The organism is Stenotrophomonas sp. AN71, from assembly GCF_050435725.1.
Taxonomy (GTDB): Bacteria; Pseudomonadota; Gammaproteobacteria; order Xanthomonadales; family Xanthomonadaceae; genus Stenotrophomonas.
Map to the genome: position 1 here is coordinate 55,552 of NZ_JBNDKU010000007.1, position 56,248 is coordinate 111,799.

The following is a 56,248-nucleotide window of genomic DNA, read 5'->3' on the forward strand; positions in this document are numbered from 1 at the left end:
GAGGATGACGCCGAACACATCGAAGGCAATTCGGACAAGATCAAGGGGCTGGTGCTGAAGACCTGCTTCCTCAAGAAGGCCTGAGCAGCCTTCAGCGCCGGGCCTGCTGCTGCGCGCGCCAGCGTGCCAGGCTGTCCAGCTTGGACTGGTAGCGCGCCTGCTGCGATGCACCGCCCAGTTCCTGCGCGCGCAGCAGTTCGCGGTCGGCACGGGTGAGCTGGCCGGCCAGGAAATACACCCGCGCCAGCCCGAAGTGGAACTGGTGCGCGGTGTCGTACAGGCGCACGGCCTGCCGGTAGTAGCGGATCGCGTCGTCCAGCTGGCCGGCGCGTTCGGCCTGCGCGCCGAGCATGTACTGGGTGAACGGGTCCTCGCGCTGCACCGAACGCAACCGCTGTTCCAGCGACTGTGCCTGCGCGGTCATGCCCAGCGTGCGGTACAGCGTGCTGGCATTGTTCAGTGCAGCGTCCTGGCGCCCGTCCAGGCGCAGGGCCGTTTCCAGTGCGCGGCGTGCGGCGCCGGTATCGCCGCTGCGGTTTTCCAGCACGCCCAGGTTGTTCCAGGTGGCGGCGAAGCTGCTGTCCTGCACCAGCGCGGCGCTGAAGAACGTGCGTGCGCCGGCGAGATCGCCGCTGGCCATGCGCTCGGCCCCGCGGTTGTTGTAGAAGTGCGCCAGCGCCCGCGCCTGGCTGATCGGTTGTGGGCCGCGGCGGTCGTACAGCACGTTGCGGTCCAGATCGACGGTGGCGAAGCGACCTCCGAAACCGACGCCGGCATTGACGTGGCCGACGGTGTAGACCAGCCCCTGGTCCTGATCCTGGTACCAGGACACCACCTGGCCGACTTCCTGCACGCGCGCCTGGATGCCGGCCTCGCGTGCCAGTGCGACGAACATCAGGGTGAAGGCCAGGCAATTGGCGCGCCGCTGTTGCCAGATCTCACTGACGGTCAGGGTCGCGTCGGCGTCGTACTGCAGGTCCATGCCATGGCGGTCGAAGATCATCTCCACCAGCGCCTGCAGGTGTTGCTCGCGTGAGTAGCCGCGATTGATCACCTGCGTGCGCAGCATGTCGCGCATCGCAGGTGGAATCGCAAATACCTGCTGCGGCGAAGGAAGGGCGACGGTCGCGGCGGTGCTTGCCGTGGGGGCGGGCCCGGCAACATCCAGGGCGAGCGCCGATGGCGCAGACAGTGTGGCCAGCGCAATCAGGAGAGAGCGGGCGGCAGGACGGTGCATGACGGTTCCCGGCGGCGGCGGGCGCTCCCGCCTGAGGCGAGTGTAGACCTGTGCACGGAGCGCCGCAGCGACCGTTGGTCGGCCCGCGGGTTCATCCACAATCGATGTGGACCAGCGCTCGACAAAGCTGTGGACAACCGCGTTGCCGCCTACTGCGGTGGGCGTTGTGATTGCGTGGTGAAAAAAACGTCAGCTTGCCCGGCGCCGACGCAGGCGGGATGATCGGCGCATGGACTTTTCTCCGCTCACGCTTGCTCCGGCACAGTGGCAGGCACTACAGGACAGCTACGCAGCGCCGCCACGGGCCTATCACCACTTCGGCCATGTGCGCGCGGTGCTGCAGCACTGCCAGGAGGTGGCCGAGGGCCCAGGCTGGGAGCAGCCGGCCGAGGTCTACCTGGCCGCGCTCTATCACGATGCGGTCTACCAGGCCGGACGCAAGGACAACGAGGCGCGTTCCGCGCAGCTGGCCGTGCAGGCGATCGCGCAGGCGCCGGAACTGGCGGGCGTCGATGCCGGCCGGGTGGAGCAGTTGATCCTGCTGACCGCGCAGCATGGGGGGCTCGGCCCGGAGGATGTCGATGCCGAGGCTGCGCTGTTCCTGGACTGCGACATGGCGATCCTGGCCGCGCCGGAGCCGGTGTTCGCCGCCTACGACCGCGGCGTGGCCGAAGAGTACAAAGGAGTGGTACCGGGCTTCCTGTACCGGGCCGGGCGTCGCCGTTTCCTGCAGGGCCTGTTGCGGGCGCCGCGCATCTTCCTCAGCGATTTCTTCCATCAGCGCCTGGACGCGGCGGCGCGTGAGAACCTGCGCCGACAGCTGGGCCGCTGAGTCGCCCCGTTACACTGGGGGCCTGTATTCCAGATAGCGCGTGCCCCTGTGTCAGTCCCTGATCCCGATCCCCGTCCGCTGCCACCGGAAGAACCCGGCCCCAACGAATGCTGTGGCAGCGGCTGCCCACTGTGCGTGCTGGATCTGTATGCCGACGAGCTGCAGCGCTACCGCAAGGCATTGGCGGAATGGCAGGCGCGGCACCCGGAGGCGACACAATGAACCGTGCGCGTCCGGCGGCAATGTTGGCCGGGGCGGCGTTGCTGCTGTTCGTGGTGACCGCGCTGTGGACCCAGTTCGCCCGCACCGACCTGGACTGGGTGCAGGCCACGCTCAGCCTTTACCTGCATGGCCCCTGGGGGCTGGCATTGCGCGCGGCGTACTGCCTGCTGGCACTGGCGATCGCGGTGCTCGGCATCGCCGTGTACCGTGACAGCGTCGGGCCACGCCGCAGCGCCGCCGCACCGTTGTTGTTCACCGTATCGGCGCTGGGCCTGGCCACGGTTGCCATCGGTGACAGCTGGCTGCCCCAGGCGACACCGCTGCTGGCACCGTTGATCCACGGGCTGGCGGCCAACACCGCGTTCCTGTGCGCCAGCGTCGGCATGCTGCTGCAGGCCTGGTATCTGCGTCGTGAGCCGGGCTGGCAGTCTGCGGCCGGGCTGCTCTGGGGCTGGGCCTGGCTGGCGTTCGTGCTGCTGTGGCTGCACGTGCTGTGGCGCGCCGGGCCGCCACGCGGCGTGGGGCAGAAGGTGGTGATCGCGGTGATCGTGGGCTGGCTGGTGTATCTGGCGCTGGCGTTGTACCGCCGCAGCCGCCGCGGCCGGGCCTGCTGAAACCCCAACGGCCGGGACCGGTACGTGCCGTGCACGCGGCGTCAGCGTATCGTGTGCGCATTCCACCGGGGATGCGATATGAAGCGTGCAGGGCTGGGCAGGGCAATGGGTGTGGTGCTGGCGCTGGCCGCGCTGCCGGCAACGGCGGCGGCGACCGCACAGCAGTTCAGCCATGGGCGATTCGAGCAGATTCCGGTGCACATGCCGGCAGGAACGCCGCAGCGTGTGGTGATCTGGTTCCATGAGCCGAGCGCCGGTGGCGATACCAGCCGCCTGCCGATCGAGGCCCTGCGCGCCGACGGCGCCATGGTCGCTGCGGTGGACATCGCGCACCTGCGTGGCGTACTCAAGCGTGAGGGCGACCCGAGCTGCTCGTTCGGTTCCGGCGACGTCGAGAACTTCTCGCGCTGGTTGCAGGCATCCCTGCATCTGCCCGGTTACCACCTGCCGCTGGTGGGCGGTGATGGCGAAGGCGCCGAACTGGCGTATTCGCTGGCGGCGCAGGCCGACACCCAGGTGTTCGCCGGCCTGCTGACCACTGGTTTCTGCCCGGACCACAATCACGAGCGCATGGTCTGCGGTGATGGCGTGAAGCACAACAAACTGCAGCCTGCCGAACTGAATTTCCCGTGGTTGAGCGCGGCCGGTGATCATGGCTGCAAGGTGGGCCAGGCCAGCCAGTTCGTGCAGCAGGTGGCGATGGCGCGCGAGTTCAAGCGCACCGCCCATGGCGATGCCTCACCGGGCCTGGTCGCTGCGGCGCGGGTGATGGGCGCGCAGGTCGGGGTCAGCCTGGCGCCACCGCCGGCCGCACTGAAGGGGCTGCCCGTCGTGGAAATGCCGGCCACCGGCTCGGGCGATACGCTGGCGGTGTTCGTTTCCGGCGACGGCGGCTGGGCCGGCCTGGACAAGGATGTGGCGTCTTCGCTCAACGAACATGGCGTTGCCGTGGTCGGCATCGATTCGCTGCGCTACTTCTGGAGCGAGCGCACGCCGAAGGGCTTTGCCGGCGACCTGCAGAAGATCATCGACCACTACCGCCAGCAGTGGCACCGCGACAAGGTGATGCTGATCGGCTTCTCGCAGGGCGCCGATGTGCTGCCGGCCACCATCAACCAGCTCGATGCCAGCACCCGCAGCGCGCTGGATCGCATCGTGCTGCTGTCGGTGGGCAAGAAGGCCGACTTCGAATTCCATGTCAGCAACTGGCTGGGCGGTGGCGGCGACGGCCTGCCGATCGCACCGGAAGTGGCCAGGCTGCCGGCGGGCAAGACCCTGTGCGTCTATGGCCAGGACGACGACGACGCGCTGTGCCCCGGCCTGCCGGCCAACGACGGCGTGCAGAAGGTGAAGCTGCCGGGCGACCATCATTTCAATGGTGATTACGACCGGCTGGCCGAAGTGATCCTCAAGGGCGGCGCCTGACGTTCATGTAGCGTCGAGCCATGCTCGACGGACGTTGGTAGACGCCGACCTTGGTCGGCGCCGGGGCCTGCAACACCATGGGATGCGGCGTGTCGACCAAGGTCGACACCTACCAGGCGATGTGTAGCGCCGGGCCATGCCCGGCGAGATGCGGCTCGTCAGTTCCGCCGCGGGTCCAGCGAGATCAATCGCGTGGCATCCAGCAGTGCAGCTGGCAGGTGCATGCCGCCCGGCGCGGCCAGGTAACGCGGCCGCCATTGCGGATCGAACTTCGACTTGAAGCGGCGCAGCCCACTGAACCCGTAGAAGCGTTCGCCATGCCGTGCCAGCAGGCCGGCCAGGCGGTTCCAGCGGCCCGCCAATCGATGCTGGGCCAGGCCCGACAGCGGCGCCATGCCCAGCGAGAAACGCGCATAACCCTGCGCGCGGCCCCACAGGAACAGCTCGATGAAGAGGAAGTCCATGGTGCCCTTCGGTGCCTCGTTGACGTGGCGCATCAGGTCGACGGACAGCTCGGCACCGGCCGGTGCCTGCCACAGGTTGGCAAAAGCCACGATCTGGCCTTCAGCCTCGACCAGCGCCACCGGGAAGCGCACCAGGTAATCCGGGTCGTAGCTGCCCAGCGAGAAGCCTTTCTCGTCGCCGGCCTTGTCTTCCAGCCAGGCGTTGGAGATCGCATGCAGGCGCGGCAGCAGGCTGGGAATGTCCTCCACCGGCGCCACGCGGAATGACAGTCCGCTGCGCTTGCCGCGGTTCCAGGCCTGGCGCAGGTCGGCGCGCTCGCGCCCTTCCAGGCCGAAGTCGTGCAGCGGCACGATCGCTTCCTCGCCCAGCTTGACCAGGCCGAGGCCGAGGTCGAGATAGGTCTGCCAATAGGTTTCGCCGACCTGGTAGAACACCGGGCGCAGGCCCAACCGGTCGGCTTCTTCGCGGAAACGCCAGATCAACGCGCGCGCGACGTCCGGTGGGCCGACCGGATCGCCCATCGCGATCAGCGAGCCGCCATAGCGCTGCATCATCACGAAGCCCTGTTTCGCATCGTCGCGCAGCACCGCCTTGTCGGCGGTCAGCACCAGGCAGGCCTGCGTGTCGGTAGCGCTGGCCAGCACCGGCATCAGCGCTTGCAGCGTGGCCTCATCGGCGGCCGGCAGCGGGCTGCGCGTGCTGTGCAGCAGGCGTGCCAGGCCGAACATCACCAGCGCGATGGCCACCACCAGCAGTGCACGCAGCGCACGTGGGGCGTTGCCGGACACCGCGAATTCCCACCACAACTCGTTCTGGTACTCGACATGGCTGTAGGTGAAGAACAGCAGCCAGGTGACCGCGACCAGCACCAGGCCGAGGTTACGCAGCCACGGCCACGACCACGCCTCATCCAGCAGCGCGCCCTGGCGGTAGAACTCGCGGCGTGCTGCCCACAGCGCCATCGCCACCAATACCGCAGAGACCGCGATCAGTGGCTGGCCGCCGCGCAGCCACAGCGGCAGCGGGGTGATCACGCACACCGCCATCGCCAGCATCCACGCCGCATGGCTGCGACGGGCCAGGCCTTGGCCGATCAGCAGCAATGCAACGCCGCTGAGGCTGCCGATCAGGTGCGAGGTTTCCAGGATCGGCAGCGAGGCGTTGACCAGATGGCGGCGTGGTGTGGGCAGCGTGCCGTCGATGACCAGCGCGGCACCGATGCTGAACACTGCCAGCGCGATGATCTGCGGCAGCCAGGGGCGCAGCGCGTTCCAGCCGGCGCGGGTGGCCCCGGCGCTGGCCTGCAGCGGCTGCCGCAGGGCGGGGGCCAGTGCGAGCAGCGTGGCCAGCACCAGCGGCAACACGTAATAGGTGACGCGGTAGATCAGCGCAGCGGCGAGGACCGCTGCCGGTGCGACCTGCGGCAGCAGTTTCAGCAGGCTCCACTCGAACACGCCGAGGCCGGCCGGCACGGTCGAGATCAGCCCGGCCAGCACTGCGACCAGGTACAGGCCGACGAAGCCAGGCAGGCCGGTCGGGGTGGAGTCGGGCAGCAGCACATAGAACGCGGCACTGGCCAGCACCAGCTCGATGACGCTGAGCACGGTGACGCCGATCATGGTGCGGCGGTCGGGCAGCCACAGGGCATGGCCGAACACGCTGAACTGGCGCCCGTCGCGGCCGACCAGCAGCAGGGTGGCCGCATAGGCGAGCAGGGCGATGATGCCGACCACGCGCACCGCGTCAGGATCCAGTGGCAAGGCCAGTGCCGCCGCCGCCGGTTCCATGCACAGCGCCACACTGATCAGCAGCCACGCACCGAACACGAAGCCGAGCGTGCTCATCAGCACCACCTGGCCGATCTGCGCCAGATCCAGGCCGGCGGTGCGGTAACCGCGCAGGCGCACGGCGCCACCGGTCAGCGCGGCAAAGCCCACGGTCTGGCCCAGGGTATGGGCCAGGAAGGCGGTGATGCCGATGCGCGCCGGATGCACGCGGATGCCGCTGCGGCGCAGGCCGATGGCATCGAAGCCGATCAGGCAGGCATAACTGGCCAGGCCCAGCACGACGGTCAGCGCGATCTGCGTACCGCTGAGCTGATGGAAGGCGTGGCGAATGGCGCGGTAGCCATTCTCATCGAACTCATTGGCCAGGCCGTGCAGGGCCAACGCGAGGATCAGCAGGGGAACGACGATGGTGAGGACCCGCTTCCATGCCGGGGTGGAGGGAGCGGTGGCGGGGTCGGTGGCTTCGGTCATCGGCGCAAGGGTGCGTCAGGAGGGGCGAGGGCGGTGTCAACGCGGGCGTGGCGCATCGTGCGCCTGTCGCTGGCATTTGACCAGCACGGGTGTCGGAAGCCGGTAGTGACGGTGCGTGGACGGCGCTCCCTGCACCCATCGTTGACTGCTTTGGAGGACAATGCAGGTCTGATCACCCGCAGGAGACACGCCCATGATGGAGCGTTACGACGTCGGACCGCGCATGTCCGAAATGACCGTGTACAACAAGGTCGCCTACCTCTCCGGCCAGATTCCGGAAGACACCAGCCAGGACATCACCGGACAGACCCGGCAGGTGCTGGCCGAGATCGACAAGCTGCTGGCGCTGGTGGCCAGTGATCGCCAGCACGTGCTGCGCGCCGAAGTGTTCCTGGCCGACATCGCCGACTTCGACGGCATGAACAAGGCATGGGACGAGTGGGTGGTCGAGGGCGCGACCCCGGCCCGCGCAACGTTCGAAGCCAAGCTGGCCCACGCCGAGTGGAAGGTCGAGATCGTGGTGACGGCGGCAGTACCGTAACCGTCGTGCGGGGTCAGATCCCTTTTCTGTTGGAAACGGGATCTGACCCCTGTTGCACGGGCAGCAGCTCGATGCAGTCCACCGGGCACGGTGGAATGCACAGCTCGCAGCCGGTGCACAGATCGGCAATCACGGTGTGCATGTACTTGGCGCCGCCGACGATGGCATCCACCGGGCAGGCCTGGATGCATTTGGTGCAGCCGATGCAGTCGGCTTCCACGATCAACGCCACCTGCGGTGGCTTGTGCTCGCCGCGCGAACGATCGAATGGCACTGCAGGCACGCCCAGTACCTGCGCCAGTGCACGCGCTCCGGCATCGCCACCGGGCGGGCAGCGGTCCACGCCCGTCTCGCCGCGCGCCATCGCCTGTGCGTACGGGCGGCAGCCGTCGTAGCCGCATTGCCCGCATTGGGTCTGCGGCAACAGGCGGTCCAGGCGTTCGGTCAGGGGCGGAATCAGGCTCATGCGTGGCGAAGGCTGCGCGTTGGGGTTACTTCAAGGGTTTGCCGCGGAACCAGCGTTCGTGGGCCAGCGCCAGCATCGGCCGGTCCTCGGAACTGTCACCGTAGGCATGGATGCGCACGTAGCGCGACAGATCGAACTGGCGGCGGATGTGCTCGACCTTGCGCGGGCCGCAGTCGCCGCCGGCATAACGACCGGTCAGGCGGCCGTCCTGGCTTTCCAGCCGGTTGCAGATCAGCAGCAGGCCCAGTGATTCGCACCACGGGCGCAGGTAGAGATCCAGCGAACCGGACACGATCACCACGGTGTGCTGCTGTTCCTTGTGCCAACGGATCTGTTCCAGCATCTCCGGGCGTACCACGTCGGGCAGGAACTCACGCGAGAAGCCGGCGGCCAGGGTGGCGATATCGTCGCTGTGGCGGTCGCTGAAGGTCAGGCGGGTGACGCGGGCGCGGATGCGCTCGGCCGAGATCAGCTTCAACTTGTACGCGGCCAGCCACGGGCCGATTTTCCACCACGCCTGCGCCAGCTGTTCGGCAGTGGCCACGCGGCGCAGGAAACGGCCATAGGTATCGCAGGTGGTCACGGTGTGGTCGAAGTCGAACAGCGCCAGTTCCATTCCGTTGCCTTCCATCGCATTGCCTCCCGCGGCCGGTGGTGCCGGCGGGCGCGGCCGTGGCCACGCCCGCTGCGGGCATCAGCGGACCGGCATGCCCGGCTGTGCGCCGCTGTCGGCGTCCAGCAGCGCCAGCGCGCCGCCGTCGAAACCGGCCGACAGGATCATGCCTTCGCTCAGGCCGAAGCGCATCTTGCGCGGGGCCAGGTTGGCGATGAACACCACGCTGCGGCCCACCAGCGTTTCCGGCTCGCCGTAGCTGCCGCGGATGCCGGAGAAGATCTGGCGCTTGCCCAGCTCGCCGGCGTCCAGTTCGAAACGCAGCAGCTTGTCCGAGCCGTCCACGAACTCGCACGCCACCACCTTGCCGATGCGCAGGTCAAGCTTGGCGAAGTCGTCGATGCCGATGTAGGCCGGAGCATCGGTGCTGTTCGCTTCGTCCTTGGCCGGTGCGGGTGCAGCCGGCTTGGCGGCCTTTACCGGGGATGCGTCGGCCTTGGCGGCGGGGGCGGCAGCGGTGGCCGGCTGCAGGGTGTCCTTGGAGGCGTCGATCATGGCGTCAATCTTCTTCGGGTCGATACGGGTGAACAGCGGGGTGTAGTCGGTGATGCGGTGGCCCAGCAGCGGCTGCGCCAGGTCGGTCCAGTCGTTCACCGGCGCTGCCAGGAACGCCTCGGCCTGCGTGGCGGTGGACGGCAGCACCGGCTTCAGGGCGGTGACCAGCACGCGGAACAGGTTCAGGCCCTGGCTGCACACGGCCTGCAGCTGCGCATCGGCACCTTCCTGCTTGGCGATCACCCACGGCTTGACGTCGTCGATGTAGCGGTTGGCTTCGTCGGCCAGGGTCATGGTCAGGCGGATCGCCGCGGCCGGGTCGTTGCGCTCGTAGGCTTCACGGATCGGCGCCAGGCCGTCGACGAAGCGCTGGTACTGAGCGGCATCGGGCAGCTGCGCGGCCAGCAGGCCGTCGAAGCGCTTGCTGATGAAACCGGCGCAGCGGCTGGCCAGGTTGACGAACTTGCCAACCAGGTCGGCGTTGACGCGGGCAATGAAGTCACCCAGGTTCAGATCGAGATCGTCGACGCCGCCGCCGGACTTGGCGGCGTAGTAGTAGCGCAGCGCTTCCGGTTCCAGCCCGGCATCGAGGAAGGTCCGGGCCATCACGAAGGTGCCGCGCGACTTGCTCATCTTGGCGCCGTCCACGGTCAGGTAACCGTTGACGTGCAGGCGGGTCGGCGCGCGGTGGCCGGTGCCGTGCAGCACCGCCGGCCAGAACAGGCCATGGAAATTGACGATGTCCTTGCCGATGAAGTGGTGCAGCTCGGTGCTGGTGCCGGCGCGCAGGTGCGCCTCGAAGTCCTCGCCGATCTTCCCGCACAGGGTCTGGAAGCTGGACAGGTAGCCGATCGGCGCGTCCAGCCAGACGTAGAAGTACTTGCCCGGCTGGCCGGGAATCTGGAAACCGAAGTACGGCGCATCGCGCGAGATGTCCCAAGCGCGCAGGCCACCTTCGGCATTGAGCCACTCACCCAGCTTGGCCTTCACGCCCGGCAGGGCGACGTCGCCGGCCAGCCAGTCGCGCAGGAACGCATCGAAATGCCCCACCTCGAAGAAGAAGTGCTCCGAATCGCGCATTTCCGGCGTGGCACCGGAGATCACCGAACGCGGTTCCTTCAGGTCGGTCGGCGCATAGGTGGCGCCACATACTTCGCAGTTGTCGCCGTATTGGTCGGGGCTGCCGCAGTTCGGGCAGATGCCTTTGACATAGCGGTCGGGCAGGAACATGCCCTTGGCGGGGTCGTAGAACTGCGCCACCGAGCGGCGGCTGATGTGCCCGGCCGCTTCCAGCTTGAGGTAGAACTGCTCGGTCAGCGCCTGGTTGGCGGCCGAGTTGGTCGAGTCGTAGTGGTCGAAGGCCACGCCGAACGCGGCGAAGTCACGTTCGTGGCTTGCCTGGATGTTGGCGATGAAGGCTTCCGGGGTGACCCCGGCCTTTTCCGCGGCCAGCATGATCGGCGTGCCGTGGGTGTCGTCGGCGCAGACGAACCAGGCCTTGCCGCCGCTCATTCGCCGCGCGCGCACCCAGATGTCAGCCTGGATGTAGCCGACCAGGTGGCCCAGATGCAGCGGGCCGTTGGCGTAGGGCAGGGCGGTGGTGACGAGCGCGGTACGGGTCATGGTCGCGGGGTGGATCCGAGGGGAACCGCAGATTATCGCATGCCCGCAACGACGTGACCCGGCCGGAGCCGGGTCACGGGGGGGCAACGTGGGCCCGGGCGGTTACTCGCGCACCCAGGTCTGGGTACGGCAGATGAAGGCGATGCAGCCGGCCACGTCCAGCTTGGTGCCGCCGGTCTGCAGTTCCATCTTCGACTTGTAGGTCTTGCCGTTGGCCGGGTCGAGAATGGTGCCGCCGGACCACTTGCTGCCGCCGTCGGACTTCAGATTCCAGAGGATGGTCATGCCCTTGACCGGCTTGTTCTTGTTGGGGCCTTCGCAGCCATCACAGACCGGGTTGGGGCCCTTGTCCGAGTGCAGGATCTCGACCACCTTGCCGGTCAGCGTGCCGTTGGCGGCCTGGCTGATCTCGACGATCGACTTCACCTTGCCGGTCTTGTCGTCGATGGTCTTCCAGCGGCCAGCGGCACTGTCGGCAGCCTGCGCCGAGAGCGCGGCCAGGCACAGCGGCAGCGCCAGCAGCAGGGTCTTGAAGGTCTTGCGCATGGTCCCCTCCCAGGGTTCATTCCGGCACGATGCCGGTACGGGTCGACTGTATACCCATTCGGCGGGGTATGGGGAAGGGGGCTTTGCAGGGCTGCGCCCTGCACCCGCCGAGGCGAAGGCAACGGCAACGTCAAAAGCCAGCATCCCGTGGGAGGGCGGGGCACTGCGGGTTCGCGGGGACGCCGTAAACCCGTCCATGGGGGCTTGGTCGCCGCATCCATACGGCTCACACCCCGCAAACCCACAGTGCCCCGCCGTCGACAGGCTCCGGCGATCTGTCGGTTCCGCTGCCGTTGGTAGGTGTCGACCTCGGTCGACACGGTAGATCCACGCCATGCGTGGATGAGGCTTTCCGTGGGCCTCAACCGACTTCGTACAGCTCCAGCGGCAGGCCGTCGGGGTCTGCGAAGAAGGTGAAGCGGGCGCCGGTGTATTCATCCACGCGGATCGGTTCGCAGGCCACGCCGTGCGTGGCCAGGCGCTGGATGAAGGGTTCCAGTGCGGCTACCCGGAACGCCAGGTGGCGCAGGCCCTGAGCTTCCGGGCGGCTGGGCCGCGGCGGCGGTGAGGGGAAGGAGAACAGCTCCAGCTGGCCACCGTCGGGCAGGGCCAGGTCCAGCTTCCAGGAGTCGCGTGCGGCACGATGGTGCTCGGCCAGCACGCGCAGGCCAAGGATGCGCACGTAGAAATCCTTCGAGCGCGCGTAGTCGCTGCAGATCAGTGCGGCGTGGTGGATGCCCAGCAGGGCGTCGGCAGGGTCGGTCATTGCAGGGTGTCCAGCCAGCGCTGGGCGATCTTCTGCGCCAGTGCATAGGGTTCGGGGGCGTTGCGGTTGGTCAGCACGATCACCGTCAGGTGCTTTTCTGGATGGCGCACGATCACGTTGCGGAAGCCGATGCTCTCGCCGCTGTGCCATTGCACCGGGCCATTCAGACGCCAACCGAAGCCGTAATACGGCACATCCGGTTCGGGCGTCGGTGTGGCCGGGCTGAACATCGCGTGGCGCGAGGTCTTCGACAACAGGCGATCGTCGTACAGCGCCGCATCCCAGCGGGCGAGGTCGTCCAGCGAGGAATAGATGCCGCCATCGCCAAGCACAGCGCTGGTGGGGCTCTGGTCGGTTCGCTGCCAGTGGCCGTCGATCAGGCTGTAGCCGTAGGCACGCGCAGCCACCGTATCGACACCGTCCTGGTGGGCCACGGTGTGGGCCATGCCCAGCGGGCGGAAAATGCGTTGCTGAAGGAAGGTGGCGAAGTCCTGACCGGAGGCACGGCCGACGATCAGTGCCAGCAGGGCATAGCCACTGTTGCTGTAACGGTACTGGGTGCCAGGCGCGAAGTTCAGGCGGTCTTCGCGCGACAGGAGGGCCAGCACGTCGGCGTCATGCACCTGGCGCCGGTCGGCCGGGTCCATCAGGTCTTCGTAGTCGAGCAGGCCGCCGGTATGCGAGAGCAGCTGGCGGATCGTGATGGTCGCTGCCGCCGGCGGCAGCTCGGGCAGCCACTGCCGCGCCCGCTGGTCCAGGCCCAGCCGGCCGTCTTCAACCAGCAACAGCACCGCCGCAGCGGTGAACTGCTTGCTGATCGAGGCCAGCCGGAAACTGCTGGCCGTAGTCACCAGGCTGCCGTCCTCCACCACCGCCAGGCCGTAGCCACGTCGGAACACTGGTTGCCCGTCGCGCAGCGCCAGTACTGCAGCGCCGGGAACCTGGCCGTCGTAGGCCTGCATCAGGCCATCAATGCCCGCATCCGGTGGGGTCAGCACCGGGGCGGCAGAGGTTGCCAGCGGCAGCAGGCCCAGCACGACGGCAAACAGGGCGGCGGCAGGGCGCATGGCGGCTCCGGAAGGGTCAGGGTGAAGGCGTGGACGTGGGCGTGGGCGCAGCACTGGTGGGCTGCGCCATCCAGCGTTCCATCTTGCGGTCCAGCACATCCAGTGGCATCGAACCGTCCTTCAGCAGTTCGGCGTGGAAACGGCGCAGATCGAAGGCCGCACCCTGGCGCGCCTTGGCCTTGTCGCGCAGGGCGACGATGGTGGTCAGGCCGGCCACGTTGGACAGCGCCTGGCCGGGCTGGGCCATGATCCGCTCGACTTCCGCGTTGGCGTCGTCGCTGCTCATGTCCACAGTCTTCTGCAGGTAGGTGACGGCCTGCTGCTTGCTCCAGCCCTGTGCGTTGACGCCGGTATCGGCCACCACGCGCGCGGCGCGCAGCAGGCGCGAATACAGGTAGCCGATGCGGTCGTAGGGATCGGTGTAGATGCCCAGGTCCTCGCCCAGCGTTTCGGCGTACAGGCCCCAGCCTTCGACGAAGGCGAGATCGCCGCCGAGGCGACGGAAGCGTGGCAGCTTGGCCAGCTCCTGCTGAAGGCCCAGCTGCACGTGGTGGCCGGGGATCGCTTCGTGCAGGTACTGCACCGGAATGTTCCAGCGCTTGCGGCTGGGCAGGTCGCGGGTATTCACGTACAGCACTCCCGGTTGCCCGGCCGCAGACGGCTGATAGGCCGCTGCGGCGGCGGTCAGCGCACGCTCCGGTTCCACTGCGCGCACTTCCAGCGTCGACTTGGGCAGCGTATCGAGTACCTGCGGCAGGCGTGCGTTGACCTGCTGCTGCACCTGTCGGTAACGGTTGATCAGTGCGCTGGCATCGCCGTACTGGAACTGACGGTCGTTGCGCATGCTGCGCAGCAGCTTGGTCGGCGTGCCGCGCAGCTTGGCATCCTTCATCACCGTGGCGATCTGCGCCTGCAGTTCCTGCACGCGCTGCTCGCCCAGCGCGTGCAGCTGCGCGGCGGTCTGGTTGCTGGCCGTGGTCTGCACGATCAGGTTGGCGTACCAGGCCTGGCCATCGGGCAGTGCACCCAGGCCGCTGCTGGCGCGCGTGGCCGGCAGGTATTCGGTGGCGATGAATCCACGCAGGGCACGGTAGGCCGGCATGATGCGCAGTTCGATCATGCGCTTGTACTCGGCGCTGATGCGTGCCTTGTCTTCGGCCGAGATGGTGTTGGGCATGGTGCGGATCGGCGACCAGAAGATGCTCTCTTCGGCGCTCGGCTTGATCACCGCATCCAGCTGCGGCAGCACCTTTTCCATCAGGTCGCGCGGCTGTACCACGCCGGCCTTCACGCCCTGGCGCATATTGTCGATGGCCTGGTCGAACAGCTCGGGAATACCCAGCGAACGGCGCGACCAGGTGTCGTAGTCCTGCACGGTGTTGAACGGTTGCGCGCCGGCACCTGCACCGAGGATCGCCATGATGCTGCCGATGTTGTAGTACTGGCTGATAGGCATCATCCAGCTCGGGTAGCGCTCGGCGGCCAGCGAGGCGCGCGCGTCGCGCACGAAGATCTCGTAGCTGAGCAGGTCCTGGCCCTGCAGGCCGTCACTGCCGAGTTTCTCGACCTTGCCCAGCCATTGCGTGGTGAAGTCGTGCGACTGCTGGCGCCAGGTGGCGGACAGGATGTTGGGCAGCTGGTCGTTGTAGCGCAGCTCGCCCTGGAAGGTGGCCTGCAGCGGGTTCAGCCGCATCGAGGCATCCCAGTATTCGTCGTACAGGCGCTCCAGCTGCACCTGCTTGGGCACGGCACGGGCCGCGGCGACCGGACGCGGCGCGGCGCGGCGCGCCGAGCTGCCGCGGGCCGGCGCGGTGGCCCGGGCGGGCTTGGCCTTGGGTTTGGCGGCTTGGCGGGTTTGCGCAGCGGCAGGGCGGCTGGCCTTCTTCTTCGCTGCTTCGGCCGACGGCACGGCGCTGAACAGGAACAACGCGGCGATGGCGACGGCCAGGGCGCGGGGGGAATGCGGCATCAGGAGCTTCCGTGGAACACAGACCGTGGAGCTTGCACGATCCGGCCGCGTACGGCCAGCGTGAAGGCGCAGTCAGCTTGCCTCCGCTGGGGCTTCAGTCAGCCGCCGCGGCTGCACGCAATGCAGCGGCGCGGTCCGTGCCCAGGTAACGGGTGATCGCGCGCCGCATCAGATACAGCAACGGGATCAAGGCGATCGCAAAGCCCATCTTGTAGATGTAGTTGACGCTGCTGACTGCCAGGAACAGCGACGTCGGCCAGTGCTGCGGGCCGAGCACGAAGGCGATCCAGATCACCACGAAGCTGTCCACCACCTGCGAGATCGCGGTCGAGCCGGTGGCACGCAGCCAGACATGGCGCTCACCGGTGGCCTGGCGGATGCGGTGGAACACGGCCACATCGATCAGCTGGCCGAGCAGGAAGGCCACCAGCGAACCGGCGATGGTCCACATGCCCTGGCCGAACACCGCTGCGAATGCCGCCTGGTAGTCCGGCACGCCGTGGCCGTCCATCGAGGTGACCCACCAGCTGGCCGGCGCCAGCGAAATCGCCGCGAACGCGAACAGGAATCCATAGCTGATCAGCACCACCGCCAGCCACGAGATGAAGCGCACGCCGCGCTTGCCGAAGAACTCGTTGATGGTGTCGGTCATGATGAACACCACCGGCCACAGCAGGGTACCGGCGGTGAAGCTGAGCGAGCCGGTCTGGCCGAACAGGTTCCAGTTCAACGGATCGATGCCCAGTGTGTCTTCCAGGGCGAAGATCTTCACCCCGATCAGTTCGGCCAGCACCGCGTTGCCGCAGAAGAACGCGGACAGCACGATGAACAGCAGGACCGCGCGATCCTGCAGTGGGCGCTCGGCCGGCGCCGGGGTCATTCGGTGCGATCGCCTGCGCGGGTGAACGGCACGCTGGAGGGCGCCACCGCGCCGCCGGAAATGATGAAGCTCATGGCCTGGTCGACGGTCCAGTCTGTCGGGGTCAGCAGCTCCACCGGTACGATTTCCAGGTAGCCCGAGGTGGGGTTCGGCGTGGTCGGCACGTACACCGCGGCCAGCTCACGGTCGGTACCCTGCTCCTTGATCACGCGGGTCACCAGCCCGACCGACTTCATGTCACGGTGCGGGAAATCGATCAGCACCACGCGCTGGGTGCTGCCCGGTTCGGTCTGCAGCATGTCCAGCAGCTTCTTGGCGCTGTCATAGATGATGCTGGCCAGCGGAATGCGCTTGATGACTGCACCGACCCAGCGCAGCAGGCGCTGGCCGAGCACGCGGCGGCTGGCCACGCCCACGGCCAGGATCACCAGCAGGGTGGCCAGCAGGGCGATGGTGTCCTGGATCCATTCTGCGCGGACCCAGCCCAGATAGTGGGGGAAGTTTGTCGCGATCTGCTCGGAAAGGGGCACCACCAGCGGGCTGGAAATGCCCGACAGCAGCACGAACACGAACTTGACCACGACCCAGGTCAACCAGATCGGCAGCAGGGTCAGCAGGCCGGTCAGGAACAGGCGCTGCAGTGAGGGGCGGGGAACCAGGGTGGGGGCTTCGAGCGACATGTGCGCATTGTAGCGGCCACCGTGGGTCGATTACGCTCGGGAATCGACTGCGGCAACGACACATGGAAGGGAAGCTGTGTTGAAGATTCTGCGCGGACTGGGCTGGACCGTGGCTGGCCTGCTGGTGCTGGCGATCGTGGTGTGGTGTGCCTCGCGCATGTGGCCGGTGCCCGAGGCGCGGCTGGAGGCACGGCAGCGGTTGCAGGCCCGGTTGCCGGCCAATGGGCATAACGGCTATGCGCTGCTGTGGACGATCGCGTTTGATGACCTGGACACCCGTCAGCGCGAACAGGCGCTGGCCGAGGACCTGCGCCGCTGGGATGCCGATCCACGCGGCGAGGCTGGCGCGCAGACATACCTGGCGGCACTCCATGAAGGGCTGCATTCACGGCCGGCCGCCAGCTGCGGGCCGACGGCCAGCGACTGCCTGGCCCAGGTGCGCGCCGATCCGCAGCGCTTCATCGACGCGCATGCCGGGCACCAGCAGTTGCATGCACGCCTGGATCAGCTGGCCGACGCGGACCACTTCGTATCGCCGTTCCCGCCCAAGGGTGAGGGCATCGTAGTGCCGCTGCCCGTCTACGGGCTGATGGTGGATGCGACCAGCGCACGCGCGCTGGCCTACGTGCAGGGTGATGTCGGCGGTGCCTTGCGCGGCAGCTGTCGTGGGCTGCAGTTGGGCCGCCGGATGGTGCCGGGCGGCAGCTACCTGGTGGACAGCATCATCGGTGCCAGCCTGGTGCAGGCCAATGCGCAGCTGCTGGCCGACATGCTGGTCGAACTGCCGGCGGATCATCCCTTGCCCGCCGAGTGCGAGCAGGCCCTGCAGCCACTGCTGGCTGGCGAGCAGAGCCTGTGTCGGGCAATGCAGGGCGAATATGCGATGAACCAGGCCGGGATCGAGACCGCGGCGCGGGAATTTGGTGGCGTGCTGGTGCTGGACCGCAGCAGTACCCTGGCGCGTGCTGCCGGCAATCTCGGATGGGCCTGCGGGCCGGTGGCCATGGCTGCGCTGGAGGCGGATCGCCCGCTGCCGGTGCCGGCACCGCCGCAACGCGACTTCGGGTGCCTGTCCAACATCATGGGCTGCGTGCTGACCGATATCGCCGGTCCGGTCTATCCCGCGTATTCGTCGCGGACGCAGGATGCTGCGGCGATGGTGCGCCTGCTCGGCGCTCAGCGCTGGCTGCGGCAGCAGGCGGAGGATCCGGTGGATGCGCTGCAGCGTCTGCCTGCAGCGTTCCGCTCATCGGTACGGACACCGCAGGTGTCGGCCGATGGCCGTCGCCTGCAGGTCCCGCGTCGCTCACCGTTGCGCAGCACCGATGAGAGTCCATGGCTGTCGGTGCCCTTGGCGGCCGGTGCGGCGCCCGCAGCGACCGCGCGCGACTGAGCGCCGGCCCTCAGCCGGCGCCGCCCAGCGGATCGAAGCTCCAGCCATCACCGACGCTCTCGAGCGTCCAGCGTTGACGGCCGCGCAGCGGTTCCCAGTGCACGCGTTCCCTGTCGTCCTCGATGCTGCCCTCGGCCCGTTTCACCTTGCGCGTGGAGAAGTTCACGCTCACCGATTCGGTCTGCCCGGAATTGCGCATCGTCGAATTCTGGTCATAGCCGATCAGCACGAAGGCACCGTCCTGCCAGCGGAAGGTGAAGCCAGTCGTGCCCATCGACCAGCTGCCTGCGCTGGAGAACGAAAACAGGGCCACCTTCAGCGTGCCGCGCTGGATGCTGACGCCGCCGTCTTCGAGGGGATCGCTCATCACCGGGCTTTCCGGGCGGGGGATCAGCCGATGGTCCTGCGCCGCCAGCACATAGCCGGATGGGCGCGACCAGGCCACGGCGAGGATGCGCGGGTTGCTGTCGTAGGGCGAGGGGCCCAAGCCATCATGCTCGATGACGTTGCGCGGATCCTGCTGGCGCAGCACCAGCACCAGGTCTGCGCGGCCATCCTGGTCGAGATCGCCTTCGACGCTGGCTTCCAGCGTCCAGCCCTGGGGCACGAAGCCGGCGGCATCGGCAGCCCGTGCCGGCAGTGTCGGGTACTGCACCGGCGGTACATCCAGGGCATGGGCCACGAAGGGAAGGGGGACCAGCAGTGCAGCAAGGGCGTACGGGCGCATCGGAGCCTCCATGGCAGGGACGCGGAGGATAGCGCCAATGCCGCCCGTCAGCGTGCGTGTGGCTTCAGCCGCAGGTAGACCTGCTTGCGTACCTGGGCGACGACCTCGCCGCTGTCATCGACCACATCGTTGCTGAACCAGCGCAGCACCTTGTCTCCACCGGCTGCTTCGGCACGCAGTTCATCCAGCAGTGCCTCGTCGATGCGGAACGACGTGCGCACCGTGCCGCGACCGGGCTTGAGGAAATCGATCGCGCCGGCGCGGTCCCACACGTAGTAGTCGCGGCCGAGCGTGTGCATGAGGCCGAGCATCCAGAACGGATCGGTCATCGCGAACAGGCTGCCGCCGAAATGCGTGCCGACGTAGTTGCGGTTCCAGGGCCGCAGGCGCAATTCCACATCGATCTGCCGGTAGTCGGGCGTGATGCGGGTGACATGGATGCCGGTGAACAGGAACGGCGGCCAGAGGTTGAGGCCGAGGCGGAAGGTGCTGGCTTTCATGCGGGTCCGGGGGCGCGGGACGAGGAGTCCAGTCTAACCATTCGCATGCGTATGTTGTACCCGGCAGTGCGGTTCACGCCGGGCCGTCGATCACGTAGCCGTCGCGGCCGTTGGCCTTGGCCTGGTACAGGGCAGTGTCGGCGCCCTCGACGAAGTGGTGGGGCTGCAGTTCGGCGTCGGGCACGCGGGTGAACACACCGATGGTGAGGGTGACGGCGGCGGCGCTGCCATCGCCCGGCGCCGGCAGGGCACGCACGCAGGCGATCAGGTCCTCGATCACCTGGCGCGCGCCCTCGGCAGGCGTATCCGGCAGCACCAGTGCGAATTCGTCGCCGCCGTAACGCGCGGCCATGTCTCGAGGGCGCCGCGCGTGCGCGCCGATCAGGCGGGCGACATCACGCAGCACGCGGTCACCGACCTGGTGGCCGTGGCGGTCGTTGTGGCGCTTGAAATGATCGACGTCGATCAAGGCCAGGCTCAAAGGCTTGCCACTGCGGCGCGCGGCATTGCACTCCTGCTGCAGCGATTGTTCGAAACGCAGGCGGTTGCCGAGGCCGGTGAGGGCATCGCGGTTGGCCTGGCGGTGCCAGGCCGAGATCCGCCAGATCGCCCAGGCCAGCAGCACCAGCGCCACGCCCAGCATCGCACTGGCCGGTGCCCACCACAGGTTGCCGGTACGCAGCAGCAACCAGCTGAGCAGCGGCGCCGTCGGCAACGAGCACAGCGCGGCAAGCCACGGCAGGCGCAGGCCAAGCAGGAGCACGCACAGCGCCACCAGTACGCCGCTGATGGTGTGTTGCCAGAGGTGTGGCATTACATCGATCTGCTTGTGCTGCAGCAGCATCGAGGCGATGTTGGCCTGGTACTCGCTGCCGCTCATCCAGAATTCGCGGGTGGTCGGGGTCAGCAGGCGCGGGGCAATGCCGCTGGCGGTCATGCCGACCACGATGCGACGGCCATGCAGCATCGCCATGTCGACATGGCCGTCGAGCACGTCGGCATAGGACACCTGCGGCAGCCGTTCCGGCGGCCCGGCGTAGCGCACACGGACATAGTCATCGCGCCGCCATTGATAGGGCGAGCCCACCTCCGGGTGGGGATCGGGCAGGCCCTTCACCGCGCCCGGCGATAGTCCGGCCAGTGCCAGCCCCAGTGCCGGCCAATGCGGCTGGCCAATGCCGGCGCGCAGGTAGACGCCGCGGGCGACGCCATCGCCATCCACTTCGACATCGGTGTGGCCGATTGCTGCGGCACTGGCGGCGATCTGCGGCACCGGCAGCATTTCCTCGGCCATGCGGTCGCCGGCCGCAGGGGCGGCCAGCACCGGCAGCACGACCCGGCCGTTGCGGCGGATCGCCGCGGCCAGCTGATCGTCCTGGCGGCTGTCGCGACGGTCCGGTTCGGACAGCATCAGGTCCAGTGCGACGCGTTCGGCCCCGGCGTCGGTCAAGCGGTCCAGCAGGCGTGCGTGCACCGAGCGCGGCCAGGGCCACTGGCCGATGCGCTGCAGGCTGCCCTCGTCGATGGCCACGATCAGCACGCTGGGGTCGGGCGGGTAGTCCCAGGTTCCGACCAGAGCGTCATAGGCAACCTCGTCCTGCCGCCACAGCCATTGGCCGTGGCTGGCCACGGCGGTCAGTACGCCGGCCAGCACGGCCAGCAGGATCCGCTTCGACCAGGGCAGCGGTGAACGCCTCACAACAACAGCCAGAGCAGCAGTGCGCCTCCGCCGGCGCCGTAGCAGAGGCGGCATGGCAGCGGGATCTGCTGGGCCGGGGAAAACTCGCCGGCATGGCCGTCATCGTCGACGTACTGCACACGCACGTGCAGGGTGCCGCTCCACGGACGCTTGAAACTTACCTGCGGCTGGGCGACGGTTTCGTCCACCAGCGGGGCCTTGAAGTCGCCATGGCGATCCACCTGCACCCGGTAGCGCTGGCCTTCGCTGCCAGCCTGCCAGCGCAGGGTCAGCTCGCCATGCGCAGCCTCCGGTGGTTGCAGCGCCGGGTCCACCGGCTCATTGCTCAGCTGCAGCGGAAGCGCTTGCCCATAGCGTCCCTGGCGGCCTTCGCCATCACGCGAGGCCACGCGCCAGAAGTACTGGCCTGGCGGCAGCGGGTGTGCCAGACGCAGGTCGGTAGCGTGCGTGACCTGTTCCTGCAGCGGCTGCAGGAAGTCCGGTTCGGCGGCGATCTGCAGCACGCTGCTTCGCGCGCCCGGGGCCTGGCTCCAGCGGAAACGCGGGCGGTCGCCGTTGATCGTCTGCCCATGCAGTGGGGCGACCGTCAGTGGCGGTGCCGGCTGGTCGCTCAGTTCGAAGTCGGCGCTGGCATCGAGGCCTTCCACGCCCTGCGCATCGACTGCGCGCAGCAGGATGCGCAGCTGGCCGGGCGGCAGGTCGCCGATCGCCAGTCGGGTATCGGCGGTATTGGCGGCGAACAGCAGGATTTCCGGCGTTGCTGCCTGCACCACTTCCACGCGGTAGTGGTCGGCGCCAGTGACCGGTTCCCAAACCAGCACGGTCGGCAGCGGGGCCAGGCGCAGGTCATCCTTGCGCAGCTGCGGCGCTGGCAGCAGCGCGGAGACCGCCGCAGGAGCTACATCGGCGCTGCTGCTGCGGGTGGCCTGGCCACGCTGGACCAGGCGCTGGCCGTGGGGATTGCCGACCTGCACTTTGCCCTGCAGGACTTCGGTGGCGGCGGTATGGTCGGTATCGCCGGCGCTGACCCGGAACACGGTGCCGCGCACGCTGCTGGTCGCGGTGGGGGCATCGATGATGTAGCGCGAGGCGGGACCGCGCGCCGGGGTCACCCGGTTACTGGCACGGCCCTGCTGCAGGCGCAGGCGGGTATCGACCATGCCGGTGTGGCCGTAGCGGCTGAGCTGGTCCAGGCGCAGGCGCGAATATTCGCGCAGCTGCAGGCGTGACGCATCGGCGAATTCCAGGGTGATGCTGGAATCGGCTTCGGTTTCCACGGTGTCGCCGATACGTAGTTGTTCGCCAGCGCGGATGGCTCGGGTGGCGGCGCCATCGGCACCGGCCAGCTCGACCTTGCCGCGCACCGACAGCACCCGTGCGGGCGCCGGTTCGGTGCGCAGCCAGCTGATCGGGAAGCGCAGCAGCTGACCCGGCGGAAGCTGGTAGGGGTTGTCGATGCGGTTGTGCTGCTGCAGCTGTTGCCAGCGCACGGAAGGCTTCAGGTACTGCCCGCCGAGATCCCACAGGGTATCGCCGGGACGGACCCGGTAGTTCCAGTCCTGTGCGCCGGCGATGGCCGGCAGCAGGAAGAGGGCGCAGAGCAGGGCGCCCGTGAAACGCATGGCGAACGAAACAGAGCGGACGACGGTCACAGTGTGCAATCCCGGCAATGCGGGGGTGCAGCTGCAAGACCCCATGGTCCCGACCTCATCCCCCCGAACGGATCGTGGCGGCCGTACGGCCGCCATCGAGCGCATTATTGCCCGCGTTCAGTGCAGGGATTCTGAACGAAGCGGGCTCCCGTTCAGAACAGCAGGGAGGCCATCCTGCGTCGGTACTGGCCGACCAGGTCCTCGTCGGAGATCACATTGAAGGCGTCGATCAACGCCTTGCGCGGCAGACCGTCCTCGAAACTGCGATCGATCCGCAGCATTTCCAGGAACTGGGCCAGCGCCGCTTCGTCGTGCCCGCCGAGCAGCAGTTGCACGCCGCGCAGATGGCGGGCCTTGAGGTCCTTGCCATCGGCGGCGATCCGCGCTTCCAGCACCTCGGCCGCCGGAGCGTCCTTCAGCGCGGCGGCGAACGCCAGGCGGGCGCGGGCACGCACAGCACGGTCGTCGGTGGCCAGGTTGGCTGGCAGGCCGTCGATCAGCGTGCCGGCCTCGTCGACGCCACCGATCTGCAGCAGGGCCAGTGCCAGGTCGAGCCTCAGTTCGTCCTTGTCCGGCTCGGCGGCGATCTGCGCGCGCAGCACGTCCACCTGGGCCTGCGGGTCCAGCGGGGCCTCATCTTCGGCGACGGTATCGCCGATATCGGCTGGCACGACACCGTGCTGGGCCAGGAATTCACGCAGCTGGCCTTCCGGGATGGCGCCGGGGAAGCCGTCCACCAGCTGTCCGCCCTTGACCAGGAACACGGTCGGGACCGAGCGGATCTGGAAGGCCGCCGCGATCTGCTGTTCCTTGTCGACGTCGACCTTGGCCAGCTCGAAGGCGCCGTTGTACTCGGCGGCCAGCTTTTCCAGCATCGGGCCCAGGGTCTTGCACGGCCCGCACCAGGTGGCCCAGAAATCGACCAGCACCGGCGTCTGCAGCGACTTCTGCAGGACCTCGGCCTCGAAGGTCGCAGTGGTGGCGTCGAATACGTAGGTCGTCTCGGTCATGGGGAGGCATCGTTTGGCATCTGGAGACCGATTCTATGGTGACGATCAATGTCAGTCTCAACCCGGGTTGCGGCAAATGCCTGACAATGCGCACTTCCCGTCGCCGCTGTTCCCGGAGCCCACATGCCGTCCCTGTCCACGTTGTTGCGCCTGTCCGGAGTGATCGCCGCACTGCTGTTCGTGCTGGCGGTGCTGGGCTTCGGTGCGGGGTTGGATGGCTACGCCCAGGCCCGTCACCCGGTGGCCCTGCTGGGTGCACACGGAGTACCCCATGCGCTGGCGTTCAACCTGCTGGGCTTTGTGCTGCCGGGCCTGCTGGCGGCGGTGGTGGCCGAGGGCCTGCGCCGGCGCCTGCCGGCCACGGCCGGCTGGGCCCCGCGGGTCGGCAGCCAGATGCTGTTGCTGGCCGGTCTGGCCTTCGCCGTGATGGGGCTGCTGCCGTTGGACGTGGACGACCTGCACGGGCCGGCCAGCCAGCTGCATGCCAGTGCCTGGATGATCTGGGTGCTGGGCTTCGTGGCCGGCACCCTGCTGCTGGGCATGTCCCAGCTGCGCCAGCCACACGGTCGCGCGCTGGGGGGGCTGGCCCTGGCCTGCGGCGTACTGGCTGCGCTGGCGGCGTTCGCCCTGCAGGGCGTACTGCCGGCGCCGATGGCGCAACGGCTGGCGTTCGCCTGCTGGGTGGTCTGGCTGGCGGCCGCGCTGCCGCTGTCGCGCCCGCGCTGAGACGCCTTCTACACGTAGGCGGCGGCCATGGCCGGCCGGCAGGATTGGAGCCATTTGCCGCACTGCGGTACGCTGTACCGCTTTGCCGCCGCAACCGCGTGTTACATGACCAGCGTCGAACCCAACGTTTACGATCCGCAGCAGGTTGAATCCGCCGCCCAGCAGTACTGGGATGCTACCCGTGCCTTCGAGGTCGATGAAGCCTCGGACAAGCCGAAGTACTACTGCCTGTCGATGCTTCCGTATCCGTCCGGTGCGCTGCACATGGGCCACGTGCGCAACTACACGATCGGCGACGTGATCAGCCGCTACAAGCGCATGACCGGCCACAACGTGCTGCAGCCGATGGGCTGGGACGCGTTCGGCCTGCCGGCGGAAAACGCCGCGATCAAGAACAAGACCGCGCCGGCGGCGTGGACCTACAAGAACATCGACCACATGCGCAGCCAGCTCAAGTCGCTGGGCTATGCCATCGACTGGTCGCGCGAGTTCGCCACCTGCCGTCCGGACTATTACGTCCACGAGCAGCGCATGTTCACCCGCCTGATGCGCAAGGGCCTGGCCTACCGTCGCAACGCGGTGGTCAACTGGGACCCGGTCGACCAGACCGTGCTGGCCAACGAGCAGGTCATCGATGGCCGTGGCTGGCGCTCGGGCGCCCTGGTGGAAAAGCGCGAGATCCCGCAATGGTTCCTGCGCATCACCGATTACGCCCAGGAACTGCTGGACGGCCTGGATGAGCTGGACGGCTGGCCGGAATCGGTCAAGACCATGCAGCGCAACTGGATCGGCCGTTCCGAAGGCCTGGAGATCCAGTTCGATGTGCGCGACGTCGATGGCGCCGCGCTGGATCCGCTGCGCGTGTTCACCACCCGCCCGGATACGGTGATGGGCGTGACCTTCGTCTCGATCGCCGCCGAGCACCCGCTGGCGCTGCACGCGGCGAAGCACAACCCGGACCTGGCGGCGCTGCTGTCGGACATGAAGCAGGGCGGTGTGTCCGAGGCCGAACTGGAAACCCAGGAAAAGCGCGGCATGGATACCGGCCTGCGCGCCGTGCATCCGGTCACGGGTGAACAGGTGCCGGTGTGGGTGGCCAACTTCGTGCTGATGGGCTACGGCACCGGCGCGGTGATGGCGGTTCCCGGCCACGACCAGCGCGACAACGAGGTGGCCAACAAGTACGGCCTGCCGATCGTGCAGGTCATCGCCCTGAAGGACCCGCGCAACGACGACGAGCGCAGCTGGGACGGCACCCGCTGGCAGGACTGGTACAGCGACAAGAGCCGGCAGACCGAACTGGTCAATTCGGCCGAGTTCGATGGCCTGGACTTCCAGGGCGCTTTCGAAGCGCTGGCCGAACGTTTCGAGCGCAAGGCGCAGGGCCAGCGCCGCATCAATTACCGCCTGCGCGACTGGGGCGTGAGCCGCCAGCGCTACTGGGGCTGCCCGATTCCGGTGATCTACTGCGCCAAATGCGGCGCGGTGCCGGTGCCGGAAGAGCAGCTGCCGGTGGTGCTGCCGGAGGACGTGGCGTTCTCCGGTACCGGCTCGCCGATCAAGACCGATCCGGAATGGCGCAAGACCACCTGCCCGGAGTGCGGTGGTGCGGCCGAGCGCGAGACCGACACCTTCGACACCTTCATGGAGTCGAGCTGGTACTACGCCCGCTACACCTCGCCGGGCGCCCGTGATGCCGTCGACAAGCGCGGCAACTACTGGCTGCCGGTGGACCAGTACATCGGCGGCATCGAGCACGCGATCCTGCACCTGATGTATTTCCGTTTCTTCCACAAGCTGCTGCGCGACGCGCGGATGGTGGACAGCAACGAACCGGCACGCAATCTGCTGTGCCAGGGCATGGTGATCGCCGAAACCTACTACCGCCCGAACCCGGACGGCTCCAAGGACTGGATCAACCCGGCCGATGTGGAAGTGCAGCGCGACGAGCGCGGCCGCATCACCGGTGCGACCCTGATCGCCGACGGCCAGCCGGTGGTGGTCGGTGGCACCGAGAAGATGTCCAAGTCGAAGAACAACGGCGTGGATCCGCAGGCGATGGTTGGCAAGTACGGTGCCGACACCGTGCGCCTGTTCTCGATGTTCGCCGCACCGCCGGAGCAGTCGCTGGAGTGGAATGAAGCCGGCGTGGACGGCATGGCCCGTTTCCTGCGCCGCCTGTGGGCCCAGGTGCAGAAGCACGCGGCCGACGGTACCACCCCGGCGCTGGATGCAGCCGCTCTGGATGCCAACCAGAAGGCGCTGCGCCGCAAGACCCACGAAACCATCGGCAAGGTCGGTGACGACTATGGCCGCCGCCACAGCTTCAACACCGCGATTGCCGCGGTGATGGAACTGATGAACGCGCTGGCCAAGTTCGAGGACGACAGCGGGCAGGGCCGCGCGGTGCGCCAGGAAGCACTGCAGGCCATCGTGCTGCTGCTGAACCCGATCACCCCGCACGCCAGCCATGCCCTGTGGCAGGTGCTGGGCCATGGCGAGACGTTGCTGGAAGACCAGCCGTTCCCGCAGGCCGATGCCGCTGCGCTGGTGCGCGATGCGCTGACGCTGGCGGTGCAGGTCAATGGCAAGCTGCGAGGCACCATCGAGGTCGCTGCCGATGCCGCGCGCGAACAGGTCGAGGCGCTGGCGCTGGCCGAGCCGAACGCGGCGCGGTTCATGGAAGGCCTGACGGTGCGCAAGATCATCATCGTCCCGGGCAAGATCGTGAACATCGTCGCCGCCTGATGTAACCCGCACCGGCCACCCATGGGGTGGCCGGTGCGTTTCTGGTACCGGCCACCTGCTTGATGGCCCTGCATTCACGCGGCTTCGGGCACGCTGTGTGTTGCCGTGATCGCCCGGCTCCGCCAGACTGTCTCCATGACCCGAATCCTGCTTGTCCTCGTTCTTGTCCTCGGCCTCGCTGGCTGCGGCTTCCATCTGCGCAACAAGCTGATGCTGCCGACCGACACCGCACCGGTGAAGGTGGTATCCACCGCCCCGTACAGCGAACTGGTCAAGCTGCTCAACCGCAGTCTGTTGGCCTCCGGCGCCAGGCTGGCCGATGAGGACAGCAAGGAGCCCAGTGCCCAGCTGCAGGTGCTGTCCGAGCGCTGGGGCGACCTGCCGATCGCCATCGACTCGCAGGGGCGTGCACAGGAATACAGCCTGCGCTACGCGGTGATCTTCATCTTCCGCCGTGAGGATGGCAGCGAGCTGGTGCCGCAGCAGGTGATCGAACTGTCGCGCGACTACGTGTCGCCGCCGACCGACGCCACCGGTACCACGACCGAACGCGAAATCCTGGCCACGGAACTGCGCCGGGAAATGTCCGCCTCGATCATCCGCCGCATCGACAGCGTTGTCCGCGCCGAGATCGAGAAGGGCGGCAGCCTGTCGGCGCCGAAGGCCAAGCCGGTCGACGCTGTGGTGCCGGCCGCGGCCGTCAAGCACTGAGCCAGCGCGACGATGGAACTGCGTCCGGAGCAACTGGCCAGCCAGGGCGCTGACACGCCGTTGGCGCCGGTGTACCTGATCGCCGGCCCGGAAACCCTGCGCGTGCTGGAGGCGGCCGACGCCATCCGTGCGCGTGCGCGCGCCGCGGGTATCGGCGAACGCGAAGTGTTCGATGCCGACGGGCGCGATTTCGACTGGAACCAGCTGGACGCCAGCTTCAATGCGCCCAGCCTGTTCAGCGCCCGCCGCCTGGTCGAGGTGCGCCTGCCCAGCGGCAAGCCGGGCAAGGACGGCGCCGAGGTGATCAGCCAGTTCTGCGCCAACCCGGCGCCGGATGTGGTGTTGATGATCACCGCCAATGAATGGAGCAAGGCCCATCAGGGCAAGTGGGCCGAAGCGGTCAACCGCTTGGGTGTGCTGTCGGTAGCCTGGGCGATCAAGCCGCATGAACTGCCGGACTGGATCGAGCGCCGCCTGCGTGGCAAGGGCCTGCGCGCCGACCCGGCCGCCGTGCAGCGCCTGGCTGAACGGGTGGAAGGCAACCTGCTGGCTGCTGCCCAGGAAATCGACAAGCTGGCGCTGCTGGCCGATGGCCAGCCGCTGGATGTGGAACGGATGGAGTCGCTGGTGGCCGATGCCGCCCGCTACGACGTGTTCCGGCTGGTGGAGGCGACGTTCTCCGGGCAGCCACCGGCGGTGCTGCGCATGCTGGCCGGCCTGCGCGGCGAGGGCGAGGCCGTGGCCGCGCTGATGCCGATCGTGATCCGCGAACTGCTGGCCGGTGCCGGGCTGGCCCGGGTGCAGGCCCGTGGCGGCAATCTGGCCGCGGAAATGAAATCACGCGGCATCTGGGAATCGCGGCAGGCGCCGTACAAGCGCGCGCTGCAGCGGCACCCGGAAGGCAAGCGCTGGGAACGCTTCGTGGCCGAAGCCGGCCTGGTCGACCGTATCGCGAAAGGGCGCGCCGACGGCGACGCCTGGCTGGCGCTGGAGCGCCTGCTGGTGGCCGTGGCGGAGCCGCGCGCAATGCGCCTGCTGGCGCGGGCCTGAGCGATGAGCCTGCGGATCTACTACGGGGGCACCTTCGATCCGGTGCACCTGGGCCATCTGGCGATCGCGCGTGCCGCCCGGGACGAACTGCAGGTCGCCGTGCGCATGCTGCCGGCGGGCGATCCGCCGCACCGCACCGTGCCGGGGGCCACCGCAGAACAACGCTGCACGATGTTGTCGCTGGCCATCGGCGACGAGCCCGGCCTGTTGCTGGATCGGCGTGAGCTGGACCGCGCCGTGCGTTTCCCCGGCCGGCCGTCCTATACCGTCGACACCCTGCGTGAGCTGCGTGGCGAGCTGGGTCCGAGCCGTCCGCTGGCATGGCTGGTCGGTGCCGACAGCCTGCTTGGCCTGTCAAGCTGGCACGAATGGGAGGCGTTGTTCGGGCTGGCCCATTTCGTGGTGGCAGAACGACCGGGCAGCCCGCTGCAGGCCTCGATCGACAGTGAGCTGGGCCGCGCGCTGCAGGGGCGCTGGGCCGATAGTGAACAAGCCCTTTTCACCTCGCCGGCCGGGCGCATCCTGCGCCTGCACCACCCGCTGCGCGAGGAATCGGCCAGTGCCGTGCGTTCGCAGATCGCCGCCGCCGGTCCCTGGCGCGCGATGCTGCCGCCGGCCGTGGCCGACTACGTTGCCGCCCACGGCCTGTACCGGCCGGCAACGCCGTGAATGCCGCCGCCGCGGCTTGCCCGTATAATCGCCCCCACGTTTATCGAGTCGATCCACTTTGAGCAACCAGACCCAGCCCCAGACCATCAAGGTCGATCTGCCCAGCCCGCCGCCGTCCGTGCCGGAACTGCTGGCCAGTGTCCGCCAAGCCACCGAAGACCTGAAGGCCAAGGACCTGGTCGAGATCGATGTGCGCGGCCGGTCCAGCGTTGCCGACTACATGATCGTCGTCTCGGGCACCTCGACCCGCCACGTCAAGTCGATCGCCGATGAAGTCGTGCGCTTCGCCAAGAACATCGACGTGATGCCGCTGGGCGTGGAAGGCGAGCGCGAAGCCGAATGGGTGCTGGTCGACCTGGGTGACGTGATCGTTCATGTGATGCTGCCGCGCGTGCGTGAGTTCTATGCCCTCGAGCGCCTGTGGACCGTCGGCGACCAGCCGCCGTCCAGCGACGACGAAGTGGCCTGAACCGCACGCTGATGCATCCCTTCGACGGCGCCGATGGCGCCGTCGACGTTTTGGAGGTTCGTTGATGAAAGCCCGCCTGATCGCCACCGGTGAACGTGCCCCCAGCTGGGTCGCGCAGGGCTTTGCCGAGTACCAGAAGCGGCTGTCGCACTGGCTGCCGTTCGAACTGGTGGAAATCGAGCCCGGGTTGCGCGGCAAGGGCCGCGATCCACGCCGTGCCACCGAAGACGAAGGCAAGCGGGTGATCGCTGCGTTGCCGAAGAATGCCTATGTCGTGGCGCTGGACGTGCCGGGTCGGCAGCTCAGTTCCGAACAGCTCGCGCAACGCCTGGAGCATTGGCGCGGGCAGGGCAGGGACCTTGCGTTCCTGATCGGGGGCCCGGAAGGGCACTCGCCGGAAGTGTCGGCGTTGGCCGATGAGAAGTGGTCGATCGGTCCGTTGACGCTGCCGCACATGCTGGTGCGTCTGGTGGTGGCCGAGCAGCTGTACCGGGCTGCCGCAATGATTGCCAATCACCCCTACCATCGCGCGTGAAGAGTGGTTATACTGATCGTCTGCCCGAATAGCTCAGCCGGTTAGAGCACTTGACTGTTAATCAGGGGGTCGTTGGTTCGAGTCCAACTTCGGGCGCCACTTTGAAGAGACCTGCATCGCAAGATGCAGGTCTTTTTTTTGCGTCGCTGTCACGGAACCGGGCATGGGCCCGGCTCTACAATCCGCTCTCATCGGATTCGGATGTTGATCATGCGCGCGCTCCCGTTCATGGGGTGTCTGCTGTTTGCGATACTGCCGTTCGCTGCTGCTGCGGCGGCGCCGTCCACCTGGCATCCTCCGCAGGGCACCACCGAAATTCCGCTGTGGCCGCAGGGCCGAGTGATGGCACCGCCGAAGCTGAAAGGCCCCGAGCAGGTCAGTGAAGCGACCTCCCAGGCCAGCGGTGAACGCTGGGCAATGCTGCAGAACGTGGCCGTGCCCACGCTCACCGTGTTTCCCGCGCAGCGCGCGTCGAATGGAAGCGCGGTAATGGTGATCCCCGGCGGCGGCTACAACGTGCTGGCGATGGACCTGGAAGGCAGCGAGATCTGCGACTGGTTGACGGCGCAGGGCGTCACTTGCGCGCTGCTGAAGTATCGCGTGCCCGCGTCCGGCCCGAACTGGGACCGCGACTGCAACTGCCGTGACATTCCGTCGGTGCCGATGGCGCTGCAGGATGCACAGCGGGCGATGGGCCTGCTGCGCGCGCAATCGCAGCGCTGGAACATCGACCCCAAGCGGCTGGGTGTGATCGGCTTCTCCGCAGGCGGCCATGTGGTGGCTGGATTGAGCACACACGCACGGAGCAGCTACAGCGCAGTCGATGCGGCCGATTTACAGCCCAGCCGACCTGATTTCGCGATGGTGATGTATTCCGGGCATCTGTGGGCCGGTCACGGCAAGGGGCTTTCGCTGGTCAAGGACATCACCGTGGATGAGCAGGTGCCGCCGACCTTCATCGTGCAGGCCACCGACGATCGCACCGATGATGTGCGCGAATCGCTTGCCTACTACCTGGCATTGATTGATGCAGGCGTACCTGTGGAGATGCATCTGTTCGCACCCGGTGGCCATGCCTTCGGGCTGCGCGTTAAAGATGCCCCGGTGGCCGTGTGGCCACGTCTGGCCGAACGATGGATGCAGGATATCGGCATGCTGCCGAAGCAGGGACCGTAGCGTCGAGCCTGCTCGACTGCTGCGAAGAGCCAGCCGAGCATGGCTCGGCTCTACAAGGGAAGGCAGCCGAGCGTGGGCTCGGCTCTACAGTGTCAGGTCGCCCTTCGAGAACGCGACCAGCGTGGCGATCGCCACCAGCACGATCGCGCCGAACAGCACCCCCTCCCAGCGCGTGAACACCGGTTCGCCGCGTTGGTGCCGGGTCAGGGCGAACAGCACCACGCCGGGAACGTACAGCAGGACGGACAGCAACAGATTGTCCAGGCCACCGGCGTACACCAGCCAGAGTGCATAGGCACTGGCCAGCAGTGCGACACCCAGGTCGCGCCAGCGCGCCCCGGGCTCTCCTGTGTAGGCGTGCCCACGCCAGGCCAGTTGCACGCCGAACGCCGTGGACAGGAAATAGGGCACCAGGCTCATCGAGGCGGCCAGCAGCACCAGCCCGGTATAGCTGCCGGAATTGACCAGCACCAGCAGCAGGAACAGCTGGATCAACCCATTGCTCAGCCAGAGTGCGTTGGCCGGCACGCCGCGTGCATTCTCACGGCCGAGGAAGGCCGGCATGGTGCCGTCGCCGGCGGCGGCGTACAGCACTTCGGCGCACAGCAGCACCCAGGCCAGCAGCGCACCGAGTACGGAAATGATCGAGCCGATGATGATCACTGTCGCGCCCCATTCGCCGACGATGGCGCGCAGCACATAGGCCATCGACGGATTGGGCAGCCCGGCCAGTTCCGCCTGCGACAGCACGCCCATCGACAGCAGGCTGACCAGTACCAGCAGCAGCCAGACGCCGACGAAACCGATCACCGTGGCGCGGCCGACATCGGCACGACGTGCGGCGCGCCGCGAGTAGATGCTTGCGCCTTCGATACCGATGAACACCCACACCGTCACCAGCATCATGCTGCGCAGTTGCTGGCCGAGATCACCGAGCGCGGGCGTGCCGAGGAAGTCGGCGCGGAACACGTCCATGCGGAACGCGCCGGCGGCCAGGATCAGGAACAGCGCGATCGGCAACAGCTTGGCCACGGTCACCAGGCCGTTGACGATGGCTGCGGTGCGCAGGCCGCGCAGTACCAGCAGGTGCACGGTCCACAGCAGCACCGAGGATGCGGCCACGGCCGCAGGCGTGTTGCCCTCACCGAAGACCGGCAGGAAGTGGCCCAGCCCGCTGAAGATCAGTACGAAGAAGCTGGCGTTGCCGAGCACCGAGGCGACCCAGTAGCCCCAGGCCGCAGAGAAGCCGATGTAGTTGCCGAAGCCCTCGCGCGCATAGGCGTAGATGCCGGTGTCCAGATCGGGCCGGCGATTGGCCAATGCCTGGAACACGAAGGCCAGCATCAACATGCCGGCGCCACTGACCGCCCAGCCGATCAGCGCAGCGGCGGGTCCCGCGCTGCGCGCGACGTTCTGCGGCAATGAAAAGATGCCGGCGCCCACCATCGAGCCGACCACCAGTGCGGTCAACGCGGGCAGGCCCAGGCGTTGCGGAGTCGCGGCCATCGATGTCCCCAGCGGCGCCGATGCCGCGTGCACACGGTAGCGGTGTACTCGTGAACATGTCTGCAAGAGACGGCCCGCACTCCCACAAAAGACGAAGGCCCGGGCAGCTGCCCGGGCCTTCGAAGGTGACGCTGCAGACGGTCTTACTTGAAGGTGTACTTGAAGCCGACGGTGTAGTAACGGCCCAGCGCACCGGAGAAGTGCATCGGGTTGTAGTTGACCGCACCGTAGGTGGTCGGGTCGAGCGGGGCCATGCGATCGAACACGTTGGCCACCGAGGCGTTGAGTTCGAACGAGTCGTTGATGTTCCAGCGACCGGACAGGTCCATCGTGGTGAACGAGGAGATCTTCGTCACCGGCGTGCCGTCAGCGTAGAAGGCCAGGTAGCTGCCGCCACGGCTGTCCTTGTTGTCCATCTTGCTGATGTAGTTGACGATGCCGCTGACGCTCCACGGACCCTGCTTCCAGGTGGTGCCGAAGTTCGCCTTGTCCTTCGGCGTGCCGATGCAGTTGGTGACGTCGCAGTTGCCGTGGGTGCCCACGTAGTCAACCGTGTCGCCGCCTTCGGTGCGCTCGAACTTCAGGATGTGGCTCCACTGCAGGTCCATTTCCAGCTGGCCCGGGCCGATCTCGAAGGTCTGGCGGATGTCGGTGTCGATACCGCGCACCCGCGACGAACTGGCATTCACGTAGCCGGTGTTGACGGCCAGGATGGTGCCGCTGTTGGCCACGCCATTGAGGTTGTTGCTGTCACGCAGCACATTGCCGGCAAGGATGGCCGCCGCGGTGCTGCCCTGCACGATCTCGTTGGTGCGCTTGATCTGCCAGGCATCCACGGTCAACGACGTGGTCGAGGTCGGCTGCAGCACGATGCCGATCGAGTAGCTCTTGGACTCTTCCGGCTTCAGCAGCTTGTTCGGCTTGGTGATGATCGCCACCGAGTTGGCGCCGCACTCGCTGGCCGCGTTACCGCTGATCTGGCAACGTACCGGGTCGACGGCGGTGGAGAAGGCGGCCAGGCCACCGTCGCCGTTCTCGGCCGGGTTCGGCGCGCGGAAGCCTTCGGCGTAGCTGGCGCGCAGGGCGATCCAGTCGGCCGGGGTCCACTTCACGCCCAGCTTCGGCGTGGCCTTGCCTTCACCACTCTCGTACTTGTCGTAGCGCACGGCGCCGGACAGTTCCAGCTGTTCCAGCACCGGTGCCGACAGTTCGACGTAGCCGGCGTAGACGTTCTGGGTACCGTCGTAGGCCGAGTAGCCCAGGCCGATGATGTCGCCCTGGTCGGTGTAGGTCTGCGGGGTCAGGCTGTTGCTGGTCTTGCGCCATTCGGTACCGACCGCCAGGCCCAGCGGGCCGCCCTTCAGATCCATCAGGCTGCGCGACACGGTGAAGTCGAACATGTCCAGGCTGGACTTGGCGCGGGCACTGATCATCGGCGAGATGTAGTTGTACAGCGCCTGCGAGTTTTTGCCCGCGTCGTCACCGATGCGCCACACGCCACCGGCGCAGTTGCCGTCGCCCAGTGCACAGCGCACTGCGCTGTAACGCAGGAAGCCGGTGCGCTTGTTGGTCAGGTCGGTGCCCGAATGCAGGTAGGCGGTGTCGTAGCTCCAGTCGCCCCAGTTGCCCTTGACGCCGACCAGGAAGCGGTTGAACTCATTGGTGTTGTCGGTCACGCGCGGGCCGACATCCCAGGCCGAGTAGCGCACGCGGACCGGCACGGCACCTGGCTGGCCGAAGTTCGGATTGTCAGGGTGGTTGGCCCCCAGCACGGTGGCACCACTGCCGCTGTTGGCGTTGACCGGGCCGCCCGGGTAACCCCAGCCGCCCGACACGCCGGACGGGGTGTTGCTGAAGATCGTTTCCTTCTTCGAGTAGCCGATCTCGGTGTAGACCTCGCCGCCTTCACCGAAGGCGAAGCTGGCACGGCCGAACACGTTGACGTACTTCTCTTCCGGAATCAGGTCGCGGTACTGCTGCGCCGGATCGAACAGGCAGCCATCGGCGGCGATGCTGGCCGGGGTCTGGCCACCGATGGTGGTCAGGCCGGTACAGCCGGGCAGCGGCACCAGGTGGCCGGTGGCGTCGAGGTAGGAGCCGTTCGGGCCGGAGCCGCCGGAGGTGCCACCACGGGTGTAGGCACCGCCGAGGAACTGGGCGGTCTTGTCATAGCCCCACGGGCGGGTGTCACCGGTACCGATCCACTTGCGGTTCTTGCGGTCGCTGAGCTTGATCGCATCGGTCTTGCCGACGTCCAGGCTGAAGAACGCATTCCAGCCATCGGTGGCGAGGTCGCCGGTACCGGCGGTCAGGGTCGCCTTCCTGGCGTCGCCATCGCTGTCACCGGACAGGCCATAGGAACCACGCAGAATGACGCCCTGGAAGTCGCTGCGCAGGATGATGTTGACCACGCCGGCGATGGCGTCGGAGCCATAGATCGCCGAGGCGCCGTCCTTCAGCACTTCCACGCGCTCGACGGCATCGAGCGGGATGGTGCTGAGGTCGGTGAACACCTTCTGGCCGTCATCGGCCAGGCCATAGGTGGCCATGCGGCGGCCGTTCAACAGCACCAGCGTCGAGCCGGCACCGAGGCCACGCAGCGAGATGCCGGCACCACCGCCGGCAAAGCCATTGCCGAAGGTCTTGGGAATCGAGCCAGCGCCATCGGCGGTGATGGTCTGCAGGTATTCGGCCAGCGAGGTCTTGCCGGTGCGGTCGATTTCCTGGCGGGTCACCACCTGCACCGGGGACGGCGTTTCGGTGTTGGTGCGCGGAATGTTGGAACCGGTGACCGTGATGCGGTCGAGGTTGGTGGCCTTTTCCTGCGCGAACGCGGAGGAGGAAGCGACGGCGCCAACCAGCAGCAGGGCACCGCCGGTGAGGATGTGGGTGATGGACGATGCCAGGGTGGAGCGGCGGCGGCTGGCGGGCCGTTGGATCGGGTGTTTCACAGCTTCTCTCCTAACTGGAAAACCGTAGCGTTGAGGGCTGTCGCCGGATCAGTACCGGGACGCGCCAATCTAGGTTTCCAACGGGTGACGAAGTCGTGAAATTTTGCTTAATCGGTAACGCTTGGTCCTGACCCGTCCGCTTCCCCCCGGATCAGGGCCGGCCCGGCGCGTGGCCGGGCCGGCGAGGGGGGCGTCAGTCCGGCAGCGAGAACTGCACCGGCACCATGCCGATGGCCGGAACCGCTACGCCGTCACGCAGGGCGGGCTCGAAACGCCAGTGCTTGAGCACCTGCTGACGGGCGGCCTGGTCCAGAGTGCGCGAACCGCTGCTGCGCTCGATGCTGACGACCACGGGTTGGCCGCGGGTGTCCACTTCAACCCGCAACAGCACCGTGCCCTGTTCATGATTGCGCAGCGACTGGATCGGGTAGGTCGGCGGCGGGGCGCTTCGGTACTGCAGCTGCGCACCGGCCAGCGGCGTGGTGGTATCGATGCTCGGCGCGAGCTGTGGCGGGGCAGGCTCGGCGGCCGGCAGCGCGATGCCCTGGGTTTCCTCCACGGTCGCGGTGGGCGCGGGCAGCGGTGGCACCACCGGCTGCGTCCTCGGTTTGGGCACCACCTGGACGATCTCCTTTGGGTGGACCGGAACCGGGGGTGCCGGCGGTGGCGGGATCTTCTCGATCAGCCGGACCGGGGTCTTGTCACGCGGTGCCTGCACGGCCTGGTAGGTGGCAGGGATGAGCAGCAACAGGAAGGCCAGCAGGTGCAGGGCGATCGCCGCGCTCCAGGCGGCAACGCGGGCGGGGTCGAAGGGTTGGGATGCAACGGGATACGTACGAACCATGGTCCACCTCCATGCCAGTGACGAAGTCCTCAACGCACCAGGGCCCGTGGCGGGGTTGCCGCACGCGGCTGGCAGTCCATCAGTAACGCGGCAGGCCCGCCACTGCCTAGAGGCAGGGGCAGAATCGTTGAGCTGGCCTTCAGCCAGCGCTGGCGGCACGCAGAAAAAAAGGCGGGCCCCGTGCGGGGCACGCCCTTGTCAGCCGGGGCCGATGCGATCAGCGGCCCAGTTCGAACACCACGTCGAGGTTGACCGAGACGGTCGACTCGCCCGGTGCGACCGGAGTGGCCTTGTCCATCGCCGCACCGGCAGCCATGGAACGCATCATCGGCATCGGGCGGAAACCGCCATTGCTGTTTTCGGAGATGCTGACGATGCGGCGCACCTGCAGGCCCAGCGACTTCGCATAGGTCTGGGCGCGGGCCTGGGCCTTCTTCAGCGCAGCCAGGCGGGCTTCGTCATAGACCGGCTCGGGCTGGTCGATCTCGAAGCTGGGGCCGTTGATCTGGTTGGCGCCCTGTGCGGCCAGCGCGTCGAGCACCTTGCCGAGCTTGGCGATGTCGCGGACCTTCAGGCTGACCGTGTTGCTGGCCTGGTAGCCGGTGATCTTCGGCGCTTCGTTGTCGGCATAGCGGTACTGCGGGTTGAGGCTGACGCCGCTGGTCTGCACGTCACGCTCGGCGATGCCGGCCGCCTTGATCGCCGACAACACCTTGTCCATCTGCTGGGCGTTCTGGCGCATGGCGCTGTTGCCGTCGGCGGCCTGGGTGACCACGCCGGCCGACAGGGTGGCCACGTCCGGCACGCGGGTGGCTTCGGCGTTGGCCGAGATGTTCAGCAGGGTGCCTTCGGCCGGGGCGGCGATCGACGGCGACGACGGAGCGGCATGGGCAGTCATCGAGGTTCCAAGGGCGAGGGACAGGGCAAGCAGCAGCGGGGTGGCGGTCAGGCGCATGGGATCTCCTTGTTGTGGCGGTGAGGGTGGTGTCGTAGCGATGAACGCGCTGTGAGCCTGTTGGGGGTTGCGCGCGTTCCGGAACGGGTTGCCGACGATTCAGGTGGCGGCCTCAGGTTATGCTGTGCCGATGCTCTATCTTGCTTCCCGCTCCCCCCGACGCAACCAGCTGCTGGCCCGACTCGGACGACCCTTCCAGGCCTTGGACCTGGAGGTTGTCGAGCAGCGCGCGGCGTCTGAAAGCGCCCAGGACTATGTCTGCCGGGTCGCCGCCGACAAGGCGCGCGCCGGCCTGGCCCGGGTGCTGGCCGACGACCCGCAGGCGCGGGTGCTGGGCTCGGACACCGAGGTGGTGCTGGACGGTGAAGTCTTCGGCAAACCGGCCGACGCCGCCGACGCCCGCGCGATGCTGGCGCGCCTGGCCGGGCGCACCCATCAGGTGCTGACCGCCGTGGTGGTGGTCGGCGCCAAGGGCATGGACAGCGAGCTGGTCGTTTCCGAGGTGACCTTCGCACCGATCGACGCTGCCGACATCGCCGCCTACGTAGCCAGCGGCGAACCCCTGGACAAGGCGGGTGCCTACGCCATCCAGGGTGGGGCCGAGCGCTGGATCGAACACCTTTCCGGCAGCTACTCCGGTGTGATGGGGCTGCCGTTGCTGCATACCGATCGTCTGCTGGCACGCTGTGGCGTGCCGGCCCCCACTGCCGATGCCGCCAGGGAGGCTGCCGATGTCTGAGGAAATCCTGGTCAATGTGACCCCGCGCGAGACCCGGGTCGCGGTGATCGAAAATGGCATGCTGCAGGAACTGCACATCGAGCGCGGCTGGCGCCGCGGTGTGGTCGGCAACATCTACAAGGGCAAGGTGCAGCGGGTCATGCCCGGCATGCAGGCGGCGTTCGTCGAAGTCGGCCTGGAGCGTGCGGCGTTCCTGCATGCCAACGACGTGGTGCGGCCGGCGCCGGTGGCCAGCGCCGATACCGAGAACACCACCCTGCCGCCGCCGGCCAGCGTGCCGATCGTGGAGCTGCTGCGCGACGGCCAGGACATCGTGGTGCAGGTGGTGAAGGATCCGATCGGCACCAAGGGTGCACGCCTGACCACGCAGATCAGCATTCCCTCGCGTTACATGGTGCTGCTGCCGCAGTCCAAGGTGGTGGGCGTGTCGGCGCGCATCGAGGATGAAGCCGAGCGTGCGCGCCTGAAGGCGCTGGTGACCGAGTTGTCGGCCCAGCACGGTGGCTATGGCTACATCGTGCGCACCAATGCCGAAGGTCAGCCGGCCGAGGCCATCGCCGAGGACATCGCCTATCTGTCGCGCGTGTGGAACGTGGTCGAGCGCCGCGGCCGCGAAGCGCCTTCGTGCAGCATCATCTATGAAGACCTGAGCCTGCCGCTGCGTTCGGTGCGCGACCTGATCCGCAAGGACGTGGACAAGGTGAAGGTGGATTCCAAGGAAACCTTCGCCCAGCTTCAGGCGTTCGTTGCCAAGTACATGCCCGTGCTGGCCGAGAAGATCGAACTGTACAGCGGCGATCGCCCGATCTTCGACATGTTCGGGGTGGAGGACGAGATCGGTCGCGCGCTGGACAAGCAGGTGCCGCTGAAATCCGGTGGCTACCTGGTGATCGACCAGACCGAGGCGATGACCACCATCGATGTGAATACCGGTTCGTTCCTGGGCCAGCGCAACCTGGAAGAAACCGTGTTCCGTACCAACCTGGAGGCCGCGCAGGCGGTGGCCAGGCAGCTGCGGCTGCGCAATCTTGGCGGCATCATCATCATCGACTTCATCGACATGGACGATGCCGAGCACCGGCGCCAGGTGCTGCGCACGCTGGAAAAGGCGCTGGCCCGCGACCATGCCAAGACCACGGTCTACGATTTCTCGCCGCTGGGCCTGGTGGAGATGACCCGCAAGCGCACCGTGGAAAGCCTGGAGCGCCAGCTGTCGGAGACCTGCCCGCAGTGCAGTGGCCGGGGCAGCATCAAGACCACCGAGACGGTGACCTACGAGATCTTCCGCGAGATCACCCGGGCGGTGCGCCAGTTCGATGCCGCACGCCTGTTGGTGATCGCGTCGACCAAGGTGGTCGCGCGCATCACCGACGAGGAATCCTCGGCGGTGGCCGAGCTGGAGGAGTTCCTCGGCAAGAGCATCCGCTTCCAGGCGGACGAGCAGTACCTGCAGGAGCAGTTCGATGTCGTTCTGCTCTGATCCTCGCCGGCCGCAGGCCGGCGGTGGCCGATGAGCGCGCCACCGCGCCTGCGACTGCGAAGGATCCGCCGTCATTTCATTGCCGCCTGCGCGGTGGGCCTGGTCGGGCTTGCACTGCTGGTGGGCACGCTCAGCCAGCTGTTGCCGCTGGCCGAGCGCCATCCCGAGAAGATTGCCGCCTGGCTGAGTGAACGTGCCGGCCAGCCGGTGCGTTTCGACCAGTTGCAGACCACCTGGACCCGGCGGGGTCCATTGCTGCAGTTGAAGGGCCTGCGCATCGGCGCCGGCCAGGGCCTGGCGATCGGCGAGGCCGAAGTACTGGTATCGATGTACAGCGGCCTGCTGCCCGGGCGTTCGCTGACCGAGCTGCGCCTGCGCGGCCTGGCGCTGGACCTGCAGCAGGGCCAGGACGGCCGCTGGTCGGTGCAGGGCCTGCCGCAGTCCGACAATGGCGGCGACCCGCTGGACGCGCTGCGCCGGCTGGGCGAACTGCAGGTGATCGGTGGCCGCCTGGGCGTGCACGCGCCGGGGCTGGGCATCGATACCACGCTGCCGCGCATTGATCTGCGGCTGCGGGTCAACGGCGATCGTCTGCGTGTGGGCGTGCGCGCCTGGGCGCAGACCGACGCACTGCCGCTGACCGCGGTGCTGGACGTGGACCGCGCGCGCGGCGACGGCCAGGCCTGGCTGGGTGCCGACCCGGTTGATTTCCATGCCTGGTCGCCGCTGCTGGCGGCCGGCGGTGTGCGCCTGCGCGAAGGCAAGGGCGAACTGAACCTGTGGCTGACCCTGCGCGATTTCGCGCCGGTGGTGGTGACCACCGATTCGGACCTGCGCGAGGTGCGCATTGACGGTGCGCCGATGCCCGGCATGGCCGTACCGCAGCTGCAGCTGCAGCGCCTGCAGGCGCGCCTGCGCTGGCAGCACCAGGCCGATGGCTGGTCGCTGCAGGTCCCACGGCTGCGCTTGAAGACGGAGCAGGACGAACAGCAGCTTGATGGCTTCCAGTTGCAGGTTGGCAAGCAGCTGCGGGTGAGTGCCGGCGAGGTGCAGGCGGGTACCGCGCTGCGGGCGCTGTCGCTGAGTGATCGCCTGGAGCCGGGCCTGCGTCATTGGCTGTTCCTGTCCAAACCACAGCTGGAGGTACGTGAGCTGCAGCTGGCCGGTGAGCGCGATGGTCCACTGTGGGCGCAGGGTGAACTGCAGTCGCTGGGCTTCGCCAGCGTCGGCGATTCCCCTGGCCTGCGTGGCCTGGGCGGGCGTTTCGAAGGCGATGCTGATGGCTTCAGCCTGCAGCTGCAATCGCAACGGCAGCTGCAGTTCGATTGGCCGACCGGTTTTGGCGTGCGCCATGACCTGCACCTTGCGGGTCAGATCGTGGGCTGGCGCGACGAGGGTGGTGGCTGGCGTATCGGAACGCCGGCGATGCGCGTGGAAGGCACCGACTACGCGGCCGACGTACGCGGTGGCGTCTGGTTCCAGGGTGACGGCAGCCGACCGTGGCTGCAGCTGGCGGCCAAGCTGGACGACGTGCCAATGACCGCCGCCAAGCGCTTCTGGATTCATTCCAAGATGAGCAAGAACGCCACCGACTGGCTGGACATGGCCTTGGCCGGCGGCCAGGTGCGCGATGGCGTCGGCCTGGTCAGCGGCGACCTGGATGACTGGCCGTTCGACAACAACGACGGCCGCTTCGAGGCCACCGGCCACATCACCAACGGCGACATCCGCTTCCAGCACGACTGGCCGCTGATGAGTCAGGTCGACGCCGATATCGCCTTCATCGGCCCCGGTTTCCGCATGACCGGCCGCGGCGATCTGGCCGGCGTGGCGGTACAGAAATTCGAGGCAGGCATTCCTGACTTCGGCCATCAGCCGTTGTACGTGCGCGCCGACGCGCCGAGCGATGCCGGCAAGCTGCTGGCGATGCTGCGGCAGAGCCCGTTGCACAAGGACTATGGCGACACCCTGGACAACCTGGCCGCCAGCGGTCCGGCACACGTGACCTTCGACCTGCTGCAGCCGCTGCACCAGGATGAGGGCGCGGGCCACCTGCAGGGTACGGTCGATCTGGCTGGCGTGAAGCTGGTCGACAAGCGCTTCCAGCTGGCGTTCGACAACATGCAGGGGCAGGCGCGCTACAGCAACGGCGGCTTCGATGCCGAGGAGCTGGCGGTGCGTCACCTCGGCCAGGACGGTCGCCTGAGCCTGCGCGCCGGTGGCTACGTGCACGACAGCAAGCGGGCCTTCGAATCGCAGCTGACGGCCCACCTCGACGCCGGCGTGTTGATCGACCGTGCGCCCGAAATGGCGTGGCTGAAGCCTTACATCAGCGGTACGTCGGCGTGGACCATCGCGGTCAACCTGCCCAAGGTCGCGCCAGGGGCGCCCGCGCCACCCAGCGAGCTGCGATTGAGTTCGGACCTGGTCGGCACCCGTCTGGACCTGCCGGCACCGCTGGACAAGCCCGCCGCCGAGCCGTTGGCGACCACGGTGGCCGCGCAGCTGCCGATGGGGGCCGGCCGCATCGACGTGGCCTTTGGCCAGCGCCTGGCCCTGGCCGCGCGCAGCCACAACAACCAGACCGGCGTGCAGGTCACGCTGGGCAGCGATCATGTCGACCGCGAGCCGCCGCCAAGCGGTCTGACGGTCAACGGCCGCAGCCCGACCCTGGATGCGCTGGAATGGATCAGCCTGGCCCGCGGTGGCAGCGACGACGATGCGATGCCGCTGCGCGCGGTGGACGTGCAGGTGGGCCAGCTGATGCTGATCGGCGGCGTGTTCGAACAGACCCGGCTGCAGCTGCGTCCGGGTGCGCAGGCGCTGGATGTACGCCTGGACGGGCCATCACTGGCCGGGCACCTGACCGTTCCCAATGCCACGGGCGGCACCATCAGCGGCCAGCTCGATCGCGTGCACTGGCAATCGCTGCCGGGGGCACCGGGGGCACCGGCAGCGCCGGCACGCGTGCAGGCCGGCGCCAACGACATGGACCCGGCCAAGCTGCCACCGTTCGCGCTGGACATCGCCGATCTGAAGTTCGGCAAAGTGGTACTGGGACAGGCGGTGCTGCGCACGCGGCCGCTGGCCAATGGCTTGAACGTGGATCAGCTGCGCTTCCGCGCACCGGACCAGGAAATCGACATCAGCGGGCGCTGGCTGGGCCGCAGTGGTGGTGCCCGCACCGAACTGACCGCGCAGGTGCGCAGCGAAGACCTCGGCGGGCTGATGCAGAACCTCGACTATGGTGGCCAGTTGCGTGGCGGTTCCGGCCAGGCGCAGCTGCAGGCTGCGTGGAGTGGTGGTCCGTCGGATTTCCAGCTGGGCAACCTGCAGGGCAGCCTCGACCTGCATGCGCGCAATGGCCAGCTGCTGGAACTTGAGCCGGGCGCGGGCCGCGTACTGGGTCTGCTCAGCGTCGCCCAGCTGCCGCGACGGCTGATGTTCGACTTCCGCGACTTCTTCTCCAAGGGCTTCGCGTTCAACCAGATCGACGGCCGCATGCAGTTCGACCAGGGCATGGCGCGCACCGACAAGGTGCTGATCGAAGGCCCCGCGGCGAACATCACCATCCGTGGCCAGGCCGACCTGCACAACCAGCAGTTCGACCAGACCATCGACGTCAACCCGCGCGCGGGCAACCTGCTGACCGTGGTCGGCGCGGTGGCCGGCGGCCCGGTGGGTGCGGCACTCGGCGCGGCTACCAATGCGGTATTGTCCAAGCCGTTGGGCGAGATTGGCGCCCGTACCTACAAGGTGACCGGTCCATGGAAGGAGCCGAAGGTGGAAGTGATCGAACGCAGCCGCGACAAGACTGCGCCGCCCGCCGCGCCGGGCCCGGCGCCGGCCGTTCCCGCTGCGGCCACCGACCTGCCAGGCTCGCGCTGAGCCTGGCTTTCCTGTTCACGGGGGTTGCCTGAGCGCCCCCGCACCCCCAGATCGAGACCATGACTGACATCGCCCTGACGCTTGCCCAAGACCGCCTGCTGCGCCCCGGCGGCCTGGATACCGCCGGTCTGGAGCGCACCTTCGGCCAACTGCTCGGCCCCGGTGTCGACTTCGGCGACCTTTATTTCCAGCACGCCCGCCGCGAGAGCTGGAGCGTGGAGGACGGCATCGTCAAGGACGGCGCCCATTCCATCGAGCAGGGCGTGGGCGTGCGTGCGATCGCCGGTGAGAAGACCGGCTTCGCCTACTCCGATGACATCCATGCCGACGCGTTGCTGGTCGCGGCACAGTCGGCGCGCGCGATTTCGCGCGAGGGCGGCGCCCAGTCCGGGCGTTCGCTGCTGCGTGGCAATGCACGTGCGCTGTATCCGGCGCTGGATCCGATCGATGGCATCGGCAACGAGGCCAAGGTCGAGGTACTCAAGCGCCTGGATGGCTACCTGCGTGCCGCCGATCCGCGCGTGAAGCAGGTGATGGTCAGCCTGTCCGGCGGCGTCGACACGGTGCTGATCGCCCGTAGCGACGGCGTGCTGGGCGCCGACGTGCGCCCGCTGGTGCGCCTGAACGTGCAGGTGATCGTCGAGCACAACGGCCGCCGCGAGTCCGGCTACTCCGGTGGCGGCGGCCGCTATGGCTATGAAGAACTGTTCGCCAGTGGTCGCCCGGAAGGCTTCGCCCGTGAAGCGCTGCGCCAGGCGCTGGTGAACCTGGACGCGGTGCCGGCACCGGCCGGCGTGATGCCGGTGGTGCTCGGCCCAGGCTGGCCCGGTGTGCTGCTGCATGAAGCCGTCGGCCACGGCCTGGAAGGCGATTTCAACCGCAAGGGCACCAGCGTCTATGCCGGCCGCATCGGCGAACGCGTGGCCGCGCCGGGCGTGACCATCGTCGACGACGGCACCCTCGACGGCCGCCGCGGTTCGTTGAACATGGACGACGAAGGCCACCCGACCCAGTGCACCACGCTGATCGAGGACGGCATCCTGGTCGGCTACATGCAGGACACCCTCAACGCGCGCCTGATGGGCATGGCACCGACCGGCAACGCACGCCGTGAATCGTTCGCGCACCTGACCATGCCGCGCATGACCAACACCTACATGCGTGCCGGCGAGCATGACCCGCAGGAGATGATCCGTTCGGTGAAGAAGGGACTGTATGCGGTCAACTTCGGCGGCGGCCAGGTCGACATCACCAGCGGCAAGTATGTGTTCTCGGCGACCGAGGCCTACCTGATCGAAGATGGCCGCATCACCGCCCCGGTGAAGGGCGCGACGCTGATCGGCAACGGGCCGGAAACCATGCAGAAGGTGCGCATGGTCGGCAACGACCTGGCCCTGGACGAGGGTGTGGGCATCTGTGGCAAGGACGGGCAGAGCGTGCCCGTGGGTGTCGGCCAGCCCTCGCTGTTGATCGAGGGCATCACTGTCGGCGGTACCCAGGCCTGAGCCGGGCGATGGCCAGCGCCACCGCCGCAGCCGGCGGGGACTCAGTCCTCGTCGGCCTCGTCGGCGTCGATGTCATCGGCTTCATCGGCCGCGGCCTTCAGGCCCAGCGCTGCGGGCAGCATCAGCGTACGCAACACCTGGAAGATCTCGCGGTAGGCGCGCGGCGGCTTGTTCTTCGCCTTCTCGGCCTGCGCGTTGCGCACCAGGGTGCGCAGCTGCTGGCGGTCGGCCTGCGGGTAGTCCTGGAGCAGTGCGGCCAGCGCCGTGTCGCCCTCGGCCAGCAGGCGGTCACGCCAATCTTCGGCGCGGTGCATCATGGCCACTTCACGGCGACCGGTTTCGCTGTTGGCGTCCAGCGCATCGCGGATCGCATCCAGCGTGGCGTCCTCTTCGCGGCGCATGTGCTTGGCCAGGAACGCCAGCTGGCGCTTGTGGGCGATATGGGCGGTGATGCGCTTGCACTCGGCGATGTGCGGCAGCAGGTCCTCCGGGATCGGCAGGCGTGCCAGCTGGGCCGGGGTCAGCGACACCAGTTTCTCGCCCAGGGCCAGGACATCGAGCGCGTCACGCCGGTTCTGGCTGCGGCTCTTGTCGTGGAATTCACCGGTTTCTTCGTCGCGTCCGCGCATCGTTCCTACCTGATTTCAAAAAAAGTCGCCCGGCGTGATGCCGGGCCCAACCTGTACAGGATAAAGCATTGAACGTGATCGCCCCTGAAGTCGCCGTCGGTGACGACAGCCCGGCCCGGCTCGAACGGCTGGCCGACCTCTCACAGCAGCTGCTCGACCGTGCCCGTGCGCTGGGTGCCAGCCAGGCGGAGGTCAGCTGCAGCGAAGATCGCGGACTGGACGTCAATGTCCGCCTCGGTGAAGTGGAGACCGTGCAGTCCACCCGCGACCGTGGCATTGCCGTTACCGTCTATTTTGGCCGGCGCAAGGGCAGTGCCAGCACCGGCGACCTGAACGAGGCCAGCCTGGTTGCCACCGTCGAGCAGGCCTGTGCGATCGCCCGTCACACCGAGGATGACCCGGCTGCGGGCCTGGCCGACGCCGCGCTGATGGCCACTGAGTTCCCGGACCTGGACGGCTGGCATCCGTGGGCGCTGCAGGCCGATGAAGCCGTGGATCTGGCCCTGACCTGTGAAGCCGCCGGCCGCGAGGCCGACGCACAGATCCGCAATTCCGATGGTGCCTCGGTGTCGAGCATGCAGAGCCTGTCGGTGTACGCCAATTCGCACGGCTTCATCGGCCGTGAGCGCGGCACCCATCATTCGGTCGGCTGTGCGCTGATTGCCGGGCAGGGCGATGGCATGCAGCGCGATGGCTGGTACACCAGTGCGCTGGCCCGCGAGGATCTGGAAGACGTGGGCCTGGTCGGCCGCATGGCCGCCGAGCGCACCGTCGCCCGGCTGCAGCCGCGCTCGCTGGCGACCGGCAGCATGCCGGTGCTGTTCGCCCCGGAAGTGGCGCGCAGCCTGGTCGGCCACCTGCTGTCGGCGGTGTCCGGCGGGGCCCTGTACCGCCAGGCCAGCTTCCTGCTGGACAGTGTCGGCCAGCGCCTGTTCCCGGAGTGGATGCAGATCGACGAACTGCCGCACCTGCGCCGTGGCCTGCGTTCGGCCGCCTTCGACGGTGATGGCGTGACTACCCGTGCCTCGGCGCTGATCCGCGACGGCGTGCTGCAGCGCTACGTACTGGGCAGCTATTCGGCGCGGAAGCTGGGCCTGCAGACCACTGCCAATGCCGGCGGCGTGCACAACCTGCAGGTGGCGGCCAATGCCGGCTCGCTGCAGGACATCGCGCGCCAGATGGGCGACGGCCTGCTGGTGACCGAATTGATGGGGCAGGGGGTGAACGGGGTGACCGGCGACTACTCGCGCGGCGCCGGCGGCTTCCGCATCGAGAACGGAGAAATCCAGTACCCGGTGGACGGCATCACCATTGCCGGCAACCTGCGCGAGATGTTCAGCTCGATCGAGGCGGTCGGCAGCGACGTCGACCCGCGCTCGCACATCCGGACCGGTTCGATCCTGCTGGGGCGGATGACCATCGCCGGTAATGATTGATGGCGTTGATGGCGTAAGCTATGCGCGCCTGACGCAACCAGCTCGGTGCTGGTGGGTCAAGACCACCCAATGAAAAGGAGTTTTGTCGTGAGTGAATTCGATAACGTCCCACCGCCGCCGGCCACCACCAACGCGCCGGCCGACCAGCGCACCATGGCCCTGGCTGCCCACCTGCTGGGCATCTTCACCTGGTTCATCGGCCCGCTGATCATCTGGCTGATCAACAAGGACGATGCCAGCAAGGCCTTCGTCACCGACCAGGCCAAGGAAGCGCTGAACTTCCAGATCACCATCACCATCGCGATGCTGATCTGCATCGTGCTGACCATCGTGATCATTGGCGGCATCCTGGCCCCGATCGTCGGCCTCCTCAACCTGGTGTTCTGCATCATCGCTGCGGTCAAGGCCAACAACGGCGAAGCCTACCGCTACCCGTTCGCGCTGCGCCTGGTCAAGTAAGACCGGCTGCATGTGGAAACGAAAACGCCCGGCAATGCCGGGCGTTTTCTGTTGGGCGGCCGCGCGGGGCGCACGGTTTCAATGATCCCGTTCCACCGCCAGCGTTGCCAGCGCGCGCAGCGCATCGGCCTCTTCGCCGTAGTGGGCCAGGGTGGCCTGCATCCGCGCGGACAGTTCACGCAGCTGCGCCTTCGCGCCGTCCATGCCGAGCAGGGCGGGGAAGGTGCTCTTGTCCTGCGCCTGGTCCTTGCCAGCGGTCTTGCCCAGCTGTTCGGAACTGGCCTCGACATCGAGGATGTCATCGCGTACCTGGAAGGCCAGGCCGAGCGCATCGGCAAAGCTGTCCAGCTGGGCCAGCTGCGGTTCGTGGGCCTGGCCGCACAGCGCGCCCATGCGCACCGCCGCACGGATCAGTGCGCCGGTCTTCAGTGCATGCATCCGGGTCAGCGCTGCCAGCGTCTGTTGCTGGCCGGTGGCATCGATGTCCAGCGCCTGGCCGCCGCACATGCCGGAGGCTCCGGAGGCGTGGGCCAGGGTCTGCAGGCAGGCCACGCGCAACGTGGCCGGCAGCGGCGCATCGGCCAGCAGGCCGAAGGCACGGGTCTGCAGCGCATCGCCGGCCAGGATCGCGGTGGCTTCGTCGAAGGCGATGTGGGTGGTCGGCTTGCCCCGGCGCAGGGCATCGTCGTCCATCGCCGGCAGGTCGTCATGCACCAGCGAATAGGCGTGGATCAGCTCGACGGCCATCGCCGCCGCGTCCAGATGCTCCAGCTGCGCCCCGAACAGGTGGCCGCTGGCATACACCAGCAGTGGGCGCATGCGCTTGCCGCCGCCCAGTACCGAATAGCGCATGGCCTGGTGCAGGCGCTGCGGAGCCTCGGCAGGCGAGGGCAGGGCGGCGTCGAGCTCGCTTTCGATACGGTCGCGCCAGCGCGCGAACAGGGCCTCAGCCGTCATGGCTGGGCGGGTCGAACGGCTCGGCCGTTTCCGGCTGGGCCGGATCGCTGAGCAGGCGCACGCGCAGCTCTGCCTGCTCCAGCGCTTGCTGGCACTGCCGGTACAGACCGACGCCACGCTCGTAAGCACTGAGCGACGCTTCCAGGCTCAGCTCGCCGGTTTCCATCTGCTCCACCAGCTGCTCCAGCGATTCGAGCGACTGCTCGAACTGGGCGACGGGGGAGGCGTTTTCGGGGGACTTCTTGGCCATGCGGCAAGTGTGGACGGGCTGCGCGCGGGGGTCAATTCACCAGCCGCCGGGCCGCCACTGCAGCTGCGCCTCGTTTGCCTGCAACCACGCCTGCAAGGGCGCTCCGATGACCACGTCGGCGGCGGCCAGCAGCTGGGTGCCATCGAAGATCAGCGGCAGTTGCGCCCGTCGCCAGGGCGCGAGGTGTTCGCGCTGCAGGCAGTCCTTCAGTGCATGGGTATGCTGGCGGCCAGGCAGCAGGATGCGCTCACCACCTGCACGTGCACGGACCTGCAGCGGCTGCGCGAAAGCGCGTGCGCCCAGCAGGCTCAGCTGGCCGCCATCGGGCAGTGGCAGCGGTGCACGACCATCCCATGCAGCCTGCCAGTCACGCGGCAACGCGGGCAGCTGCGCCGGCAACAGGTAGGCATGCTCGCGCCATTGCTGGATCGCATGATCGTGCCAGCGCACCCGTGCCTGGCGGTCGTTGCCGGCCGTCAGCAGTTCATCCAGCGCCTGCTGCAGCACTGTGGCAGGCAGTGGGGCGGCACCGTGGCCGATCACCCAGGCGCGCAGCACGCGCGCGGCGCGCGCCGGTGACACCTGGCGCAGCAGCTGCAGTGACAGCACGCGCGGTGCGATTTCCAGATGCGCGATCAGCTCGGCGTCTTCCTCGTCGAGCAGTTCGCGGGTCTGCCCGCAGTGTGCAGAGCTGCCCGCCAACGCCGCAGCGGCATGCCGCCAGCGCTGGCGCAGCAACGGCAGCACCTGCAGGCGCAGAAAGTTGCGATCGGCGTGCTCTTCGCCATTGCTGGGGTCTTCGACCCAATGCAGTGCGTGCTGCCTGGCATAGTCGAGCAGCGCGGTGCGCGGCGCCGACAGCAGCGGTCGCCAGAGAGGATGTTCGCCAAGACGGCTGTGTGCGGACATCGCCGCAAGTCCGTCGACGCCTGAACCGCGCAGCGCGCGCAGCAGGAAGGTCTCGGCCTGGTCGTCCTGGTGCTGCGCCAGTGCCAGTGTTTCACCCTCACGCAGTTCGGCGGCGAACGCCGCACGCCGTGCCTGCCGTGCCGCACCTTCCTGGCCGAGGCCACTGTGGTCGTCGACCGTGACGCGATGTACGGCCAGCTCGATGCCCAGCGCCGCACACTGCTGCCGGCAATGCAGCACCCAGTCATCGGCTGCCGGTTGCAGGCCGTGGTGCACGTGCACAGCACGCAGTGAAGTGCCGGAGGACTGGGCGCAGCGCCACAGCCAGTGCAGCAGCACGGTGGAGTCGACACCGCCGCTGTAGCCCACCAGCAGCGGCGCATCCAGCGGAACAAGGGCAGGGAAGGCGGTCACGGCGGCAAGTATAGGACGGGCAGGCCGCGGGGCTCGTGCCACCGGTGGATCCACGCCATGCGTGGATGGATCCTGATGATGGCAGGGGGCAGATCTGCTTTTCGCAGGAAAACGGATCTGACCCCGGATTCAATTCGATAACTGACAGATTTCATCCACGCATGGCGTGGATCTACTGCCGTTACCGAAACGCCTTACTTCACCCGATGCCCCGAGCGGTCGATCTTGAACCACTCTCCACCTTCCATCGGCGCGTGGCCATCGGCATCCGGTGTGCCGCGACGGCAGCCGTTGCAGACCTCGGCCACGCCGTCGCGGAATGGCCAGGCGAAATCGAAGGTGCCCGGAACCACCTGGCGGAATTTCAGATCGAAGTAGCCCACGCGGTTGCCGACGCGGCCGCGCAGCAGGCCTTCCTGCGGTGTCTCCGGGCCGTTGTCCCAGGTCAGTACTGGCAGGCTGCGGCCCTTGCGGTTGACGTAGTGGAAGCCTTCGCCGGCATACACCACGGCCAGACCCTGGTCGTCGTACGGCAACTGCGCCAGCATCGGCGTGCTGATCTGCGGTCGGCCATTGGCGACCTCGCATCCCGGCAGCATCCACAGCCCATGTTCTTCCGTCAGGACCTTGCAGGCCGGTCCCTGCGCCAGCGCGCTGGCGCTGGCCAGCAGGCCGAGCAGGACCAGCGGCCGCGCGAGGCGGCCGCTGGCGGGGGCAGGGCGGGCCTGCCTCCGGATCACTTGGCCTCGGCCTTGCGCTCGAACGCGGTCGGTGCCGGCAGCTGCACCGGTACACCCTTGTCATCGCAGGTGCCGGCCTGGCACAGGCGTTCGCGCAGGGCCGGAGTGGCCTGCACGATCATGTGGTAGATCGCGTTCTGTTCAAGCGTCCCGCGAATCGCCTTGCTGCCCGGGCCACGTGCCCAGATGCCGACGTCTTCGCCACCGTGCGATTCGGACTTCATCGGCACCAGCGCTTCCTGCATGTAATCGGGGTGCTCGGTGTCGACGTCTCGCAGGTTCGGGCGGCCGTTGGCCGGTTCGAAGCTGCTCGGGTTGTGCGGGTACTGCTTGGGGCCGGCCGGCTGCTGGTTGCTGGCGCCGGTATGGCCCGGGCCGTTGGCGTAGGTCAGGGTGGTGTAGGGCTGGCCGCTGCCATCCAGCGCGTAGTCCAGCTTGCCGGCGCCGTCTTCGCCGCCCTTGTCCTTCACTTTGCCCAGGATCGGGTTGCCACGTGCCGGGTAGCCGACGAAGTTCAGCGTGTGCGAATGGTCGGCGGTGACGATGATCAGGGTGTCATCGGCCGAGGTCAGTTCGTTGGCCACGCGCACTGCGTCGGACAGCGCCACGGTCTCGGTCAGGGCACGGTAGGCGTTGCCGCTGTGGTTGGCGTGGTCGATGCGCGCGCCTTCGATCATCAGCACGTAGCCTTCCGGGTGCCTGGCCAGATTCCTGATCGCCGCAGCGGTCAGTTCGGCCAGGCTCGGCTCGCCACCCGGATCCTGCGGGCGCTCGTACTCGTAGCGCATGTGGTCCGGCTCGAACAGGCCGAGGATGGCCGGCGCGCCGGCGGCCGCCACCAGCTGCTTGCTGTTCCACACGTAGGCACCCTGCGGGTGGGCCTGCTGCCATTCCTGCACCAGGCTGCGGCCATCCAGGCGCTGGCCGACCTTGTCGTCGTACTCCGGATCGCGCTCTTCCACCGTGGTGAATTCGCCGCGGCCGCCGCCGAGGGCGACCAGCGGGCCACGGCCGTAGCGCGAGGTGGACAGCAGCTGCTGGGCGATGTCCTTGCAGCCGGCGGCCTTGGCCGCTTCGGTCAGATCGGTGTCGTTTTCCCAGTTGCGCTCGGGCGAGTGCGCGTAGGTGGCAGCCGGAGTGGCATGGGTCAAGCGCGCGGTGGACACCACACCGGTGGCCAGGCCGGCGCTGTCGGCCAGCTGCAGCCAGGTCAGCAGGCCCTTGGACAGGCTGTCGGCGCAGTCGGTGCGGCTGCCGGCGCTGACGCCGATCGCACCCATGTGGGTCTTCACGCCGGTGGTGATGGCGGTCATGGTGCCGGCCGAGTCCGGGGTCTGCGAATCGGTGTTGTAGGTCTTGCTGAACGCCGTGGCCGGGAAGCGCTCCCAGGACAGCAGGTTCTCTTCGCCCGAGCCGCCCTTGCGCTGGCCTTCGTAGATGCGCGAGGCGGCCACGGTGGTCAGGCTCATGCCGTCACCCAGGAACAGGATGACGTTCTTGGCCTTGCCGGCCATCGCGCCATTGGCGGCTGCCTGGGCCGCGCCGCTGCGGTACCACCACTGCGGGGTCTCGCCGGCCGGGTGGGCGACCGGGTCGACGGCGACCTTCAGGCCAGCCGGGGCGGAGGCGGGGGCGGTGCTGGCGCAGGCGCCGAGCAGCAGGGTGGTGGCGCAGGCGGCCAACAGGGAGACGGAACGGCGCATGGACGCTGGGATCTCACAAACTGTAACGGGACGTTCATTATGCCCGGCCCCGCAAGGCACGCCGATGACACACTGATTTGCCGGCCGGGCGGTCGTTCTGCGGGCCGCCTTGGGCTATCGTGCCAGCATCCCTTCTTTCCCCTCTGGATTGCCTATGAAGCTGGTCTCTGCCTGGCTGCGGATTCCATTCTGGCAGCGCGTGGTCGGTGGCTTCGTGCTCGGCGCGCTGGCCGGCTGGGCGCTCGGCCCGGCCGCGGAAACGTGGTTCGGCCCGCTCGGTGAGCTGTATGTCACTCTGATCAAGATGATCGCTGTGCCGCTGGTGTTTTTCGCGGTCATCAACGCGATCTCGTCGCTGCATGGCCAGAAATCGGTCGCCGCGCTCAGTGGCCGCACCTTCCTGTGGTTCGTCATTACCGCCGCGCTGGCGGTGTGCGTCGGCCTGGGCGTGGGCACCGTGCTGCAGCCCGGCGCGGGTGGCCTGCAGCTGTCGATGGCCAGCAATTACGTGCCGCGCGAGGTACCCAGCGTGGTGCAGGTACTGCTGGACGTGGTGCCGGCCAATGTCTTCTATGCGCTGTCCGGCATCGGCACCAAGGTCAACGCCGCCGGTGAGACCGTGCTGGCGGCCGGCCGCGGCTCGATCCTGCCGGTGATCTTCTTCGCGGGCCTGGTTGGCTTTGCGATCGTCAAGCTGGGCGAGAAGGTGACCGAGGCACGCAAGCTGGTCGGCCAGATGAGCGACATCATGATCCAGGTGACCCGCTTCGTGCTGGAGGTTACCCCGATCGGCACCTTCGGCCTGATCGCCGGCCTGGTTGGCAGCTACGGGTTCGAGAAGCTGCTGCCGCTGGGGCATTTCGTGCTGGCGCTGTATGTGGCCTGCGCGCTGCACATCGTGGTGGTCTACAGCGCGTTGCTGCTGGCGCATGGCCTGAATCCGCTGAAGTTCTTCCGTGGCGCGGCGCCGGGCATGCAGGTGGCCTTCGTCAGCTCGTCCAGCTTCGCGGCAATGCCGGTCGCGCTGCGTTCGATCACCCACAACCTGGGCGTGAACAAGGATTACGGTTCGTTCGCGGTACCGCTTGGCGCCAGCATCAAGATGGACGGCTGCGGCGCGATCTACCCGGCACTGTGCGCGGTGTTCATCGCCCAGTACAGCGGCGTGCCGCTGACGCCAGAACAGTACGTGGTGGTCCTGATCGCGTCGGTGCTGGGCAGCTTCGGTACGGCCGGCGTGCCGGGTACCGCGGTGATCATGGCCACGGTGGTGCTGAGCGCAGCCAATCTGCCGCTGGAGACCATCGGCTACCTGTATGCCATCGACCGCATCCTGGACATGATGCGAACGATGACCAACGTGACGGGCCAGATGCTGGTGCCGGTGATTGTGGCCAAGGAAACCGGGCTGCTCGATCAGGCGGTGTATGACAACCCGTCCAGTAATGTCGGGGTGGACGATCCGGACCCGACACCGCCACGCGCCTGAGGCTGCGTGGAGATGAAAGGCCCGCCCTGACCGGCGGGCTTTTTGTTTTGTCCCGGTAGATCCACGCCATGCGTGGATGGCGACGGTGCCGACCAAGGTCGGCACCCACCAGGGCGGACTGCGGTGGCACAACGGGCAGGCCTCGGTAGATCCACGCCACGCGTGGATGGCTACCCTTCATTGCAGGCCCAACAAAAAAGCCGCTGCAGGGCAGCGGCTTAGCGTCTTTCAGGCGGCGCCGCAGCGCCAGCCGGTCGTCAGAGATCGACCCGGCGGGCCTGCATGAACTTGTTGCCCCAGTAGCCGCTGAGCAGAGTGTCCACGCGGACGTCCTTGCCCGAGCTCGGTGCGTGCAGGAAGCGGCCATCGCCGACATAGATGCCGACGTGGTCGACGCGGCCCTTGCGGCCGAAGAAGACCAGGTCGCCGGCGGCGAGCGCGGTGCGGTCGTTGATCAGTTCGGCGTTGTCATCGTGGGCCATCTCGCGCGAGACGCGCGGCAGCTCGATGCCCAGCGCCGAGCGGAACACGTAGCCGACCAGGCCGCTGCAATCGAAGCCGCTGTCCGGGTTGCTGCCACCCCAACGGTACGGGGTGCCCAGCAGGGTCATCGCCCGGCGCAGCAGCGACTGCACCTTGCCGTTGTCGGCGGCGGTACCGACAACGCTGCCATTGGCGGCGCTGCTGGTGTCGTAGTTGGCGAGCAGGCGGCTGAGATCACCGGCCACCACGGCCGAGCGGTCCATCAGCGGAATGGTGTCGTTGGCGGCCAGATGTGGCAGCAGGGCGGCCAGCGTGGCACTGGCGGCGGCATCGACGCGGCTGCGCTGCGGGGCAGCGGCCTCGGCCTTGGCGGCCGGTCGGGCGGTGCTCTCGGCCACCGGGGCCGGGGTCACATCGGAACGGTTCGGAGCAGTCTGCGACCAGGCCGGAAGGCTGGTCAGACACAGTGCCAGGCCAAGCAACAGCGGGCGGGCACTGCGTGAAGATACGGAAGTCTGGCCTTCGCTTTTCAGGTCGTCAGTCGTCACGCGTCGGTCACAGGAAAAAAACGATGGGGCATCATGCCCTGTAAAAGCGCGGATAAGTTAAAAATTCCGTTAGTAATCCGTTAGTTTCATGGTGATGGGCGTCACAGTTTTGAACATATCGCCTGTTCAGCTTAGCGAAGGACACGTTTCGCGCCTGTGTAGTGATCCTTCCAATAGGGGCCACTGAGCGAGTCCAGACGTACAGTGCCGCCGGTGCTCGGCGCGTGCACGAACCGTCCCTCACCAACATAGATGCCGACATGGGTGACGCTGCCGCGGCTGCCGAAGAACACCAGGTCGCCGGTGGCCAGGCGCTGCGGATCGATCTTCGGGCCCTGTACCGCCGCCAGGTCGCGCGAGGTGCGCGGCAGCCGCAGGTCCAGCATCTCGCGGTAGACATAGGCCACCAGGCCACTGCAGTCGAAGCCCGAATCCGGGGTGTTGCCGCCGTAGCGGTAGGGGGTGCCGACCAGGCTGATGGCGCGCATCAGCACTGAATTGGCCGCCTCGGGGTTGTCCGGTACGGTCTTCGGCCAGTG

Annotated in this window: 50 protein-coding genes and 1 tRNA gene (2 of these 51 running past the window's edge); 23 read left to right on the forward strand and 28 right to left on the reverse strand. The window is 67.8% G+C overall.

The window, feature by feature from the left end; translation table 11 throughout:
- Positions 1 to 84, forward strand: partial view of a zinc ribbon domain-containing protein YjdM gene (locus ABH900_RS12475; protein ID WP_429623197.1) — the end only. The gene continues 252 nt to the left of window position 1, outside the view; only the last 84 of its 336 coding nucleotides appear in the window; the start codon falls outside the window, past its left edge; it ends in the stop codon at positions 82 to 84.
- Positions 85 to 91: 7 nt separating this feature from the next.
- Here the strand turns inward: ABH900_RS12475 and ABH900_RS12480 are convergent, their stop codons facing one another.
- A complete protein-coding gene (locus ABH900_RS12480) occupies positions 92 to 1,237 on the reverse strand; it encodes a tetratricopeptide repeat protein (RefSeq protein WP_429623198.1) in 1,146 nt (381 codons plus the stop codon).
- A 229-nt stretch (positions 1,238 to 1,466) separates the two neighbouring features.
- Between ABH900_RS12480 and ABH900_RS12485 the strand changes: the two genes are divergently transcribed.
- The 4 genes from ABH900_RS12485 to ABH900_RS12500 all read left to right on the forward strand — a co-directional run bounded on the left by ABH900_RS12485 (position 1,467) and on the right by ABH900_RS12500 (position 4,330).
- On the forward strand, positions 1,467 to 2,069 hold the full coding sequence (locus tag ABH900_RS12485) for an HD domain-containing protein (RefSeq protein ID WP_429623200.1): 603 nt from the start codon (positions 1,467 to 1,469) through the stop codon (positions 2,067 to 2,069).
- A gap of 48 nt (positions 2,070 to 2,117) precedes the next feature.
- Positions 2,118 to 2,291, forward strand: a complete 174-nt coding sequence (locus ABH900_RS12490) for an oxidoreductase-like domain-containing protein (RefSeq protein ID WP_429623201.1) — start codon at positions 2,118 to 2,120, stop codon at positions 2,289 to 2,291.
- Positions 2,288 to 2,905, forward strand: a complete 618-nt coding sequence (locus tag ABH900_RS12495) for a DUF998 domain-containing protein (protein ID WP_429623203.1) — start codon at positions 2,288 to 2,290, stop codon at positions 2,903 to 2,905. The genes ABH900_RS12490 and ABH900_RS12495 overlap by 4 nt, the downstream gene beginning before the upstream one ends.
- Before the next feature lie 78 nt (positions 2,906 to 2,983).
- Positions 2,984 to 4,330 carry a virulence factor family protein gene (locus tag ABH900_RS12500; RefSeq protein WP_429623205.1) on the forward strand — a complete coding sequence of 449 codons (1,347 nt, stop codon included), beginning with the start codon at positions 2,984 to 2,986 and terminating at the stop codon, positions 4,328 to 4,330.
- A gap of 158 nt (positions 4,331 to 4,488) precedes the next feature.
- Here the strand turns inward: ABH900_RS12500 and mprF are convergent, their stop codons facing one another.
- A complete protein-coding gene (gene mprF, locus ABH900_RS12505; protein ID WP_429623206.1) occupies positions 4,489 to 7,053 on the reverse strand; it encodes a bifunctional lysylphosphatidylglycerol flippase/synthetase MprF in 2,565 nt (854 codons plus the stop codon).
- 193 nt (positions 7,054 to 7,246) lie between these two features.
- Here mprF and ABH900_RS12510 point away from each other — a divergent pair, with 193 nt between their 5' ends.
- The gene (locus ABH900_RS12510; protein WP_005418155.1) at positions 7,247 to 7,594 is read left to right on the forward strand and encodes a RidA family protein; all 348 of its coding nucleotides are present in this window, start codon (positions 7,247 to 7,249) and stop codon (positions 7,592 to 7,594) included.
- A 13-nt stretch (positions 7,595 to 7,607) separates the two neighbouring features.
- On the opposite strand, the gene rnfB is transcribed toward ABH900_RS12510, so the two are convergent.
- The 9 genes from rnfB to ABH900_RS12555 all read right to left on the reverse strand — a co-directional run bounded on the left by rnfB (position 7,608) and on the right by ABH900_RS12555 (position 16,759).
- Complete coding sequence (rnfB, locus tag ABH900_RS12515) at positions 7,608 to 8,060, reverse strand: Rnf electron transport complex subunit RnfB (RefSeq protein ID WP_429623207.1); 453 nt, start codon at positions 8,058 to 8,060, stop codon at positions 7,608 to 7,610.
- A 25-nt stretch (positions 8,061 to 8,085) separates the two neighbouring features.
- The gene (locus ABH900_RS12520) at positions 8,086 to 8,676 is read right to left on the reverse strand and encodes an HAD family hydrolase (protein WP_429623408.1); all 591 of its coding nucleotides are present in this window, start codon (positions 8,674 to 8,676) and stop codon (positions 8,086 to 8,088) included.
- Between the two features lie 78 nt (positions 8,677 to 8,754).
- Positions 8,755 to 10,851 (reverse strand): methionine--tRNA ligase, encoded by a 2,097-nt coding sequence (metG, locus tag ABH900_RS12525; RefSeq protein ID WP_429623209.1) that lies wholly within the window; start codon positions 10,849 to 10,851, stop codon positions 8,755 to 8,757.
- 102 nt (positions 10,852 to 10,953) lie between these two features.
- Positions 10,954 to 11,397 (reverse strand): DUF2147 domain-containing protein, encoded by a 444-nt coding sequence (locus tag ABH900_RS12530; RefSeq protein WP_429623211.1) that lies wholly within the window; start codon positions 11,395 to 11,397, stop codon positions 10,954 to 10,956.
- A gap of 361 nt (positions 11,398 to 11,758) precedes the next feature.
- Positions 11,759 to 12,163, reverse strand: coding sequence for an SMU1112c/YaeR family gloxylase I-like metalloprotein (gene gloA2 / locus ABH900_RS12535; protein ID WP_429623213.1), 405 nt, complete (start codon positions 12,161 to 12,163; stop codon positions 11,759 to 11,761).
- Complete coding sequence (locus ABH900_RS12540; RefSeq protein WP_429623214.1) at positions 12,160 to 13,230, reverse strand: serine hydrolase domain-containing protein; 1,071 nt, start codon at positions 13,228 to 13,230, stop codon at positions 12,160 to 12,162. Before ABH900_RS12540 ends, gloA2 begins: the two co-directional genes overlap by 4 nt.
- A 16-nt stretch (positions 13,231 to 13,246) precedes the next feature.
- The gene (locus tag ABH900_RS12545) at positions 13,247 to 15,199 is read right to left on the reverse strand and encodes a DUF885 domain-containing protein (RefSeq protein WP_429623215.1); all 1,953 of its coding nucleotides are present in this window, start codon (positions 15,197 to 15,199) and stop codon (positions 13,247 to 13,249) included.
- Between the two features lie 94 nt (positions 15,200 to 15,293).
- A complete protein-coding gene (locus tag ABH900_RS12550) occupies positions 15,294 to 16,079 on the reverse strand; it encodes a queuosine precursor transporter (protein ID WP_429623216.1) in 786 nt (261 codons plus the stop codon).
- Positions 16,076 to 16,759 (reverse strand): DUF502 domain-containing protein, encoded by a 684-nt coding sequence (locus ABH900_RS12555; RefSeq protein ID WP_429623217.1) that lies wholly within the window; start codon positions 16,757 to 16,759, stop codon positions 16,076 to 16,078. Before ABH900_RS12555 ends, ABH900_RS12550 begins: the two co-directional genes overlap by 4 nt.
- A 76-nt stretch (positions 16,760 to 16,835) precedes the next feature.
- On the opposite strand from ABH900_RS12555, the gene ABH900_RS12560 reads away from it, so the two are divergent.
- Positions 16,836 to 18,152 carry a hypothetical protein gene (locus ABH900_RS12560; protein ID WP_429623218.1) on the forward strand — a complete coding sequence of 439 codons (1,317 nt, stop codon included), beginning with the start codon at positions 16,836 to 16,838 and terminating at the stop codon, positions 18,150 to 18,152.
- 10 nt (positions 18,153 to 18,162) lie between these two features.
- Here the strand turns inward: ABH900_RS12560 and ABH900_RS12565 are convergent, their stop codons facing one another.
- The 5 genes from ABH900_RS12565 to trxA form a co-directional block, all read right to left on the reverse strand.
- Positions 18,163 to 18,879 carry a hypothetical protein gene (locus ABH900_RS12565; protein ID WP_429623219.1) on the reverse strand — a complete coding sequence of 239 codons (717 nt, stop codon included), beginning with the start codon at positions 18,877 to 18,879 and terminating at the stop codon, positions 18,163 to 18,165.
- Between the two features lie 47 nt (positions 18,880 to 18,926).
- Positions 18,927 to 19,379 (reverse strand): DUF4442 domain-containing protein, encoded by a 453-nt coding sequence (locus ABH900_RS12570; RefSeq protein ID WP_429623220.1) that lies wholly within the window; start codon positions 19,377 to 19,379, stop codon positions 18,927 to 18,929.
- A gap of 73 nt (positions 19,380 to 19,452) precedes the next feature.
- A complete protein-coding gene (locus ABH900_RS12575) occupies positions 19,453 to 21,078 on the reverse strand; it encodes a CHASE2 domain-containing protein (RefSeq protein ID WP_429623221.1) in 1,626 nt (541 codons plus the stop codon).
- Positions 21,075 to 22,775, reverse strand: a complete 1,701-nt coding sequence (locus tag ABH900_RS12580; protein ID WP_429623222.1) for a FecR domain-containing protein — start codon at positions 22,773 to 22,775, stop codon at positions 21,075 to 21,077. The genes ABH900_RS12575 and ABH900_RS12580 overlap by 4 nt, the downstream gene beginning before the upstream one ends.
- 107 nt (positions 22,776 to 22,882) lie before the next feature.
- Positions 22,883 to 23,740, reverse strand: a complete 858-nt coding sequence (gene trxA / locus ABH900_RS12585) for a thioredoxin (protein ID WP_429623224.1) — start codon at positions 23,738 to 23,740, stop codon at positions 22,883 to 22,885.
- Positions 23,741 to 23,863: 123 nt separating this feature from the next.
- On the opposite strand from trxA, the gene ABH900_RS12590 reads away from it, so the two are divergent.
- From ABH900_RS12590 to ABH900_RS12630, 9 genes are all read left to right on the forward strand, one after another.
- A complete protein-coding gene (locus ABH900_RS12590) occupies positions 23,864 to 24,466 on the forward strand; it encodes a DUF998 domain-containing protein (protein ID WP_429623225.1) in 603 nt (200 codons plus the stop codon).
- Between the two features lie 105 nt (positions 24,467 to 24,571).
- Positions 24,572 to 27,214 carry a leucine--tRNA ligase gene (gene leuS / locus ABH900_RS12595; RefSeq protein WP_429623226.1) on the forward strand — a complete coding sequence of 881 codons (2,643 nt, stop codon included), beginning with the start codon at positions 24,572 to 24,574 and terminating at the stop codon, positions 27,212 to 27,214.
- Positions 27,215 to 27,349: 135 nt separating this feature from the next.
- Complete coding sequence (gene lptE, locus ABH900_RS12600) at positions 27,350 to 27,925, forward strand: LPS assembly lipoprotein LptE (protein ID WP_429623228.1); 576 nt, start codon at positions 27,350 to 27,352, stop codon at positions 27,923 to 27,925.
- Positions 27,926 to 27,937: 12 nt separating this feature from the next.
- Complete coding sequence (gene holA, locus ABH900_RS12605) at positions 27,938 to 28,975, forward strand: DNA polymerase III subunit delta (RefSeq protein WP_429623230.1); 1,038 nt, start codon at positions 27,938 to 27,940, stop codon at positions 28,973 to 28,975.
- Between the two features lie 3 nt (positions 28,976 to 28,978).
- Positions 28,979 to 29,644, forward strand: a complete 666-nt coding sequence (gene nadD / locus ABH900_RS12610) for a nicotinate-nucleotide adenylyltransferase (RefSeq protein WP_429623231.1) — start codon at positions 28,979 to 28,981, stop codon at positions 29,642 to 29,644.
- 58 nt (positions 29,645 to 29,702) lie between these two features.
- Positions 29,703 to 30,113: a ribosome silencing factor gene (gene rsfS / locus ABH900_RS12615; RefSeq protein WP_005418109.1), complete on the forward strand. Its 411-nt coding sequence runs from the start codon at positions 29,703 to 29,705 to the stop codon at positions 30,111 to 30,113.
- Between the two features lie 64 nt (positions 30,114 to 30,177).
- Positions 30,178 to 30,648 (forward strand): 23S rRNA (pseudouridine(1915)-N(3))-methyltransferase RlmH, encoded by a 471-nt coding sequence (rlmH, locus tag ABH900_RS12620; RefSeq protein ID WP_005418108.1) that lies wholly within the window; start codon positions 30,178 to 30,180, stop codon positions 30,646 to 30,648.
- A 22-nt stretch (positions 30,649 to 30,670) separates the two neighbouring features.
- A tRNA-Asn gene (locus ABH900_RS12625) sits at positions 30,671 to 30,747 on the forward strand.
- A gap of 102 nt (positions 30,748 to 30,849) precedes the next feature.
- Positions 30,850 to 31,824: an alpha/beta hydrolase gene (locus tag ABH900_RS12630; protein ID WP_429623234.1), complete on the forward strand. Its 975-nt coding sequence runs from the start codon at positions 30,850 to 30,852 to the stop codon at positions 31,822 to 31,824.
- A gap of 84 nt (positions 31,825 to 31,908) precedes the next feature.
- Here ABH900_RS12630 and arcD read toward each other — a convergent pair whose 3' ends face one another.
- The 4 genes from arcD to ABH900_RS12650 all read right to left on the reverse strand — a co-directional run bounded on the left by arcD (position 31,909) and on the right by ABH900_RS12650 (position 38,080).
- A complete protein-coding gene (gene arcD, locus ABH900_RS12635; protein ID WP_429623236.1) occupies positions 31,909 to 33,330 on the reverse strand; it encodes an arginine-ornithine antiporter in 1,422 nt (473 codons plus the stop codon).
- Between the two features lie 143 nt (positions 33,331 to 33,473).
- Complete coding sequence (locus ABH900_RS12640) at positions 33,474 to 36,281, reverse strand: TonB-dependent receptor (protein ID WP_429623237.1); 2,808 nt, start codon at positions 36,279 to 36,281, stop codon at positions 33,474 to 33,476.
- A 193-nt stretch (positions 36,282 to 36,474) separates the two neighbouring features.
- Positions 36,475 to 37,125 carry an energy transducer TonB gene (locus tag ABH900_RS12645; RefSeq protein ID WP_429623238.1) on the reverse strand — a complete coding sequence of 217 codons (651 nt, stop codon included), beginning with the start codon at positions 37,123 to 37,125 and terminating at the stop codon, positions 36,475 to 36,477.
- A 217-nt stretch (positions 37,126 to 37,342) separates the two neighbouring features.
- Entirely contained in the window at positions 37,343 to 38,080 is a 738-nt protein-coding gene (locus ABH900_RS12650) for an SIMPL domain-containing protein (protein ID WP_429623240.1), read from the reverse strand.
- A 130-nt stretch (positions 38,081 to 38,210) separates the two neighbouring features.
- Here ABH900_RS12650 and ABH900_RS12655 point away from each other — a divergent pair, with 130 nt between their 5' ends.
- From ABH900_RS12655 to tldD, 4 genes are read left to right on the forward strand one after another with little or no spacing between them, the layout of a single operon-like run.
- Positions 38,211 to 38,819, forward strand: a complete 609-nt coding sequence (locus ABH900_RS12655) for a Maf family nucleotide pyrophosphatase (RefSeq protein WP_429623241.1) — start codon at positions 38,211 to 38,213, stop codon at positions 38,817 to 38,819.
- Positions 38,812 to 40,299, forward strand: a complete 1,488-nt coding sequence (gene rng, locus ABH900_RS12660) for a ribonuclease G (RefSeq protein WP_429623242.1) — start codon at positions 38,812 to 38,814, stop codon at positions 40,297 to 40,299. Before ABH900_RS12655 ends, rng begins: the two co-directional genes overlap by 8 nt.
- Positions 40,300 to 40,329: 30 nt before the next feature.
- Positions 40,330 to 44,187: a YhdP family protein gene (locus ABH900_RS12665; RefSeq protein ID WP_429623243.1), complete on the forward strand. Its 3,858-nt coding sequence runs from the start codon at positions 40,330 to 40,332 to the stop codon at positions 44,185 to 44,187.
- 59 nt (positions 44,188 to 44,246) lie between these two features.
- The gene (gene tldD / locus ABH900_RS12670; RefSeq protein ID WP_429623244.1) at positions 44,247 to 45,692 is read left to right on the forward strand and encodes a metalloprotease TldD; all 1,446 of its coding nucleotides are present in this window, start codon (positions 44,247 to 44,249) and stop codon (positions 45,690 to 45,692) included.
- A 41-nt stretch (positions 45,693 to 45,733) separates the two neighbouring features.
- Here the strand turns inward: tldD and yjgA are convergent, their stop codons facing one another.
- Positions 45,734 to 46,321: a ribosome biogenesis factor YjgA gene (gene yjgA, locus ABH900_RS12675; RefSeq protein ID WP_429623246.1), complete on the reverse strand. Its 588-nt coding sequence runs from the start codon at positions 46,319 to 46,321 to the stop codon at positions 45,734 to 45,736.
- A gap of 68 nt (positions 46,322 to 46,389) precedes the next feature.
- Between yjgA and pmbA the strand changes: the two genes are divergently transcribed.
- Positions 46,390 to 47,757 (forward strand): metalloprotease PmbA, encoded by a 1,368-nt coding sequence (pmbA, locus tag ABH900_RS12680; RefSeq protein ID WP_429623248.1) that lies wholly within the window; start codon positions 46,390 to 46,392, stop codon positions 47,755 to 47,757.
- A gap of 87 nt (positions 47,758 to 47,844) precedes the next feature.
- Complete coding sequence (locus ABH900_RS12685; protein ID WP_429623249.1) at positions 47,845 to 48,216, forward strand: DUF4870 domain-containing protein; 372 nt, start codon at positions 47,845 to 47,847, stop codon at positions 48,214 to 48,216.
- A 78-nt stretch (positions 48,217 to 48,294) separates the two neighbouring features.
- Here ABH900_RS12685 and ABH900_RS12690 read toward each other — a convergent pair whose 3' ends face one another.
- The 5 genes from ABH900_RS12690 to ABH900_RS12710 all read right to left on the reverse strand — a co-directional run bounded on the left by ABH900_RS12690 (position 48,295) and on the right by ABH900_RS12710 (position 53,189).
- Positions 48,295 to 49,173: a polyprenyl synthetase family protein gene (locus tag ABH900_RS12690; protein WP_429623251.1), complete on the reverse strand. Its 879-nt coding sequence runs from the start codon at positions 49,171 to 49,173 to the stop codon at positions 48,295 to 48,297.
- Positions 49,163 to 49,423 (reverse strand): exodeoxyribonuclease VII small subunit, encoded by a 261-nt coding sequence (locus tag ABH900_RS12695; protein WP_006381978.1) that lies wholly within the window; start codon positions 49,421 to 49,423, stop codon positions 49,163 to 49,165. Before ABH900_RS12695 ends, ABH900_RS12690 begins: the two co-directional genes overlap by 11 nt.
- A gap of 36 nt (positions 49,424 to 49,459) precedes the next feature.
- Complete coding sequence (gene tilS / locus ABH900_RS12700; protein WP_429623253.1) at positions 49,460 to 50,746, reverse strand: tRNA lysidine(34) synthetase TilS; 1,287 nt, start codon at positions 50,744 to 50,746, stop codon at positions 49,460 to 49,462.
- A gap of 194 nt (positions 50,747 to 50,940) precedes the next feature.
- The gene (locus tag ABH900_RS12705; protein ID WP_429623254.1) at positions 50,941 to 51,486 is read right to left on the reverse strand and encodes a WG repeat-containing protein; all 546 of its coding nucleotides are present in this window, start codon (positions 51,484 to 51,486) and stop codon (positions 50,941 to 50,943) included.
- Entirely contained in the window at positions 51,483 to 53,189 is a 1,707-nt protein-coding gene (locus tag ABH900_RS12710) for an alkaline phosphatase (RefSeq protein ID WP_429623255.1), read from the reverse strand. The genes ABH900_RS12705 and ABH900_RS12710 overlap by 4 nt, the downstream gene beginning before the upstream one ends.
- 154 nt (positions 53,190 to 53,343) lie before the next feature.
- Between ABH900_RS12710 and ABH900_RS12715 the strand changes: the two genes are divergently transcribed.
- Entirely contained in the window at positions 53,344 to 54,678 is a 1,335-nt protein-coding gene (locus tag ABH900_RS12715) for a dicarboxylate/amino acid:cation symporter (protein WP_006381938.1), read from the forward strand.
- A gap of 257 nt (positions 54,679 to 54,935) precedes the next feature.
- Here the strand turns inward: ABH900_RS12715 and ABH900_RS12720 are convergent, their stop codons facing one another.
- Both ABH900_RS12720 and ABH900_RS12725 read right to left on the reverse strand, forming a co-directional pair.
- Complete coding sequence (locus ABH900_RS12720; protein WP_005414115.1) at positions 54,936 to 55,709, reverse strand: C40 family peptidase; 774 nt, start codon at positions 55,707 to 55,709, stop codon at positions 54,936 to 54,938.
- A 131-nt stretch (positions 55,710 to 55,840) separates the two neighbouring features.
- Positions 55,841 to 56,248, reverse strand: the 3' portion of a protein-coding gene (locus tag ABH900_RS12725) for a C40 family peptidase (protein ID WP_429623257.1). 132 nt of this gene lie beyond the right edge of the window; 408 of the gene's 540 nt are visible here — the last part of the coding sequence; its start codon lies beyond the right edge, outside the window; the stop codon is at positions 55,841 to 55,843.

What these genes read in the sequence shown, in the direction of transcription:
- metG (WP_429623209.1), bottom strand. Translation starts at nt 10,851, where the DNA reads ATGACCCGTACCGCGCTCGTCACCACCGCCCTGCCCTACGCCAACGGC.
- yjgA (WP_429623246.1), bottom strand. Translation starts at nt 46,321, where the DNA reads ATGCGCGGACGCGACGAAGAAACCGGTGAATTCCACGACAAGAGCCGC.
- arcD (WP_429623236.1), bottom strand. Translation starts at nt 33,330, where the DNA reads ATGGCCGCGACTCCGCAACGCCTGGGCCTGCCCGCGTTGACCGCACTG.
- gloA2 (WP_429623213.1), bottom strand. Translation starts at nt 12,163, where the DNA reads ATGACCGACCCTGCCGACGCCCTGCTGGGCATCCACCACGCCGCACTG.
- ABH900_RS12715 (WP_006381938.1), top strand. Translation starts at nt 53,344, where the DNA reads ATGAAGCTGGTCTCTGCCTGGCTGCGGATTCCATTCTGGCAGCGCGTG.
- ABH900_RS12690 (WP_429623251.1), bottom strand. Translation starts at nt 49,173, where the DNA reads ATGACGGCTGAGGCCCTGTTCGCGCGCTGGCGCGACCGTATCGAAAGC.
- rng (WP_429623242.1), top strand. Translation starts at nt 38,812, where the DNA reads ATGTCTGAGGAAATCCTGGTCAATGTGACCCCGCGCGAGACCCGGGTC.
- ABH900_RS12485 (WP_429623200.1), top strand. Translation starts at nt 1,467, where the DNA reads ATGGACTTTTCTCCGCTCACGCTTGCTCCGGCACAGTGGCAGGCACTA.
- ABH900_RS12695 (WP_006381978.1), bottom strand. Translation starts at nt 49,423, where the DNA reads ATGGCCAAGAAGTCCCCCGAAAACGCCTCCCCCGTCGCCCAGTTCGAG.
- ABH900_RS12645 (WP_429623238.1), bottom strand. Translation starts at nt 37,125, where the DNA reads ATGGTTCGTACGTATCCCGTTGCATCCCAACCCTTCGACCCCGCCCGC.
- ABH900_RS12520 (WP_429623408.1), bottom strand. Translation starts at nt 8,676, where the DNA reads ATGGAACTGGCGCTGTTCGACTTCGACCACACCGTGACCACCTGCGAT.
- ABH900_RS12650 (WP_429623240.1), bottom strand. Translation starts at nt 38,080, where the DNA reads ATGCGCCTGACCGCCACCCCGCTGCTGCTTGCCCTGTCCCTCGCCCTT.
- ABH900_RS12555 (WP_429623217.1), bottom strand. Translation starts at nt 16,759, where the DNA reads ATGTCGCTCGAAGCCCCCACCCTGGTTCCCCGCCCCTCACTGCAGCGC.
- ABH900_RS12510 (WP_005418155.1), top strand. Translation starts at nt 7,247, where the DNA reads ATGATGGAGCGTTACGACGTCGGACCGCGCATGTCCGAAATGACCGTG.
- ABH900_RS12590 (WP_429623225.1), top strand. Translation starts at nt 23,864, where the DNA reads ATGCCGTCCCTGTCCACGTTGTTGCGCCTGTCCGGAGTGATCGCCGCA.
- ABH900_RS12545 (WP_429623215.1), bottom strand. Translation starts at nt 15,199, where the DNA reads ATGCCGCATTCCCCCCGCGCCCTGGCCGTCGCCATCGCCGCGTTGTTC.
- lptE (WP_429623228.1), top strand. Translation starts at nt 27,350, where the DNA reads ATGACCCGAATCCTGCTTGTCCTCGTTCTTGTCCTCGGCCTCGCTGGC.
- trxA (WP_429623224.1), bottom strand. Translation starts at nt 23,740, where the DNA reads ATGACCGAGACGACCTACGTATTCGACGCCACCACTGCGACCTTCGAG.
- mprF (WP_429623206.1), bottom strand. Translation starts at nt 7,053, where the DNA reads ATGACCGAAGCCACCGACCCCGCCACCGCTCCCTCCACCCCGGCATGG.
- tldD (WP_429623244.1), top strand. Translation starts at nt 44,247, where the DNA reads ATGACTGACATCGCCCTGACGCTTGCCCAAGACCGCCTGCTGCGCCCC.
- ABH900_RS12580 (WP_429623222.1), bottom strand. Translation starts at nt 22,775, where the DNA reads ATGGGGTCTTGCAGCTGCACCCCCGCATTGCCGGGATTGCACACTGTG.
- ABH900_RS12570 (WP_429623220.1), bottom strand. Translation starts at nt 19,379, where the DNA reads ATGAAAGCCAGCACCTTCCGCCTCGGCCTCAACCTCTGGCCGCCGTTC.
- ABH900_RS12480 (WP_429623198.1), bottom strand. Translation starts at nt 1,237, where the DNA reads ATGCACCGTCCTGCCGCCCGCTCTCTCCTGATTGCGCTGGCCACACTG.
- leuS (WP_429623226.1), top strand. Translation starts at nt 24,572, where the DNA reads ATGACCAGCGTCGAACCCAACGTTTACGATCCGCAGCAGGTTGAATCC.
- ABH900_RS12665 (WP_429623243.1), top strand. Translation starts at nt 40,330, where the DNA reads ATGAGCGCGCCACCGCGCCTGCGACTGCGAAGGATCCGCCGTCATTTC.
- rnfB (WP_429623207.1), bottom strand. Translation starts at nt 8,060, where the DNA reads ATGAGCCTGATTCCGCCCCTGACCGAACGCCTGGACCGCCTGTTGCCG.
- rlmH (WP_005418108.1), top strand. Translation starts at nt 30,178, where the DNA reads ATGAAAGCCCGCCTGATCGCCACCGGTGAACGTGCCCCCAGCTGGGTC.
- ABH900_RS12630 (WP_429623234.1), top strand. Translation starts at nt 30,850, where the DNA reads ATGTTGATCATGCGCGCGCTCCCGTTCATGGGGTGTCTGCTGTTTGCG.
- ABH900_RS12550 (WP_429623216.1), bottom strand. Translation starts at nt 16,079, where the DNA reads ATGACCCCGGCGCCGGCCGAGCGCCCACTGCAGGATCGCGCGGTCCTG.
- ABH900_RS12710 (WP_429623255.1), bottom strand. Translation starts at nt 53,189, where the DNA reads ATGCGCCGTTCCGTCTCCCTGTTGGCCGCCTGCGCCACCACCCTGCTG.
- ABH900_RS12565 (WP_429623219.1), bottom strand. Translation starts at nt 18,879, where the DNA reads ATGCGCCCGTACGCCCTTGCTGCACTGCTGGTCCCCCTTCCCTTCGTG.
- ABH900_RS12495 (WP_429623203.1), top strand. Translation starts at nt 2,288, where the DNA reads ATGAACCGTGCGCGTCCGGCGGCAATGTTGGCCGGGGCGGCGTTGCTG.
- holA (WP_429623230.1), top strand. Translation starts at nt 27,938, where the DNA reads ATGGAACTGCGTCCGGAGCAACTGGCCAGCCAGGGCGCTGACACGCCG.
- ABH900_RS12540 (WP_429623214.1), bottom strand. Translation starts at nt 13,230, where the DNA reads ATGCGCCCTGCCGCCGCCCTGTTTGCCGTCGTGCTGGGCCTGCTGCCG.
- ABH900_RS12530 (WP_429623211.1), bottom strand. Translation starts at nt 11,397, where the DNA reads ATGCGCAAGACCTTCAAGACCCTGCTGCTGGCGCTGCCGCTGTGCCTG.
- ABH900_RS12655 (WP_429623241.1), top strand. Translation starts at nt 38,211, where the DNA reads ATGCTCTATCTTGCTTCCCGCTCCCCCCGACGCAACCAGCTGCTGGCC.
- nadD (WP_429623231.1), top strand. Translation starts at nt 28,979, where the DNA reads ATGAGCCTGCGGATCTACTACGGGGGCACCTTCGATCCGGTGCACCTG.
- ABH900_RS12500 (WP_429623205.1), top strand. Translation starts at nt 2,984, where the DNA reads ATGAAGCGTGCAGGGCTGGGCAGGGCAATGGGTGTGGTGCTGGCGCTG.